General features: G+C 39.7%; 58 protein-coding genes, 1 pseudogene and 1 riboswitch (1 of these 60 running past the window's edge). Of the genes and pseudogenes, 30 read left to right on the plus strand and 29 right to left on the minus strand.

Translation table 11 applies throughout. The annotated features are described in order from the left end of the window. Window positions 1-83: 83 nt before the first annotated feature. From C9J47_RS20525 to C9J47_RS20555, 7 genes are all read left to right on the plus strand, one after another. Window positions 84-449 carry a DUF5455 family protein gene (locus tag C9J47_RS20525; RefSeq protein WP_107255174.1) on the plus strand — a complete coding sequence of 122 codons (366 nt, stop codon included), beginning with the start codon at window positions 84-86 and terminating at the stop codon, window positions 447-449. A 9-nt stretch (window positions 450-458) separates the two neighbouring features. Next, a complete protein-coding gene (locus C9J47_RS20530; RefSeq protein ID WP_107255175.1) occupies window positions 459-1,532 on the plus strand; it encodes a zonular occludens toxin domain-containing protein in 1,074 nt (357 codons plus the stop codon). A gap of 1 nt (window position 1,533) precedes the next feature. After that, window positions 1,534-2,754: a secretin N-terminal domain-containing protein gene (locus C9J47_RS20535; protein WP_107255176.1), complete on the plus strand. Its 1,221-nt coding sequence runs from the start codon at window positions 1,534-1,536 to the stop codon at window positions 2,752-2,754. Window positions 2,755-3,189: 435 nt separating this feature from the next. Further along, window positions 3,190-3,591, plus strand: a complete 402-nt coding sequence (locus tag C9J47_RS20540; RefSeq protein WP_107255177.1) for a TIR domain-containing protein — start codon at window positions 3,190-3,192, stop codon at window positions 3,589-3,591. Then, window positions 3,591-4,544 (plus strand): caspase family protein, encoded by a 954-nt coding sequence (locus tag C9J47_RS20545; protein WP_107255178.1) that lies wholly within the window; start codon window positions 3,591-3,593, stop codon window positions 4,542-4,544. Before C9J47_RS20540 ends, C9J47_RS20545 begins: the two co-directional genes overlap by 1 nt. Before the next feature lie 54 nt (window positions 4,545-4,598). After that, window positions 4,599-5,117, plus strand: a complete 519-nt coding sequence (locus tag C9J47_RS20550; RefSeq protein ID WP_107255179.1) for a hypothetical protein — start codon at window positions 4,599-4,601, stop codon at window positions 5,115-5,117. A 489-nt stretch (window positions 5,118-5,606) separates the two neighbouring features. After that, a complete protein-coding gene (locus C9J47_RS20555; RefSeq protein WP_107255180.1) occupies window positions 5,607-6,140 on the plus strand; it encodes a hypothetical protein in 534 nt (177 codons plus the stop codon). 136 nt (window positions 6,141-6,276) lie between these two features. Here C9J47_RS20555 and C9J47_RS27530 read toward each other — a convergent pair whose 3' ends face one another. Next, a complete protein-coding gene (locus C9J47_RS27530) occupies window positions 6,277-6,759 on the minus strand; it encodes a DUF3653 domain-containing protein (RefSeq protein ID WP_342749877.1) in 483 nt (160 codons plus the stop codon). A 91-nt stretch (window positions 6,760-6,850) separates the two neighbouring features. On the opposite strand from C9J47_RS27530, the gene C9J47_RS20565 reads away from it, so the two are divergent. The 5 genes from C9J47_RS20565 to C9J47_RS20590 all read left to right on the plus strand — a co-directional run bounded on the left by C9J47_RS20565 (window position 6,851) and on the right by C9J47_RS20590 (window position 10,403). Next, complete coding sequence (locus C9J47_RS20565; RefSeq protein ID WP_107255182.1) at window positions 6,851-7,360, plus strand: helix-turn-helix domain-containing protein; 510 nt, start codon at window positions 6,851-6,853, stop codon at window positions 7,358-7,360. Between the two features lie 831 nt (window positions 7,361-8,191). Beyond that, complete coding sequence (locus C9J47_RS20570; protein ID WP_107255183.1) at window positions 8,192-8,464, plus strand: type II toxin-antitoxin system Phd/YefM family antitoxin; 273 nt, start codon at window positions 8,192-8,194, stop codon at window positions 8,462-8,464. Further along, window positions 8,457-8,720: a Txe/YoeB family addiction module toxin gene (locus tag C9J47_RS20575; RefSeq protein WP_107255184.1), complete on the plus strand. Its 264-nt coding sequence runs from the start codon at window positions 8,457-8,459 to the stop codon at window positions 8,718-8,720. The genes C9J47_RS20570 and C9J47_RS20575 overlap by 8 nt, the downstream gene beginning before the upstream one ends. 456 nt (window positions 8,721-9,176) lie before the next feature. Then, window positions 9,177-9,833, plus strand: coding sequence for a Qnr family pentapeptide repeat protein (locus tag C9J47_RS20585; RefSeq protein ID WP_107255185.1), 657 nt, complete (start codon window positions 9,177-9,179; stop codon window positions 9,831-9,833). Between the two features lie 174 nt (window positions 9,834-10,007). Beyond that, window positions 10,008-10,403: a cupin domain-containing protein gene (locus tag C9J47_RS20590; protein ID WP_107255186.1), complete on the plus strand. Its 396-nt coding sequence runs from the start codon at window positions 10,008-10,010 to the stop codon at window positions 10,401-10,403. Window positions 10,404-10,482: 79 nt separating this feature from the next. Here C9J47_RS20590 and C9J47_RS20595 read toward each other — a convergent pair whose 3' ends face one another. Then, entirely contained in the window at window positions 10,483-10,806 is a 324-nt protein-coding gene (locus C9J47_RS20595; RefSeq protein ID WP_107255187.1) for a hypothetical protein, read from the minus strand. Window positions 10,807-11,009: 203 nt separating this feature from the next. Between C9J47_RS20595 and rpoS the strand changes: the two genes are divergently transcribed. Beyond that, window positions 11,010-11,885: an RNA polymerase sigma factor RpoS gene (rpoS, locus tag C9J47_RS20600; protein ID WP_006229715.1), complete on the plus strand. Its 876-nt coding sequence runs from the start codon at window positions 11,010-11,012 to the stop codon at window positions 11,883-11,885. 238 nt (window positions 11,886-12,123) lie between these two features. Next, window positions 12,124-12,660: a YceB family lipoprotein gene (locus C9J47_RS20605; protein WP_107255188.1), complete on the plus strand. Its 537-nt coding sequence runs from the start codon at window positions 12,124-12,126 to the stop codon at window positions 12,658-12,660. Between the two features lie 47 nt (window positions 12,661-12,707). On the opposite strand, the gene C9J47_RS20610 is transcribed toward C9J47_RS20605, so the two are convergent. Continuing rightward, the gene (locus tag C9J47_RS20610) at window positions 12,708-13,004 is read right to left on the minus strand and encodes a hypothetical protein (protein ID WP_107255189.1); all 297 of its coding nucleotides are present in this window, start codon (window positions 13,002-13,004) and stop codon (window positions 12,708-12,710) included. A 213-nt stretch (window positions 13,005-13,217) separates the two neighbouring features. Further along, window positions 13,218-14,384, minus strand: coding sequence for a chromate efflux transporter (gene chrA, locus C9J47_RS20615; RefSeq protein WP_107255190.1), 1,167 nt, complete (start codon window positions 14,382-14,384; stop codon window positions 13,218-13,220). A gap of 478 nt (window positions 14,385-14,862) precedes the next feature. On the opposite strand from chrA, the gene C9J47_RS20620 reads away from it, so the two are divergent. Both C9J47_RS20620 and C9J47_RS20625 read left to right on the plus strand, forming a co-directional pair. Continuing rightward, window positions 14,863-15,789, plus strand: coding sequence for a LysR family transcriptional regulator (locus tag C9J47_RS20620; RefSeq protein ID WP_006229711.1), 927 nt, complete (start codon window positions 14,863-14,865; stop codon window positions 15,787-15,789). A 405-nt stretch (window positions 15,790-16,194) separates the two neighbouring features. Further along, on the plus strand, window positions 16,195-16,821 hold the full coding sequence (locus C9J47_RS20625) for an OmpA family protein (RefSeq protein WP_107255191.1): 627 nt from the start codon (window positions 16,195-16,197) through the stop codon (window positions 16,819-16,821). Window positions 16,822-16,917: 96 nt separating this feature from the next. Here C9J47_RS20625 and C9J47_RS20630 read toward each other — a convergent pair whose 3' ends face one another. Then, window positions 16,918-18,030, minus strand: a complete 1,113-nt coding sequence (locus C9J47_RS20630; protein ID WP_107255192.1) for a 1-acyl-sn-glycerol-3-phosphate acyltransferase — start codon at window positions 18,028-18,030, stop codon at window positions 16,918-16,920. Window positions 18,031-18,302: 272 nt separating this feature from the next. Between C9J47_RS20630 and C9J47_RS20635 the strand changes: the two genes are divergently transcribed. Further along, window positions 18,303-18,980 carry an AraC family ligand binding domain-containing protein gene (locus tag C9J47_RS20635; protein WP_107255193.1) on the plus strand — a complete coding sequence of 226 codons (678 nt, stop codon included), beginning with the start codon at window positions 18,303-18,305 and terminating at the stop codon, window positions 18,978-18,980. A 42-nt stretch (window positions 18,981-19,022) separates the two neighbouring features. Here the strand turns inward: C9J47_RS20635 and C9J47_RS20640 are convergent, their stop codons facing one another. Further along, window positions 19,023-19,547, minus strand: a complete 525-nt coding sequence (locus tag C9J47_RS20640; RefSeq protein ID WP_245903558.1) for a hypothetical protein — start codon at window positions 19,545-19,547, stop codon at window positions 19,023-19,025. Window positions 19,548-19,583: 36 nt separating this feature from the next. After that, complete coding sequence (locus C9J47_RS20645) at window positions 19,584-20,108, minus strand: nicotinate-nicotinamide nucleotide adenylyltransferase (RefSeq protein ID WP_107255195.1); 525 nt, start codon at window positions 20,106-20,108, stop codon at window positions 19,584-19,586. A gap of 213 nt (window positions 20,109-20,321) precedes the next feature. On the opposite strand from C9J47_RS20645, the gene nadE reads away from it, so the two are divergent. Then, window positions 20,322-21,158, plus strand: a complete 837-nt coding sequence (nadE, locus tag C9J47_RS20650) for an ammonia-dependent NAD(+) synthetase (RefSeq protein WP_107255196.1) — start codon at window positions 20,322-20,324, stop codon at window positions 21,156-21,158. A 171-nt stretch (window positions 21,159-21,329) separates the two neighbouring features. On the opposite strand, the gene C9J47_RS20655 is transcribed toward nadE, so the two are convergent. From C9J47_RS20655 to C9J47_RS20700, 10 genes are all read right to left on the minus strand, one after another. Then, the gene (locus C9J47_RS20655) at window positions 21,330-21,839 is read right to left on the minus strand and encodes an HD domain-containing protein (RefSeq protein WP_107255197.1); all 510 of its coding nucleotides are present in this window, start codon (window positions 21,837-21,839) and stop codon (window positions 21,330-21,332) included. 194 nt (window positions 21,840-22,033) lie between these two features. Continuing rightward, the gene (locus C9J47_RS20660) at window positions 22,034-22,222 is read right to left on the minus strand and encodes a YoaH family protein (RefSeq protein WP_041395094.1); all 189 of its coding nucleotides are present in this window, start codon (window positions 22,220-22,222) and stop codon (window positions 22,034-22,036) included. A 70-nt stretch (window positions 22,223-22,292) separates the two neighbouring features. Beyond that, window positions 22,293-23,498 carry an NnrS family protein gene (locus C9J47_RS20665; RefSeq protein WP_211321778.1) on the minus strand — a complete coding sequence of 402 codons (1,206 nt, stop codon included), beginning with the start codon at window positions 23,496-23,498 and terminating at the stop codon, window positions 22,293-22,295. Between the two features lie 142 nt (window positions 23,499-23,640). Continuing rightward, the gene (locus C9J47_RS20670; protein ID WP_170107553.1) at window positions 23,641-24,510 is read right to left on the minus strand and encodes a DUF2861 family protein; all 870 of its coding nucleotides are present in this window, start codon (window positions 24,508-24,510) and stop codon (window positions 23,641-23,643) included. Window positions 24,511-24,539: 29 nt separating this feature from the next. Beyond that, window positions 24,540-25,199, minus strand: a complete 660-nt coding sequence (locus C9J47_RS20675; RefSeq protein WP_107255198.1) for a response regulator transcription factor — start codon at window positions 25,197-25,199, stop codon at window positions 24,540-24,542. Beyond that, on the minus strand, window positions 25,174-26,613 hold the full coding sequence (gene vxrA / locus C9J47_RS20680) for a sensor histidine kinase VxrA (RefSeq protein ID WP_107255301.1): 1,440 nt from the start codon (window positions 26,611-26,613) through the stop codon (window positions 25,174-25,176). Before vxrA ends, C9J47_RS20675 begins: the two co-directional genes overlap by 26 nt. A gap of 232 nt (window positions 26,614-26,845) precedes the next feature. Then, window positions 26,846-28,222 carry a Re/Si-specific NAD(P)(+) transhydrogenase subunit beta gene (pntB, locus tag C9J47_RS20685; RefSeq protein ID WP_006229697.1) on the minus strand — a complete coding sequence of 459 codons (1,377 nt, stop codon included), beginning with the start codon at window positions 28,220-28,222 and terminating at the stop codon, window positions 26,846-26,848. Window positions 28,223-28,232: 10 nt separating this feature from the next. After that, window positions 28,233-29,789 carry a Re/Si-specific NAD(P)(+) transhydrogenase subunit alpha gene (pntA, locus tag C9J47_RS20690; RefSeq protein ID WP_107255199.1) on the minus strand — a complete coding sequence of 519 codons (1,557 nt, stop codon included), beginning with the start codon at window positions 29,787-29,789 and terminating at the stop codon, window positions 28,233-28,235. Window positions 29,790-30,202: 413 nt separating this feature from the next. Further along, window positions 30,203-30,484: an HlyU family transcriptional regulator gene (locus C9J47_RS20695; protein WP_107245224.1), complete on the minus strand. Its 282-nt coding sequence runs from the start codon at window positions 30,482-30,484 to the stop codon at window positions 30,203-30,205. A 277-nt stretch (window positions 30,485-30,761) separates the two neighbouring features. Further along, window positions 30,762-30,953: a hypothetical protein gene (locus C9J47_RS20700; protein WP_011220973.1), complete on the minus strand. Its 192-nt coding sequence runs from the start codon at window positions 30,951-30,953 to the stop codon at window positions 30,762-30,764. A 279-nt stretch (window positions 30,954-31,232) separates the two neighbouring features. Between C9J47_RS20700 and C9J47_RS20705 the strand changes: the two genes are divergently transcribed. Both C9J47_RS20705 and ribB read left to right on the plus strand, forming a co-directional pair. Then, entirely contained in the window at window positions 31,233-32,174 is a 942-nt protein-coding gene (locus C9J47_RS20705) for a hypothetical protein (RefSeq protein ID WP_107255200.1), read from the plus strand. A gap of 98 nt (window positions 32,175-32,272) precedes the next feature. Next, window positions 32,273-32,460: riboswitch (FMN riboswitch) on the plus strand. Between the two features lie 143 nt (window positions 32,461-32,603). Then, window positions 32,604-33,287, plus strand: a complete 684-nt coding sequence (ribB, locus tag C9J47_RS20710) for a 3,4-dihydroxy-2-butanone-4-phosphate synthase (protein WP_107255201.1) — start codon at window positions 32,604-32,606, stop codon at window positions 33,285-33,287. 393 nt (window positions 33,288-33,680) lie between these two features. Here the strand turns inward: ribB and C9J47_RS20715 are convergent, their stop codons facing one another. Both C9J47_RS20715 and C9J47_RS20720 read right to left on the minus strand, forming a co-directional pair. Then, window positions 33,681-34,337, minus strand: coding sequence for a CatB-related O-acetyltransferase (locus C9J47_RS20715; protein WP_107255202.1), 657 nt, complete (start codon window positions 34,335-34,337; stop codon window positions 33,681-33,683). 216 nt (window positions 34,338-34,553) lie between these two features. Beyond that, the gene (locus C9J47_RS20720) at window positions 34,554-36,314 is read right to left on the minus strand and encodes a bifunctional metallophosphatase/5'-nucleotidase (protein ID WP_107255203.1); all 1,761 of its coding nucleotides are present in this window, start codon (window positions 36,312-36,314) and stop codon (window positions 34,554-34,556) included. 373 nt (window positions 36,315-36,687) lie between these two features. Between C9J47_RS20720 and C9J47_RS20725 the strand changes: the two genes are divergently transcribed. Continuing rightward, the gene (locus C9J47_RS20725) at window positions 36,688-37,545 is read left to right on the plus strand and encodes a YeeE/YedE thiosulfate transporter family protein (RefSeq protein WP_107255204.1); all 858 of its coding nucleotides are present in this window, start codon (window positions 36,688-36,690) and stop codon (window positions 37,543-37,545) included. Window positions 37,546-37,639: 94 nt separating this feature from the next. Here C9J47_RS20725 and C9J47_RS20730 read toward each other — a convergent pair whose 3' ends face one another. After that, window positions 37,640-38,035, minus strand: coding sequence for a VOC family protein (locus tag C9J47_RS20730; protein WP_006229687.1), 396 nt, complete (start codon window positions 38,033-38,035; stop codon window positions 37,640-37,642). A 177-nt stretch (window positions 38,036-38,212) separates the two neighbouring features. Between C9J47_RS20730 and C9J47_RS20735 the strand changes: the two genes are divergently transcribed. Next, entirely contained in the window at window positions 38,213-39,859 is a 1,647-nt protein-coding gene (locus C9J47_RS20735) for an ATP-dependent endonuclease (protein WP_107255205.1), read from the plus strand. A gap of 80 nt (window positions 39,860-39,939) precedes the next feature. Here C9J47_RS20735 and C9J47_RS20740 read toward each other — a convergent pair whose 3' ends face one another. After that, window positions 39,940-40,512 carry a DUF3833 domain-containing protein gene (locus C9J47_RS20740; protein WP_211321779.1) on the minus strand — a complete coding sequence of 191 codons (573 nt, stop codon included), beginning with the start codon at window positions 40,510-40,512 and terminating at the stop codon, window positions 39,940-39,942. A gap of 189 nt (window positions 40,513-40,701) precedes the next feature. After that, window positions 40,702-41,514, minus strand: coding sequence for an enoyl-CoA hydratase/isomerase family protein (locus C9J47_RS20745; RefSeq protein WP_107255206.1), 813 nt, complete (start codon window positions 41,512-41,514; stop codon window positions 40,702-40,704). 136 nt (window positions 41,515-41,650) lie between these two features. Between C9J47_RS20745 and C9J47_RS20750 the strand changes: the two genes are divergently transcribed. Beyond that, window positions 41,651-42,601: a LysR family transcriptional regulator gene (locus C9J47_RS20750; protein ID WP_107255207.1), complete on the plus strand. Its 951-nt coding sequence runs from the start codon at window positions 41,651-41,653 to the stop codon at window positions 42,599-42,601. A gap of 77 nt (window positions 42,602-42,678) precedes the next feature. Here the strand turns inward: C9J47_RS20750 and rlmF are convergent, their stop codons facing one another. The 3 genes from rlmF to C9J47_RS20765 all read right to left on the minus strand — a co-directional run bounded on the left by rlmF (window position 42,679) and on the right by C9J47_RS20765 (window position 46,177). Beyond that, on the minus strand, window positions 42,679-43,695 hold the full coding sequence (gene rlmF, locus C9J47_RS20755) for a 23S rRNA (adenine(1618)-N(6))-methyltransferase RlmF (protein ID WP_107255303.1): 1,017 nt from the start codon (window positions 43,693-43,695) through the stop codon (window positions 42,679-42,681). Window positions 43,696-43,896: 201 nt separating this feature from the next. Further along, a complete protein-coding gene (locus tag C9J47_RS20760; RefSeq protein ID WP_107255208.1) occupies window positions 43,897-44,661 on the minus strand; it encodes a slipin family protein in 765 nt (254 codons plus the stop codon). Window positions 44,662-44,707: 46 nt separating this feature from the next. Further along, entirely contained in the window at window positions 44,708-46,177 is a 1,470-nt protein-coding gene (locus tag C9J47_RS20765; RefSeq protein WP_107255209.1) for an NfeD family protein, read from the minus strand. 306 nt (window positions 46,178-46,483) lie between these two features. On the opposite strand from C9J47_RS20765, the gene C9J47_RS20770 reads away from it, so the two are divergent. Next, window positions 46,484-47,602 (plus strand): substrate-binding periplasmic protein, encoded by a 1,119-nt coding sequence (locus C9J47_RS20770; protein WP_107255210.1) that lies wholly within the window; start codon window positions 46,484-46,486, stop codon window positions 47,600-47,602. A 100-nt stretch (window positions 47,603-47,702) separates the two neighbouring features. Here the strand turns inward: C9J47_RS20770 and viaA are convergent, their stop codons facing one another. Then, window positions 47,703-49,151 (minus strand): ATPase RavA stimulator ViaA, encoded by a 1,449-nt coding sequence (viaA, locus tag C9J47_RS20775; RefSeq protein ID WP_107255211.1) that lies wholly within the window; start codon window positions 49,149-49,151, stop codon window positions 47,703-47,705. Window positions 49,152-49,179: 28 nt separating this feature from the next. Next, window positions 49,180-50,832: an ATPase RavA domain-containing protein gene (locus C9J47_RS20780; RefSeq protein ID WP_107255212.1), complete on the minus strand. Its 1,653-nt coding sequence runs from the start codon at window positions 50,830-50,832 to the stop codon at window positions 49,180-49,182. Window positions 50,833-51,396: 564 nt separating this feature from the next. Here C9J47_RS20780 and C9J47_RS20785 point away from each other — a divergent pair. Together C9J47_RS20785 and C9J47_RS20790 are read left to right on the plus strand one after the other, a co-directional pair. Next, complete coding sequence (locus C9J47_RS20785; RefSeq protein ID WP_107255213.1) at window positions 51,397-52,257, plus strand: GGDEF domain-containing protein; 861 nt, start codon at window positions 51,397-51,399, stop codon at window positions 52,255-52,257. A 129-nt stretch (window positions 52,258-52,386) separates the two neighbouring features. Beyond that, window positions 52,387-53,211, plus strand: a complete 825-nt coding sequence (locus C9J47_RS20790) for a phosphate ABC transporter substrate-binding protein (RefSeq protein ID WP_107255214.1) — start codon at window positions 52,387-52,389, stop codon at window positions 53,209-53,211. Between the two features lie 90 nt (window positions 53,212-53,301). Here the strand turns inward: C9J47_RS20790 and C9J47_RS20795 are convergent, their stop codons facing one another. Then, window positions 53,302-54,147: a sulfurtransferase gene (locus C9J47_RS20795; RefSeq protein WP_107255215.1), complete on the minus strand. Its 846-nt coding sequence runs from the start codon at window positions 54,145-54,147 to the stop codon at window positions 53,302-53,304. Window positions 54,148-54,411: 264 nt separating this feature from the next. Between C9J47_RS20795 and C9J47_RS20800 the strand changes: the two genes are divergently transcribed. Then, the gene (locus C9J47_RS20800; RefSeq protein WP_107255216.1) at window positions 54,412-54,684 is read left to right on the plus strand and encodes a type II toxin-antitoxin system TacA family antitoxin; all 273 of its coding nucleotides are present in this window, start codon (window positions 54,412-54,414) and stop codon (window positions 54,682-54,684) included. Continuing rightward, entirely contained in the window at window positions 54,681-55,181 is a 501-nt protein-coding gene (locus tag C9J47_RS20805; protein ID WP_107255217.1) for a GNAT family N-acetyltransferase, read from the plus strand. Before C9J47_RS20800 ends, C9J47_RS20805 begins: the two co-directional genes overlap by 4 nt. A 34-nt stretch (window positions 55,182-55,215) precedes the next feature. On the opposite strand, the pseudogene C9J47_RS20810 reads toward C9J47_RS20805, so the two are convergent. Continuing rightward, a pseudogene (locus C9J47_RS20810) lies at window positions 55,216-55,446 on the minus strand (acyltransferase); the annotation flags it as partial. 206 nt (window positions 55,447-55,652) lie between these two features. On the opposite strand from C9J47_RS20810, the gene acsA reads away from it, so the two are divergent. Continuing rightward, window positions 55,653-57,398, plus strand: a complete 1,746-nt coding sequence (gene acsA, locus C9J47_RS20815) for an acetate--CoA ligase (RefSeq protein WP_107255218.1) — start codon at window positions 55,653-55,655, stop codon at window positions 57,396-57,398. Then, window positions 57,395-57,671 carry the start of a pyruvate dehydrogenase (acetyl-transferring) E1 component subunit alpha gene (pdhA, locus tag C9J47_RS20820; RefSeq protein ID WP_107255219.1) on the plus strand. 1,751 nt of this gene lie beyond the right edge of the window, so 277 of the gene's 2,028 nt are visible here — the first part of the coding sequence; the start codon lies at window positions 57,395-57,397; its stop codon lies beyond the right edge, outside the window. The genes acsA and pdhA overlap by 4 nt, the downstream gene beginning before the upstream one ends.

Genomic DNA, 57,671 nt, shown 5'->3' on the forward strand with positions numbered 1-57,671 from the left:
CTGTATTTTTTAACGGCTTTTACCCTATTCGATATTTTATTTACGGGCATTGTGCCTGATCCAAAACGCGCGGGGCTTTAATCATGATTGCTTTACTTCCTATTCTTACGGGTATCGGTACCGCATTGCGTCTCCCTGCCCTTGTATCGTCAATCTTTGCTGTGGCGATGTCTGTTTTTGGCTGGTTCTTAACGTGGTTTACGAAAAGAACGGCGATGAATTTAACCATTATCGCTTTGGTGTCTGCGTTGGCGTTGGTCAACTTGCTTGCCTTGAAAGGTATTTTATCGGGCTTGTCGTATGTTCTCCCTCCAGGTATCTCTGAGGGGTTTGCCATGGTCATTCCTTCTAATGCGCCAGCTTGCCTTTCTGCTGTGTTTTCCGCTCGGGTTATTCGCTGGGTTTGGGAATGGAAAGCATGGGCTATTGCGTGGATGAGTCACGTTTAAGGAGGTGTTATGGCTGTTTATGTTGTAACAGGTAAATTGGGTGGCGGTAAGTCCATTATGTCAGTGGCGCGTATTCAGGAGCGTTTACAAAAAGGCTGCAAGGTCGCGACTAATCTGGATTTGAACTTGGTGGCATTGCTAGGACGAAAAGCCAAACAGAGCCGTGTGTTACGTGTGCCTGATAAACCTTGTCTGGATGATTTACTCGCCATTGGTAAAGGCAATATCACACTTGGTAAACCCATCTTTGATGAAAATAAAAACGGCTTATTGGTGCTTGATGAGTGTGGTACTTGGTTTAATTCTCGGTCTTGGAATGACAAAGGCCGTCAAGAGATTATCAACTGGCTGCTTCATGCGCGTAAATTGGGCTGGGACATTATTTTTATTGTTCAACACCTTTCAATCATTGATAAACAAGCGCGTTTAACCTTGGCTGAGCATGTGGTTTTTTGTAAGCGAACTGACCGCATTATGATCCCTTTTCTTGGTACGTTAATCAAAGCATTTACAGGTAATGCGGTTCGATTGCCCAAGGTACATATGGGTATTGTGAAATACGGTGACGAACAAAATGCGCTGACGGTTGACCGTTGGAGTTGTTGGGGCGCGGGGTTGTACTCGGCTTACGATACACGACAAGTTTTCTCTCATAACTATGAGCACGGTGTGTTCTCGTACTTGCCGCCTTATTACACCAATTACCGCTATCGCGTGCCAATGAATATAAGGAATCTCATGCGTATTACTCGTATCTATTTAAAAAAAGTTTCTCGCCCGTTGGCGTTCTTGGCGGGTATCACTGTCTCCTACTTCATTTTTGATTCAGGTGATGACGGGATTATCTCGCAAGCAGTTGCCAGCGTTGAATCGGTGGATGTCTCAGCGTACAAAAATTATAAGATTGTGTCTTATTCTAAAATGCCCAATGCCACGCCTTTCTATACGCTCAAGCTCGACGATAAAACCATTACCTCAGACACTCTCACGAAACTGGGATTAACTCTAACTAACGTGTCTCGCTGTCAGTTGAAGATCACCAACCAAAAGCAAGAATCACTTTCTCTAACGTGTGGGCGCTAATATGAAACGTTTCTTTTTCCTTGTTGCTCTAGTTCTTGCCCTGCCCGTTAATGCCAAGTTAATTGACGGATTTGAGGCGCACAATATGCCGATTACTGAATTTGTCGATTGGTACTCTGATGCGTTGAAATTGAATGTGATTGTCGATGATGGTGTTAAGGGTGCGGTGTCCTTCTCTGCACCTGAATTAGACACCAACGACTTTCAGCCTTTTGTTGATGCGGTACTGGTTTCAAATGGCTTTAAAATGACGCCTGATGACGGTTTTTACCGTCTATCACTGGTCGGTATCAATGATTCAAAGAAAGATGAAAAGCTGGTTATCGTACCGCCAGTGACAAAGTTCTATGATTTGAATTATGTTGAAAACGTTAAGATAAGTGACTTGATTCAAGCGGTATTGACGGCTTATTCAAAAAATACAGGCGAGATGCAAACCGCCTACTCGGTGATTACCTTACCCAACATCAACGCGATGATTGTTACGGGGTCACCTTCTCAATTGACGCAAGTTGATAACCTGATTACGCGTATTGATGTCAGACGTAAACAGGTGTTGATTGATGCGGTTGTAATGGATACCCGCCTTGGTGACAGTGAATCTATTGGTGTCAGTTTAGATGTGCTGTTAGAGAGCGCGGGATTTCGTTTGATCTCTAATCCGGTGGCGTCGATTAAAGAAACCTTTAAGGGTGGCAATATCATTTATGACAAAGGTGATGTAAGTGCCCTCGTCACGGCCATTACGCAAAATCAGAATACTAAGCTCTTATCTAAACCGTATCTGTTGGTGATGGATAGAGAAAAAGGCTCTATCAATGTGGGTCAGAACGTGCCCTTCTTAGTCTCCACTGAAACTTCAAACAATGGTTCGTTAGTGCAGAAAATAGAAAGGCAAAATGTCGGGCTGGGTTTGAGTGTTGTACCGCATATTGTGAATGATTCCGTGGTTCTCACGATTAACCAAACATCATCGAGCGTGTCTGACAGTGATATTGCCTCCGATATTATTACCAACAATCGAGAAATAAACACAGTGGTTCAAGTACTGGATGGTCAATCTATTATCTTGGGTGGTTTAGTATCGGATGAGTCGAGAAAATCAGAATCAGGTGTGCCGTTATTGAAAGATATACCGTGGATTGGTGGGCTATTCAGAACGACTTCTGACAAGTCGGTAAGCTCTCAAATGTCCGTGTTAATCAAGGTCACGGTAATATAGCATTTCTGGTATGTTATTTTTTGACGTATCAGTATGTCATTTTTTAACGTACCTTTTTATTTACGAAGTCTACCTTCGCTTAGTTCCTGAGCTTCACAAAATGGCGTAGCCATATAAGACCACTCTCTATAGTCCAATTTTTCGGCATAGTTTACTGGTCGAAACCGCGACAGGCTCAAAAATCCACATAACCGCCCTTCATACTGCCAAGCCGCTCTTACTGTTAGATAAACCACTAAAGATATGATTTTTAGTGGTTAACCTTAAAATCATCATGAATCTGAATTGATAACATGATCAATATCATATGCACTGATGTTGGTAATCCTCTTTTGGGTGTTTTTTGTATAATTAACCATACATAAAGAGCTAGAATAGTGATAAATGATCGTTAAGTACCAATTTTGGTAGAACTTATAATTAAGGTGATTACAAATGAGTAAAACATATCGTTTATTTATTAGCCATTCTTGGAATTATGATAAAAATTATCAAAAAGTCGTTGAGATGATTACTGACCAAGGGATTAGCTTTTATGACCATTCAGTCCCTAAAGATGATCCAATTCATACAGATGGGACAGATGCACAACTTCATGATGCAATAGAAGCTAAAATGAAAGGAACAAGTTGCATCTTAATTTTGGCTGGTATGTACGCAACACACAGCAAGTGGATTAATAAAGAAATTAAAATAGCGCAAAGTTATGGAAAAAAAATAATAGCAATTGAACCTTGGGGAGCAGAGAAAACTTCAAAGGTAGTAAAGGATGCATCACACAAAATTGTCAAATGGCAAGGAAAATCAATTGCTGATGCTATCAAGGAGTTAGGTTAATGCGTAAAGCTTTAGTTGTAGGTATCGATCATTACGATTCTATTTCTAATTTGTTTGGCTGTGTTAATGATGCCTATTCAGTAAAAAGTGTATTAGAACGACATGGCGATGGGTCATTAAACTTTAGTATTAAATTAATAACAGCTACAAATGAAGATAGCAAAATAACTCGTAAAGAGCTTAAGCATCAAGTTAAAGAGTTATTCGAAGATAATAGTGACATAGCATTATTTTACTTTGCTGGTCACGGGCATATCGAAAGTACTGGTGGTTATCTTATGGCATCAGATAGTGAAGACGGTGACGATGGTTTTCCATTAGATGAATTATTAACAATAGCAAATGCCTCTCCAGCTAAAAGTAAAGTTATAGTTTTAGATAGTTGTCACTCTGGAATTGCTGGAAGTCCGGTTGTTAGCGGTAATAATGCATTACTAGCTGAGGGAATTACTATTTTAACTGCATCGAGTGCCAGTCAATATGCGCAGGAAAAAAATGGTTCTGGTGTGTTCACTAGCTTGTTTGTTGATGCCTTAAGTGGAGGTGCATCTAACCTAGTTGGTGATGTTACACCAGGTAGCATTTATGCACATATCGACCAATCTCTAGGACCTTGGGAACAAAGACCTATATTTAAAACTAATGTTAGAAATTTTACAACCTTAAGAAAAGTACAGCCTCCAATTCAGCTTTCTGACCTAAAAAAGATAACTGCTTTATTTGATAATCCAATCGTTGAATTTAAATTAGATCCAAGCTTTGAACCTGATTCTGAAGTGGCTAATGAAGGGAACACTGAGCAATTTGCTATTTTACAGAAATTCAATCGTATAAACTTAGTCGTGCCTGTAGGTGAAGATCATATGTACTATGCCGCTATGAATTCTAAATCATGCAAATTGACTGTTCTAGGTGCGCATTACTGGAACCTTGTTAATAACGAACGCATATAGCGTTTTCTTTTACCGTTCGAATAAGAACGACTTTTTAAAGTCGTTCTTTGTTTGATGTTGTTATATACAAAGGAAGGTTACATCGAAACTTTAGAATATTTGAAAGATCGATACGTAGAAGAACAAGCGCGCTTTAATCATTTTGAAGCAAAATGTTCAAAATTATTAACTTTTCTGACTGGGGTTATTGGTGGTTTAAGCATTTGGGCTGGATTCGTTAAAAGTACTCTTTTTTCACCATCAACTCCTGTTAGTTGGATACAGCTATTTCTATTTTGTTTAGCGTTAATTTGTATAGCATGTGCATGGGGACACTCACTTTTGGCTATTAAAATTGGTGACTGTCCCGTTTTACCGAAAAGTGGTGCTGCAGCTATGTATATACAAGAATCAACAGAACAAAAACGCTGTGAATATATATTTGAGTGCTACGTTGGCACATTATCACAATTGTCTGAAGTGATAGATAATAAATCAATCAACCTAGAGCATGCATACGATGAGCTAACTTATAGCGCTTGGGCTTTAGGTATACTAGGAATAGTAACTATTGGAATGGAGATCATAATATGACAGATAAGAAAGTCCCTCAAAACAAGAATGAGAAACCTGCAACAACTGAATATGTTAAACGGTCAAAAGAGCCCGTAAATAACAAAAAAAATAATAGTCGTTAATCATTAAAATGGAGAAAAAGAGATGTCAGATAATAAAGTTCCTCAAAACAATAACCAAAAGCCGCCAACAACTGAGTATGTTAAGAAATCTAAAGAGCCAGTAAACAACGATAAAAAGTAAAATTTCAAAATAATTAGGGTGATGCGTTACACTTTACGTTTTGACGATGGAGTAAATCATTACTCTTACTCTTCAATTCGTTAGGTGTACGTATACCTTATAAGCCTATGGAAGGAGTGAAAATATTTGAGCTTTACATGAATCAACAGCGAGCACCATGCTAGTTTGATCTTTAAGTTGTTGTGTAGATACTTTTATATGCCCTTATATCGTTGAAGACAGTATTATACCTTTCAATAGTTTCGACTCGAGGAGAAATATTATATGGGGAAATCAATTTTTTTGAGTTATCCACGTCCTTACAATGATGAGCAACAAGCTTTTATAGATAGTTTGTCGGTATATTTGTGTCAGCGTGGATATGAGCCAAGAACATTAGGTGTTACAGATTATGATATGGATGCTCCACTTAAAGCGATAAGGAGACTGATGTTAGAGTCTAACGGTCTCATAACTATAGCTTTTAGAAGAGCTCAAATCATAGAAGGTATTGGAAAACCAAATACTTCGGATGTATATTCGCTAAACGGTAAGTGGTTAACAAGCCCTTATAGTCACATTGAGCCTGCAATGGCTTTTCAAATTGGTCTTCCGGTATTAATAATACGAGAAGTTGGTGTCATAGCTGACGGTATTTTAGAGCAAGGTGTATTGGGGACATATATGCCAGAGTTTAACTTGGAAAACTCCCCAACTGAATACCTTGAATCTAATGAGTTTGCTCAGGTTATTCGTAAATGGGAGTCACAAGTAGAGCGTGTAGTTGAAAATAAAGGCAGTCCTCCTCAATTGTACTAAAGATATGAAGTTATCAAATTTACAGGGTTCTTTGATAATCTGAGAGTTAAAAGCTGTTGGATAATAAACTAAGCAACAAAGTTTGATGAAAACTAACAGTCAACACCCTGCTGACTGTTAGGATGAGAGCTACTGATTAACTGCTTCTGCGGCTCTTCGGTAGTTCTTTCAACTGCCTTGCTGTTCTAATTATTTTAGACATGTACTTCCTATCGCCTTCGGCTCCAATTTCAATTAAAGCATTTCCCGTTATTATCCTGTCAGGTGTCAATCCCCAACCACTTGGCGTTATTAACTCCCCTTTAGCCATACGCCATTGCCTCCAATTATCATCAATTGAAGACAATTCCCGTCCAGAATAAAGTTTCATTAAGCGTCTACACTCTGGAGGAATCGGCTTTCCATCATCCCATCCCGTGACAGTCCTCACACTTTTAAAACAAAGTTCTGCTGTCTCTTTAATACTTAGCTTGCACAAGTACATACGAAAAATGAAGTTATCAGTTATTTGGTTACTATTATTCAATTGGACACTATTTTTAAAGCAATAGATTAAACCAGAATATGTAACTCGTTTAACATAACGAACCATAATGCGCACTGGGCTTGTAAGAACCATTTAGAAGTGTCATGTTTGAGCCAGTTAGAAATGTCATGTTGAACTAACTTCAAAGCACCATTTACTTGATGTGTGTTCTGGAGCCAATGAGATGTTGTTAACCATGACTGATGATGAGTTGCTACGAATAAAACTGATCCAAGATATTTGCGATAAACGTATCACTGGCGTTGAGGCTGCCCGCATCCTCAGTTTGAGTAGCCGACAAATTTATCGCTTAGTTAAGCGTTTTATCACGTTGGGCTCTAGCGGCTTACTGTCACTTAAACGTGGTCGTCCCAGTAATCATCGCCATGATGACAAAGTAAAATTGCAAACATTAGCCATCGTCCACGAATATTACGCTGATTTTGGGCCCACGCTTGCTCATGAGAAATTGGCTGATGTCGACCAAGGCCAAGTGGTTGATAATAAACGGCTTGGCGCGGTATTGAAATTTGCCCAAGAAAAACAACAAGAGTTCGATCAGCAACAAAAACGCAGCCGCAGTAAAAGCGCACCTAAACGGACAGCCCAACAACGAGCAGTACAACAGCTGCGGGGAATCAACCCAGCCTTAGCCAGCCCTGAAACGTTCAAACCGAGCACCAAGAAAGGCTGACTTCCCTACTCTCTAACCTATTTCTAAGCGGGATGAACTACCTTAAAAAGAGACATTTTAATCTGGGAATAAAGCAGGACACTTTAAAACGGGATAAACAGGGAGGGTGTAGCCGCAAAGCTAAAGTGTCTCTTTTACTGCAAAGCGAAAAATGACACCACTGGGCGTTTAACGAACTTGCGTTTCAGTGAGACTGAAATCTGCCTTTAACTACATGGTAGCTACTCGCGAATACATTGAGCTGATGAATAAAAAAGCCCGCGGCCTATAGGTTTACGGGCTTTAAAGAATTTGGCCTAACACACAAAATTTAATGAATAACTGGCTCAATGACAATCACACCACAAATACATGTAACGATCTCCCGCTCCTCATCGACTAAAAAGTCTTCGTCTTGTCCACACTCTGGACAAGGTTTAACTCAATTTTAATACCATACATACCGAATCCTTAATTAGCGCCTAAGAGTATAAGTAGCACGAACATAGCAATACTAAAAAAGCTTAATAAACAAACAGCTGCTATCGATGTAACTATCACACAACCATACAGTTTGCCATACTATATATTAATATCCTCTCATAAAAAGGCAGTAATTGACAATAAACATATTGTCTTTTACATCATCTCACACGCATATTGTTCCTGCTCATGTGCCACTTTTTTAATTATCATCGTCGTTAGTTTGGGGCTATTGGTATTAGCTGAGGTTCATATCTCGTTAGAAGCCTTAAAGCTAATCACTCATCATATTTCACGCGAAGAATTAGTTGTACTTATTATTGTACAATAATATACTATTCCTAAATATACACACCAATGGTGAATTAAATGGAAATCTACACTTACTCAGAAGCTCGACAAAACCTGAAGTCTGTAATGGATAAAGTTGAATCAAACTGTGAAGAAGCAATCATTCATCGTCGTGACGGTGAGAATATGGTTCTAATGAGCGAGTCAGAATACAACGGCTGGGTTGAGACAATGAGAATTTACTCTAACCCTGCTCAACGGAAGCACATTGAAGAGTCTATCGAACAATTCAAATCTGGTGATGTAAGTGTCTTCTCGCTTGAAGAACTTGAGCGATTATCTAATGACTAGGCTTATAGCGTTCAGTGTCAAATCACTTGCTGACTATAACGAATGGGCATTAATGGACAAAAAAGTGTTCAAGCGCATTGGTAAGCTAATTGTATCTATCCTTCGCGACCCATACCAAGGTGAAGGAAAGCCTGAACCACTCAAACACAATCTGTCTGGTTATTGGTCGCGTCGAATAACGCAAGAGCACAGGTTGGTTTACCAAGTAACCGAAAACCACATAAACATAGTCTCGTGCAAAGAGCATTACAGCTAATCACTACACATACAAAAAACAGAATGGCTTCAATCAATAAACCGTATTGTAATTGGCTATATATGAAAGATTAAGTTTTCTTTGGCTATTCTTCACCCTATCCAGCTTTCGCTTATCCCTAATTCTCTTCCTATGTACATTCTCATTAACCGTTTACATTCCGGTAGTATCTCTGACTCACACTTTAAAACACAACACGTAGTGACGGTGTAACTAGCAAAGCTTACAACTTGAACCTGTCTACCCTTAAAATCCCATTTCACCCTGTAAGAAGGCAAACTTTTTTCTTCGGTTGCGGTTGCACTCAATACGCCTAACGCCTAACTACAGCCTCATTTGACACCTTAAATTGGCGATTTGAGCGATTTTAACTTACTGTTTTCCATGAGGTTATTTTTGTTGGTGCAATTGATGTTAGGTGATAATCTTCGGATTCAATATTAGCGAGGAATACTTATGGCAAAAGATTACGAGGTATTTAATCAAGTCGATTTTTCTAATCAAGATCTGAGTGATTCATATTTTAAGGGATGCAAATTTTTTAGGTGTAACTTTAACCGCACAAACCTAAGAGATGCTAAATTTGATGACTGTGTCTTTATAGAGCAAGGTGCTATTGAGGGCTGCCATTTCGATTATAGTGATTTGCGCGACTCATCGTTTAAGAACTGCAAACTTTCATTATCTAATTTCAAAGGTGCTAAGTGTTTTGGTATTGAATTTAGAAGTTGTGATTTAAAAGGCGCTAATTTCATACAAGCAAGCTTCTCGAACCAAATTAGCAACAGTATGTATTTCTGCTCGGCTTATATCACAGGCTGCAATCTCTCTTACGCGAACTTTGAACGACAATGTATAGAGAAATGTGACTTGTTCGAGAATAGGTGGATTGGTGCTAATCTGCAAGGCGCTTCATTAAAAGGGGCAGATTTAAGCCGTGGTTCATTTTCTGAAGATTGTTGGGGCCAGTTTAATATACAAGATTGTGACCTCAGTAATTCAGAATTAAACGGCTTAAACCCACGAAAAGTTAACTTAAGCGGTGTAAATATCTGTGTATGGCAACAAGAGCAATTACTTGAACAGCTTGGGTTAATCGTATTGCCTAATTAATGTATGCGGTGCGTTTAGTGGATACATCGTAGCGCACCGTTAACAATATTGTGGCAAACAAAAAGATGTTAACGCACTTGGATTTTTTGAACTACCTTACATAGTAGTTTTTGGCTAGCGCAGATGTTTACACGTTCTCGAATGCTGTTCTCCACTTTATATAGGTAGTTATACATGATTAGACTTCTTACATTGACTCTTTTAGCTGTGTCGATTAGTGCCAATGCTGCAACGTCTACAGATTTGGTAAAAAGTACGACAACATGGGATGGTCATAAACTTCCACCCTATTCACTTGTGCAACCAGAAGTGACTATAAAAGAAATCATAATAGAACCAGGAGAAAAACTGCCATGGCACCAACACCCTGTTATAAACGCAGGCGTACTGATCAGTGGTGAGCTAACGGTTCATGCAGAGGAGAAATCGTTAAAGATGAAAGCGGGTGATAGCCTTGTTGAATTAGTTAACACCTCTCATTATGGTGAGAATACAGGTAAGGTGCCGGCTAAAATTATTGTGTTTTATCTGTCAGAAAAGAATCAAAAAGTAACAGTATTGGATAAGTAACCGTTATTGATAAAACGCAATAATAACGTTGCTTAAAGCGATCGATATACCTTAAGGAAATGCGGTAATTAAACGTTCGTTAATCGAGTAACCAAGTAGAAAGCGAAGCCCTTACATCAGAACAATGCCCAAATAGCACTAAAGGTCTATTTGGGTAGTCTTGATCTTTTAACTGACTAATTTGAATAAATGTTTCAGCTTTTACGTCAACATGGCTCACCAGAACCCCGCTATCATGTTGAAATATAAGGTTATTTCTTGTTGCGAAAATTAAATCATCTGCTGTATATATTATTTTTTTATCTGAGTTTGATATGGTGCAGATGATGGGAAGTTCCTGAGCTACAACGCTAGAGACTGAAAACAACATCGACGCTAGAATTATCCCCTTAAATATCCGCATAATTATACCTATATACCTTTGATAATAAGAAACGTGCAGCGTTACTTATCAGGTTAACGTCTTTAGACCAAAGTATTATACCTATTTATCAAGTTATTATACTCAACGCGTAGTATATGTAATGACGGTGTGTTAATGTTTCTAGGTGTTACAGATAAGTATACAATAAGTAACGGCGTGTAATTTAGAGTTAGGGGAATGATATGGAAATCAAAAAAGCTGAGACTCAAACTTTTGACGCAGATGTAATCCAGCTCTATTTGCGAGAAATCGCTTTAAAGCCTCTTTTAACTAAACATGAAGAAATTTTGTATAGTCGAAAAAGCCTTACTGGTGACAAAGAAGCCAAAAAAGTTATGATCGAGAGTAACTTGCGTCTTGTTGTTAGTATTGCCAAGAAGTATCGTGGAAGTGGCATGCAACTCAGTGATCTAATTGATGAAGGAAATATTGGTTTAATTACTTCAGTTGAAAAATTTGACCCAGAGCGTGGATTCCGTTTTTCTACCTATGCGACATGGTGGATTAAACAAACTATCGAGCGTTGTATTCATAATCAAGCGCGTACAATTCGTCTTCCTGTTCATGTTTCTAAAGAAATTAATACAATCATTAGAACGCATAAGCAGCTAATGAAGAAAAATAACCAAGAGCCAACACGCGAAGAAGTCGCTGAAAAGTTGGAACGTAGTGTTGATGATATTTCTTCTGTATTAGCTTACGATGCCCCTATTGTTTCTTTTGATCAAACAATTAACGACGATGCTAATTCGCAGTCAATCTCAGTCTTTATTGCTGACGACTCTTCTGATAAGCCAGAAAGCCAAGTCGACAAAGACGATATAAAAGGCCTTGCTTTAGCAATGCTAGAAAACTTAAACCAGCGAGATCGTGAAATTTTGTGTCGTCGCTTTGGTTTACTAGGCTATGAAGTTCAGACGCTTCAACAAGTTGCGAATGAAGTGGGCTTAACCCGCGAACGTATTCGTCAGCTGCAAGTCAGTTCGTTGAAAAAGCTGAAAAATACGCTAGAAAGAGATAATTACGACTTAGAGTTATTGTTTGCTCAGTCTGCTTAACGCATATATAGAAAAGCATCTAAATAATTAGGTGCTTTTTTTATATATCTTAGAAGTTACACCGTAGCATTCCCTTTCTAAAATAGTCTCGAGCCTCCGTTTTATACAAATAAATGCTTGAAAAACACCCAGATAACGCTTGTTTAAGCAAATTATTAAATTTGTGATAGAAATATAAATGATCAATGCTGATAATTATGTAGTTACTTTAATTCATTTGTATTGAGTAGGCCTTATTTTGAAATACATTATTATTTTGTTGGTACTGTGTGTATCTGGATGTGCAAGTTACAGTGTCACGGAGGGTGAAATTCAAGATTATCTCGATAGCCGCACAACTTTTGAAAGAACAGTTGGAATTAAAGGTATCGCTCACGCCAATGTTCAGTTTAATGATGTAAAAGTGGGAATTGGTCGCGTTGCAAATGATCGCGTAAATCTTTCATCAAAAGCGCAAGCAGAAATTATGATAACAGGGCAACCAAAACAATCTGTAGAAGTTGATATTGATTTTAGTGCTATTCCATTTTATGACAAAGATGAAGGTGCTATTTTTCTGAAAGATTTAAACGTAGAGTCATTGAATGTAACACCCGATAACCTTGGAATTTTTGCTAATAAACAGCTCATCTCACCCATTGTTAGTATTGTTGGGCAAATATTATCTACCCGCCCTGTCTACCGTTTAAATGAAGATGATTTCAAAGAATCATTGTTGAAGACAGCTGGACCAGAATTGAAAATCAAAAATCATGAACTTGTTGTAGGGCTTTAACGTCGATTAAAATAGGCTCGCTCGTTAAGGAGCCTATTAATGAATACCTATTTCGTTTGTTTAGACTGCTCTAGAAAATTCGTACCTGCAGCTTCATCAATAATATAAACAGCTCGCTCTGCTTCGAATGCTTTTTTCATTGCTTCTGCTGCATAATTCCGAACAGTTTTACCTTGCGTTGTAACCACTAAAGTTATGATCATAAAAATACTAAAAACGGTACAAACAGCCGTTACTACCATTTTTTTCATCACGCGTTTTTCTGATTCTCGCAATTCACTTCGCACCATTTCAAGTACATCATAATTGGTCAAATTTGGACGAACCTTTCTATTAAGCGACATAATACCAAGCCTTTTTATTATTATTAGGCCGAATTATATCAACAACAACTTAACGATAGCTTAATCATATGCTTACTAAACATATAGTGATAAATCATTGAATTATACCGTATTATTTATTTCACTCAGTATAGTTATAGTGCATTAGAGTGGAGTTATAAGCTACATAAAACCGTAACTTATAACTTTCATACTGTTGGTACCGATATCACTTTAAATCAAAGCATCCGTCACTACTTTATAAACAACAAATACCACGGCAAGTAACCATACTGGGCATCGTTTGTATTTCAATAATGCATAGCCGGTGATGACTGAAAAAATATCAAAAATAGAGCTAATCGATGTAGTGATAACAGGCGTAACAAAAGCGCTGCCCAGTAAACCAATAACACTAGCGTTAACCAAAACAATAGATACTTTTAATCTTGAGTGACTAAACAGCGCTTTCCAAGCGGGTAAAAAAGCAAATAGCAGTAAACAACCTGGCAAAAATACGGCAACAGTTGCGAGAAAACTACCGAGAATAGGCATAGAAGGTAATGCAGATGCACCTAAATAACTCGCCATTGTAAACATTGGGCCAGGAACTAACTGTGCAGCAGCATAGGATGTTAAAAAAGTATCAGGCTCAACCATTCCTTCCATCATTGGCTCTAATAAAGGTAAAACAACATGTCCTCCCCCAAATACAAAACTACCCGCCTGATAGAAAACATTCATCAGGTTTAACGCTTCTGCCTGATTTGCAACCAGAGGTAGCCCGATAAGTAATCCAACAAATACCGAGATTATAAAAACATTAGGACGAATAGGATCGTTCTTTATGGCCATAGTATTTACAGCACCATTTGTATTCCTAAAAGACATTAAATAACCGACTAAGGCTGCAATCATAATCGGGGCAACTTGCCCAAGTAGACCAGAACTAAAGAAGACCCAAATGGCCGTTAGGCTTGCAACAAATAAGGTAAGTAATGACGTGACATTCTTTTTCGCCATCCCCCAAAGCGCATCAGCAACCACAACAACGGCCAATAATTTAGCGGCATGAATGACGGTTTCAATAATCGCCATTCCAGTTACTTGGTTATTAGCGATTGCCAAAAATGTTAGCAAAACGAAAGAAGGCAGCGTGAATCCAATAAATGCTGCAATCGCCCCCAAGTAACCTGCTCTTTTAAATCCTATGTACATACCCAGCTGACTACTAGCAGGGCCAGGTAAGAACTGGCACAAAGCGACAGCATGAGTGAAGTCATTTTGTTTTAACCATTTTTTATTTTCAACAAACTCTCGTTGAAAATAACCAATATGTGCAGCTGGTCCACCGAAACTATACAAGCCAAGCACGAAAAAATTCCACAAAACGTTGAGCATATTACCTCCTAGAAAAAGATATTTTACGCCACAATAAACAATTAATTAAATCGTTTGAAATGATAGTTTCCATGCTTAATTTTAATAGTTAAAAACCGATAAATATCCATAATGTGAATAAACAGAGCACGCATTGTTATTAAGTTACGAAACACACCCGCCAACCGTGCACACGCAGAGACAATAATAGTATACTACTGTTTTTAAAGGAATAAATACCATTTCAGATATTTATAAATTAGCCGGCCGCCTGAATGCTAGTGCATGAAAAAGTAGTCACTAACAAAAAGAAGCAATCAGAGTATTTAAAATTTGACTTAGCTGGGTAATATTTTATAAATTCAGAATTAGTTGCCTTCTACCTTCTTGATAATGCGTTTATTTGGTTTGTTACGGTGTGACATTTATTCTCTGTATTATTAATGTCTTACATACATCAGTGTTATAATCGAAATATTGATAATCAAGGTTCTTCCCTATGCTAGAAAATCTTCAACAAATGGTGATTCTTGCCACCGTCGGTAATGAACAAAACTTCACTCGTGCTGCCGAGCGTCTTGGTATTTCCAAATCACAGGTAAGTAAACAAATTCGTTTTCTTGAGGAAAGGCTTGGTTGTCAGCTTGTTCAGCGAAGTACAAGAACCGTTGCTTTAACAGATATTGGTTTGCAGTATTCAGAGTATGGGCAACAACTTGTCGATACAGTAAATGAAGCAGAAGCAATGGTGGCAGGTTATAGAGATGAAGTGAAAGGCGTATTGCGTGTTGGCGTTGCTCAATCTTTTGGAAATTCAAACATCACGTCAGCCTTAGCCGAATTTCAAAAAGCACATCCCGATCTTGAACTAGAGGTCAGCTTATTTGATCACCGCCCTAACCTACTTGAGGAAGGTTTCGATTGCTGGGTGGCAATTCATGAACACCCACCTGAAGGTATGGTCGCACGCCGATTAGCCAACTGTAATTTTGTTGTTGTTGCCTCTCCTGAATATCTTGCCGAGCATGGTGTACCTCAACTACCCGGTGATTTACGACGTCATAACTGTATTACTTACCAAAGCCGTGAGCGCAAGTATGTAAATTGGGAATTTACACGTGATGGTGTACACCAATCGATTCGTGCGCGTGGTAATTACCGTATTGATAATGCCCCTGCAGTACTTGATGCGGCGACAAGTGGCTTAGGTATAGCGTACTTATCGACATATCTAATCACCGATGAATTGGTTAATAATAAATTAGTACAGCTTTTGCCAGAGTGGAAAGCAGACGTTGAATTACCGATTTATGCCGTCTATCCAAGACGTAAATACCTAGCGCCGAAAGTTCGAAGTTTTATTGATTTCATGGCTGAACGAATGGCCAAACCGCCCTTTAAAGAACTCAATCCAATTACTTCATAACCTCATCAATTAGAAAGGTGATTTCTTGTCACCTTTTATACCCAAGCTACCTCAATATGCAGGATTCAGAGTGATCTCAGCGTGTTTAATTCGAGGAAAATGTGTGTAGGAATGGCATTCCGCTGGAGTAAAACAATAAGTGCAACACATTTGACACAGAAGTAGATACGCTGAATCACTCCCGAAGGGCGAGTTTTGTTGGGCTCTATGCGGTGTTACTTATTTTCAACGTAGAACGACTAGGTCTATAAATAAGCGCCTTGCCTAGAGCCCAACAAATTCTCGCTGAAACGAGCATTTTGAGGTAACTTGGGTATACAGAACGCACATGATTCTCAATTATTCAGTTGTGCTTTCCTAGATATGATCTAAACCTAAAAGATAATCGTCTTAGTTTAGGTTGATATGCGTGCTTTCAATTATTTATTTACGAGCTCTATAATCCTAATAAGTTGCGTATTTTTATTCGCTTGCACAGCTACTGGCGAAAAAAAAAGTGACGGCGTCACTGGAAGGTCACAGGGTAACACTGAAAACACAACATCTTCACTGAATATTTATACGTCAAGTAATGAACTTAACACCTCTCGTAACTCAGCGGTTGTCACTGACTCTATAACATATACAGCAACACCTGATGCAAGTATTCTTCTTGCTCAATTACCCGAACAAAAAGAGGTAATCTACTTCGATAATATGAATTATGAATTATCGGTGAAAAATCAACAATTACTAGACCCTATTGCTTTACGCTTAAAGCTTCATCCTGATAGTTACTTAATCGTGATTGGTCATAGTGACGACGCTGATTCAAAAGAAGAAAACCTTGTCTTATCATTTGAGCGCGCCTTCAGTGTCGCTATTTATATATCATCTGTATTTGGAATCGAAGAAGAAAGAATTCAAATTATCGCGCTGGGTGATGATGAACTTATTAGCAAAGGTAATTCAGAACAAGAACGGCGGTTAAATAGACGAGTTGAAGTGATATCACCAAAGGCGATCGTAAGAACACTTAATACAAAAGATTAATACCAGATTACTTTGCCTTTTACCGATAAAAAAAGCGGTCAACCTAATAGGCTGCACCGCTTTTTAAATTCAAAACTGTATAATCAAAAAACCGAATTAGCTCTCTATCTGCTTACGGGCTGGATATGCGTACATATCTTTCAAAATAGTAGCAACACCTAAAGGTAACGGAGATAACTTTTCATCAAATTTCGCTTTTTCTTCAGGTGTAACGCTGTCATGTTCGATGCCAGCAGCAATATAGTTAGCAGGAAACAATCTGTAATTCGTCGTTATCTGGCGATCAATCTCTACCGCTAGCTCTTCTGGTGTTTCAATAGGATCTTTGATTACATCACCAAAACTCACATGTATACGTCGTTTCTGACCAACGATACCTTGGATAATGCTATCTATATCTTCGAGTTCACCTTTTTCATAGCTTCCTGATGTCTGCTTTTGATAAAGCTCGTTGGCTTTGGCTACATCACATGGATCATTCTCATAAGAAATAGCAATGGGTACGATATTCAAGCTCGGCATGAATTCAGTAAAAGACTGCTTACGTTTACGTCCTTCCATAAAAAACATTTTTAAAATGGTAGGATCCGTCTTGTCGTTACCATCTTTAGCGCGCCCTTCTTTCTGAGCAATCCAAACAGGGTTACCTGTTTCTAAAGAGTTTGAAATATAACTAGACAATAAACCCAACGATTTGAGTACTTCACGAGGTGCTTTTGCAGAACGTTTAACAATAAAACTTTTATTTAACCGCATAAGTTCTGTAGCGCACGGTTTCTTGAGTAAATTGTCACCAATTGCAATTCGTACAGTATTGAATTTTTCGTGAAACATGCACCAATTCACCATCGCAGGATCCATTGCTATATCACGATGATTCGATACAAATAAATACGCTTGATTAGGGTCTAGTTTATCGAGGCCTGAAAATGTTACACCATCACATGAGTGCTTGATTGTTGCGTGCATGTATTTTGCAACTTGCTGCTGCACATCTTCAACTGTCTTAACATTTGACCATTTGTTAATTAAAAAACGTTTAATTAACGGAATCAATAACCATCCGAGTACACCGGAGAATTGAGGAAAACGGTAATTCAAGATTGCCGTTGTAAATTCTTTATCATTAACGAGTCGCTGAATAGCATCGCTCACTTCGTCATCATTGTATGGTCGAATTTCTTTATAAATATCGTTATCTGTATGCACAATTATGCTTCATATGAGGAGGAAACCGCGTTATTTTACGCATAAATTAACATTAACCCAATGGGTTGATGCAATAACTGTGAAGGTAAGAGGTCTTACCAGATAGTTAAGAGGAATTTTTAGCCACTTTACCGTTTTTTCGCACCATACATTAGTATATTTACCAGCATTTAGAAACAAAAGTCACCATTTTTCCATCCTTTGAATCTAGCTTATTGACGATAAAGCCAAAACAGAACAATATGTGCAGGCAATTTTGTAAGAGAATCCGTATGAAACAAGCAATTGAATTTACCAAAAACGAACAAACTTACCTTCATGTTGGCCCTCGCCGTAAGAGCCATTCGTCGTACTTTATCGTTATAACTAAAGGTTCGGCTTTAATCCGCTTAGGCAAACAAGAATGTTTGGTGACACAAGGCACTGGTTTCTGGGTACCTTTCGATTGCCTTCACGCGTTAACAGTGCTACCAGGTAGTCACTACTTTAAAGTCGAATTTTCGGTGCGCCTTACAACTCCACTTTGTCGAGAAGCTGGCTTTTTTAAAGTCACTGAGTTAATGAGCGCCTTGCTGGTCGAGCTAACAAAACTATCTGAAAAAACACAAGATTGGGATAGTTCTTTTGGTCGATTACTTCGTGTGATTGCCGATCAAGTGTCAGAATTAAAAGTTAGCAATAAACACGCTTCGCCTCATTTAACGAAACATTATAATGACGCATTAGCATTGCTACTAACGGGTGAAAAAGTTGTCGATACTGCCGCTTTGAATAAAATAACGAAACTCATTGATATTACTATTCATGAATTTCAAACCTGTATTCTGCTACGTGAAGCCGTAAAGCTATCTCGTTCAGGTCGTAAGGCATCGCAAATCGCAGAAACACTCAATACTAACGAAGCGACACTAAACGCATTGGCAATATCAGTTCTTGGTGAACAATTTTAATTGCGTTTCAATTCATAATAAAGCGATGAAAATATCGCTTTATTATTGAAATGGAATTTCTAACTGAAGAAATACATCACTAAGATCTTCGTCGTGCCATCGATAATCAAACCTGAATCGTGGCGACTTGCCATCTTCTCCACCAATGCCAAAACTCATCTGTAAACCGTGACTTTTTATCCAGTCTTGCGCATCAGCTAAATTATCAAGATCCATGTCATCATATTTATTTGGAAGCCAAACACCTAAGCCATAAAAAGTTGATTCTTTCTGTTGGACTAAGAATGGAGAATCAACAGCCATATCTTCAGACCAGTCATTCCAGAACTCTCCGCTTGAAGGTGTCTTATCAATTTGCCAATCAATATTGGGCTTAGCTTGCGTTTCCAATAATAAATCATCGTCATTCGATACTGCCAAACTAGAGCAAGACCGAAGATACACCTGTTTTTCATCATCAGAAAATGATGCGAGTTGAGCTTCGCTATAGGGATTACAAGGTAAAGCAAGTACGTCCCAAGAAATGAGCATAATAACAACTGATAACAGCGTTAATAATTTAATCATGCAACTATTCAAAGTACTCCTTGGGCTTAGTATCCATTATCTAAACGTAAAACGTTTTTCTTCCGATAAAAGTGTAGCGACTTTTGGTGTTGTTAAGTGTGAAATATCACTCTTTTTGACAATTTTATCACGAATGACTGTACTCCGAATATTTACCGTCTCTGGGCATGCCAATACTTGCCATTTAGACAGTATTTGTTCAGCTTGATAAAACTGACTGAATTTCAGGAAGTTATCAGGGCCAATAACAAAGGTTAGCGAAGCGTTTGGGTGTCTTTTCTGTAATTCAACTAAAACGGCATAGGTTGTTATTGACTCATCCCCTATCGCCATTTCTTCTTCTAACCGAGATAATGTCAGGTTTTTTTGTCCAATATCACTTATAAAGGCCTCTACAAGTTCGCAACGCGCACTGTAATCTAGCATTACTTTGCCCCAAGCATGTGCAAAACTAGGCAAAAGCAGCACTTGATCAAAATGCTTTAAACGTTCTAAAACAGATTTATGCCCCAAACTCGGTGGATTAAATGCACTACCAAAGATGGCGATAGATTTTGTCATTAGTAAAATGGCCTCTTTTTATACTATTTCAGAACATAATAAGTGCAGATGCAAAGAAATATCGTTAATTTTGATTTTATTCATAATTCGGCATTGATCCTGCTATAGAGTTATCGCATGATTTTGATAAAGGTTTAATGTCTTGATGTGTTTTTTTTCATTAAATCGCTTTAGTTGATTATATTTTGGGCAACGCCCTGAGGATTCATTAACATGGAACAGCTTATTCGTGCAGAGATGCACGTATTACCAGAAATTGATGTCGATTTTGAAATTCAGCGCCGTGTCGCATTCATTCAAAAGAAGATGAAGGTATCAGGATGTAAATCAATTGTACTTGGTATAAGTGGCGGCGTGGATTCAACAACGTGTGGTCGACTAGCACAATTAGCTGTTAATGGTTTAAATGATGAAAGCAATTCATCAACTTACCAATTTGTCGCTGTTCGCCTGCCTTATGGTGAACAACATGATGAACATGAAGCGCAAATGGCGTTATCTTTCATCAAACCTTCACACAACGTAAGTGTGAATATTAAAGATGGTGTTGATGGCATACATGCAAGCACACTATTCGCGCTTAGAGACACAGGGTTAACACCCGAAAATGACGCTAAAATTGACTTCGTTAAAGGTAATGTTAAAGCTCGTGCTCGCATGATTGCTCAGTACGAAATTGCAGGTCTTGTAGGCGGTTTAGTATTAGGTACAGACCACTCAGCAGAAAACATCACAGGCTTCTATACTAAATTTGGTGATGGTGCATGTGACCTAGCCCCTCTTTTTGGTTTAAACAAGCGTCAAGTACGTCTTATCGCGTCTAAACTAGGTGCTCCTGATGTGCTTGTGAAAAAAGTACCTACCGCTGACTTAGAAGAATTAGCTCCGCAAAAAGCAGACGAAGATGCACTACTCGTTAGTTATGATCAGATCGATGACTTTTTGGAAGGAAAAACTGTTGATAGTGAAGTGTCTGAACGCCTCATTAGTATCTATAAAATGACCCAACATAAACGCCAGCCTATTCCAACAATCTACGATGACGAATAATCGTTTATAGGTTCAGTGTTAATTCTTGCATGATTTCAATATAAAAAGGCTTTCGAGGAAAGCCTTTTTATTTCACTCTTCTTCAGTGAAAAAATGCCATAAAACATACGATTCAAGATAAGCAACTCAAGTTAAACAGTTAACGACCTACGGGTCAGCTCATTAAAAGTACTAAGCACGACGTTCGATTAGCGTATCCAGCTCCCACCAAATAGCTTCACATAACCCTTTACGATAAACGGCTTGCTTAAAGGCATTATGTTCTTGTTGGTACATTTTGAAATGAGCTTCTGAAGCTTTCTTACTTGCTCGTACATTGGCAAGTCGATCACAAGCTTTAACAATTAGGGCTAATCGACCAGCTTCTTCATCGATATCAAGTGAGGCCAACCGCTGGTTGATTTCAATTTTACGTTTCATACGATCCGTTAATTTTCCATCAGTCATATACTTCACAGCATCTGCAACCAGAAAACCAAAATCTGCGGCTAATTCATCAACACTTGTTTCTGTGTCTTCAATAACATCATGCAACTGCGCAACAATCATTGCATTAATACCAAATGGGCTTGCGAGACGAGATACCGTTTCAAGATGAGAATAATAAGGTCGCTCGCCATACTGTTGCCCAACATGCTTTACTCGGGCTAATGTACGAGCTTTTAAATAACGGTTATTCATCCTACCTCCTCAACCAAAATCAGCATACTAACAAGGTTAGCCATCATTCAAACTGTATGATATTCCAGCAGTATTGAATTTACTAAACCCATATGAATGGTATGAGATTTTACTCACATTTTGTACAAAAAAACGGCGCCAAAAGCGCCGTTAATCATTTATCGCATGAATGTGACTCAGTTTTGAGTCAGGTGTTACTCTTCGTCGTCTTCAGTTTCTACGACTTCTTGTACACCACGTTTTTTAGCGTCTGCTTCTCGAATTTCATGAGCAACAAGCATGATAGCCTCACCACTACTGAGACCTTTTGCCATGAGGTCATGAATACGGTCAGCGGCTACTTGTTGCTCTTCGTGGTTCAGTGTAGGTGTATTATTAAACATGCTATCTTTCTGCTTATCTCAATTGGATTGACATCTTAGGTGCAAATCTGCATTTTGTCACTTTATTAACTTAACCTGGGCGTCCATCAACACGTGGTTGAGTTAATATTGGAAAATAAACAATACTAAAAATTGTAAATGCAACGGCCCATAAAACCGCAGAAACAACATAACTGTTTAATATCATTGTAGGTACAAGCGAAACCATTACTGTACGAACAAGCGTTGCGATAATTAAGGCTAAAAATGCAATAATAATCCAGCGACCAGCCTGTAAAGAACGACCTGTATGCCCTAACGATACTCTTGAGATCATCGCAAGAATCATACAACCAATACCACCAACAGTAATAAAATGTAGTGCTACACTGTAACTAATATCACCCGTTAAGAAGTGAAAACCTAGCATAAACATACCAATAATCATAAACAAATACGCAGCATGTAAAGACCAAAGTAATGGCGTTTTAAGCGTTTGAAACGTTCTCCAGCGTACAAATCGAATCAAATGCGTTAAGCCCGTAGCAAAAAATAATGCAGGTAATGTAACTTGATTAATCGCATCTTGTAGAGGCAGTAAGACATTCGCCAATAATAACCAACTTGGTATCATCGCCAATAGTTCTATTGCTTTGACCCGCGTAATTTGAGCAGTGTCAGTACCTCGCCATGTAAAGAATGGAATAACACGTCCACCTACAACAAGTACAATCACAGATATAACGGTAACAACAGAAAGTGAAACGCCGCGTAAATCAAAATCAACAAAACCTAATACCATGAAGTGAAGGTACGCATTAAGTAGTGTCATCAGCAGTAAGAGCGGTACAAAAAACAAGTTATTCCACTGTTTACGTAAAATAAGTGGTTTAGCCAAAAAATACGTCGCTAATGGAACCCATGTAAGATCAATGACCATCCAAATGATATTCGCGGTACCAAAGAGCAAACCAACACGTGCTATTGCCCATAAAAGAAATATACTCGCTAATGGCCAACCCCTAACACCTGGGCTCCCTGTCCAGTTTTGAACAGCAGTTAGCAAAAAACCAATGATAATGGCACCGGTAAAGCCAATCAGCATTTCATGGCTGTGCCACCAAATTGGATTTCCATACATTAACATTGAAACATCTACTTTACCTGACCAAAAAAATGCCCAAATAATCATCGCTATAGCGGAAAAGATACTCGCACCTAAAAAGAATGGGCGAAAAGCCAATCGAAAAATGGGTAAGATGCGCTGTTCTTTTTCGTTATCTAAAATCTGCATCATTTCTGAACCTTACTTTGTACAACTATAAACATGCATAAATGATACACCTTTAAAGATGTAATTAAAATACCTGTTTATAATTCACTTTGTATAATTTGCTTTAAGCATAGAGAAATACAGAAATGATAATGTTCGATAAAAATTAAAAACTCGGGTAATCAACGGGCCGTGTTATACGCTGAATATCCAATATTGATATTTCACCCTGCCAGCGACTTTTAATCAACCCCACGCTTAGCCAATAGCGTCCATCTGGTACATCAATTTTAGGTAATGTTGTGGGAAGTTTACCATCAACTTCTTCCGTCCAAAGTGGTGTCCACGTTGTATCATTTAAATCGTATAAATTAATCGATAAGATACGCGACGGGCATGCAGGATTAGGTAAGCCTTCCTGTTCTATACGCCAATTTTTACTGTCTCTCCATCCTAGGCTTTGTTTTAATGCTGGCTCAGATAAAACAACCCAACTAATCCAATCTTTCTCACCATTAGCTTTAACTGTGATCTTATAAACACCTGAACTTAACGGCTTTTCCATACGACGAGCTTCTACTGAAAAGTACCCTCCCTCTTGGATAGAAGGTGTACTGACGATAATGTTATCTTCAGGCCATTTAGTGAAGGTTATTTCTGAAATTTTACTGCGCGTTAAACCAACAATCGATAATTTCAACATCACCTGATTGAGATTTTGAATAACTTCTCGCTGAATAGACAGTTTTGATAACCAACTAGGCAGCGCTTTTTGCTCAAGACTGTGTCCGCAATCTTCAGTGATCGCAAATTCAAGTAATTCATTAAGATTCGCTTGTTGCTCTGTATTGGGTGCTTGTTGCCAAGCTTGAATTATCGAATCAAAGCCTGCCGATGTATTCCCTTCAAGTATTCTTTGATGAGAGGTTGTATACAAATCTTGCCCATTAAACCACTTTGCCAGTACACTCGGCGTGTATAACACCGAATGTAATAACAAGACGGAAGACGTTATCGAAAGCTTCTTCATAATCATTAGGATCTTATTATAACTGATGCATCAGACTACGATTTCATCCGGTAACCAACACCACGAAGCGTTTCAATCTCTATACCTATCAATTTCTGACGTAGCTGCAAAATATGCGTATCTACAGTACGTGTCGTCGGATAATGATTGTAGCCCCAGACTTGATCTAATAATTCATCACGGGTAAAAACACGCCCTGCATTTTTGGCTAGAAAAACCAGCAATTCAAACTCGGTACGCGTTAGCGTGACAGTGTCACCACCATGATTAACCTCTCGACTTTCCATATTAATGGATATTTGACCAACCGTTATGATGTTTGCAGCCAAATGATCATCTTTACCATTTCTAAGGTGTAAGCGAATACGAGCAAGAAGCTCCTCTTCAGCAAAAGGTTTTGTTAAGTAATCCTTCGCACCTGAATCTAAGCCTATGACTTTATCTGTAACTGACACCATGGCAGTTAATAGGATAACAGGTACATGTTTAATCGATAGCCAGCCGCTTAAAAAGTCTAATGAATCACCTTCTGGTAATTGTCGGTCTAATACAACAAGATCTGCATCAGGCCATAAATCGGCAACTTTATTAGCACAATCAGCATATAAACATGTGTAGCCAGCTTGCTTTAAGCTTTCGAGTAAACCATCAGCAAGGTTGCGGTCATCTTCAACCAAGAGCAGAGTTTGATTCACACGGTATCTCCAAAATAAACGTTGTAGGTGGACCTTCAAGTTTGAGGCTTCCACCCATTCTACGAATCATCGATTCAACGATTGTAAGCCCAAGCCCAAGCCCTTTTTCACTGACAAAAGGCTTTCTTAATCTAGCCCAATCTTTAGGACCCAATAGCCCATTATCTTGAACTCTTACAATCAACTTTCCATTTTTGAATGATGACGTTAATGTAATTGGCGCATCGCCATATTTCTGGGCATTCGACAATAAGTTGTCAATACATGTACCCAGCCAATAAATATTCAATTTTACGCTCTTATCTTCTGATAAGAGCAGTTTTACATCATAAGGTTCACTTATATATTCAAGCCATTCATTAAATGAATCTACCTGTTGAACACTTAACTGTTGCTGATTAGCTTGAAGGTAATCTTTACTTGCCTCGGCAAGCTGACGTAAACGTCTAGAATCTTCCGTTAATCGCCTAAATTCATCATAAAGAGATTCAGGTAACGCATCAAAATTTCGACGAAAGCCTTCAACTGTCATCGCTAAACTTGCTATAGGAGTGCGAAGTTCGTGCGTCAAAATCTGTAACACCAACATTCTTTCTTGCATCGCTCTTCGACGGATACGCCAGCGATACAAAATCCACCCTATCAATAGGCTTACGTTAGCAACCAACAGACCAATTAACAAATAAAAGGTCAAATAGGACTTATCATCCTCTTGCCAACAAATGTTACCACTCTTGGCTAAGCAAAAATCAGTATTACTTAACCGCTTAAAATGTATATCATAACGATTTAACACTACCGACCAAGTCGGTTGATCATAAATATGGTATTCGTTCCCACTACGAACCCATAACTCGCCATTGGAGATAAAAGAATCAGCACCCGAATTGAATACTCTGATCTCTTCATTATTCATTCGCTGTAATCGCCCTAACACCGAGTTTGTTGGTGCCAAGTGACGTTCTTGTATGTGTAAGTAATCTGCTAAAACAGTACTATCTTCAGGGTGCTTCTCTATATAACGGTAAGCATAACTACCACCACCTGGGTGAATATACCCTGAACGCGAGAACCACCCTCTAGGTAAAGCGGTGTTATTACAAAGTGCTCGTACAAAAACAACGGGCTGAGTAACCAAAGGGCTTACCGGCCATGGTCCTTTACACGTCTGTGCGTTTTTATACAGACGCTTCATTGAAGATAAAGGGTACTTCGCAGACTGCGGTAGTAAATTCGACAATAAAATTAATGGTGTCGGGTACTGGCTTTGCAGCTGTCTAAAATCGTACGTTGCTAGAGGATCACTTGTAAGTAAATCTGAACGCACGGCATTCAAACGATCAGGTAAAGTTTGCACATCTGCAAAACTAAAACCTGAGAATATGAGTGAGACTAACAATACATACTTTTTCATCATCAAAGCTTATCATTCAAAATAGTTATAATGTCATAAATTTGTCAATAATTTAAAGCGGTTACGTTTTAATCAATGGTCATTCATTGGCAATTACATTTTAGCATCACGTTCCGCATTCCCTTATAACAATTTTCTTTATAACAACAGACTTATGGTCGTTAGTGTCCATTTTCAACAGATAAAAAAAGGGAGCTAAAGCTCCCTTCTTAATTGCTAACGATTAACAGTATTAAAGAAATTTAGAAATATTATCTACACTTTCTTTTGCATCGCCAAAAAGCATCTGCGTGTTCTCTTTAAAGAACAATGGGTTTTGAACACCCGCGTAACCTGTATTCATTGAACGCTTAAACACGATAACATGCTTTGCGTTCCACACTTCTAATACAGGCATACCTGCGATAGGACTATTTGGATCATCCATTGCGGCAGGGTTAACTGTATCATTCGCGCCAATAACAAGTACTACATCTGTTTCAGACAAGTCATCATTGATTTCGTCCATTTCTAGTACGATATCATAAGGTACTTTTGCTTCTGCAAGCAGTACGTTCATGTGGCCAGGTAGACGACCAGCAACTGGGTGAATACCAAAACGAACATTGATACCTTTGGCACGCAGCTTACTTGTGATTTCGTGAACAGGGTATTGTGCTTGAGCAACAGCCATACCGTATCCAGGAGTGATCACAACAGACTTTGCATCACTCAACATTTCAGCCACTTCTTCTGCTGATGTTTCGTGGTGCTCACCTTGGTCTTCATCAGAACTAGAAGCAACAACGTTAGTACCGAAGCCGCCTGCAATTACACTAATGAAAGAACGGTTCATCGCCTTACACATAATGTAAGAAAGAATTGCACCAGAAGAACCAACCAATGCACCCGTTACGATAAGAAGATCGTTCGATAACATGAAACCTGCTGCTGCCGCTGCCCAACCCGAGTAAGAGTTAAGCATTGAAACAACAACGGGCATATCTGCACCACCAATTGAAGCAACTAGGTGATAACCGAACGCAAATGCAATCAAGGTAACAACAACAAGCGCAAACGTAGAACCTTCAACGTTTACGAAGTGAAGCATTAGAAGGAATGAAATAACAATCGCAGCTAAGTTTAGTTTATGGCGATGAGGAAGCATTAATGACTTAGAGTCAATAATTCCACGCAATTTACCGAAGGCAACAATTGAACCAGTGAAGGTTACAGCACCAATGAATACACCTAAGAATACTTCCACAAGGTGGATATTCAGTAGTGCACCCGTTAGCTCACCGTGGTCAATATACGTATTGAAACCAACAAGAACTGCCGCTAGACCTACGAAGCTATGAAGAATAGCAACCAGCTCTGGCATTTCTGTCATTTCAACTTTCTTAGCAAGACGGATACCAATAGAACCACCGATAACCATCGCTAGAAGGATCCAGCCTGTACCTTGAGCGTCAGGACCAAAGATTGTCGCTATAAGCGCAATACCCATACCCGCGATGCCGTAATAGTTACCTGCTCGCGCTGTTTCTTGCTTAGAAAGCCCAGCAAGAGACATGATAAATAGTACCGCAGCAACTAGATATGCCGCTTGTACGATTCCTGCAGACATGTGTTACTCCTTATTTATCTTTACGGAACATTTCAAGCATCCGCTTGGTAACTGTAAAGCCACCAAATATGTTGATACTTGCAATAAGAACGGCAATGAATGCCAAGACAGTAACCAAACTGCTACCCTGACTTACCTGCAATACAGCACCTACAATGATGATGCCTGAAATAGCATTAGTCACCGACATAAGAGGAGTGTGAAGCGCATGAGATACGTTCCATACTACGTAGTAACCTACAACACATGCCAGTACGAATACCGTTAGGTGAGCAAGGAATTCTGCAGGAGCGTAATTTGCAATCCAACCAAATGCAGCAATACCAGCAGCCATCAAACCGTATTTTTTAACCGGTGATGTAGGCGCTTTTTCAACGACAACTTTAGGTTTTATTTCCGCAGCTGGTTGTTGAGGTGCGGCAGATACTTTGATTGGTGGCGCAGGCCAAGTGATTTCACCTTCTTTAATGACAGTTAGACCACGTAACACTTCATCTTCAAAATCAATGTTGATGTTACCGTCTTTTTCTTTACAAAGAAGTTTTAGAAGGTTAACAAGGTTAGTACCGTAAAGTTGAGATGACTGAGTCGGAAGACGACCTACCATATCGGTATAACCAATCACTTTTACGCCATTTGGTGTGGTAACAACTTTATTGGCTTCAGTATAAGCACAGTTACCACCGTTAGCCGCCGCTAAATCGACAATCACACTACCCGACTTCATTGAATCAACCATTTCTTTGGTAATCAACTTCGGTGCAGGACGACCTGGAATAAGCGCTGTCGTAATGATGATATCAACATCTTTAGCTTGCTCTGCGTATAAACGCTCGGCTGCTTTGTTAAAGTCATCTGACATTTCTTTAGCGTAGCCATCACCAGTGCTTGTGTCTTCTTTGAAGTCAACTTCAAGGAATGTAGCACCCATACTTTCAACTTGTTCCTTAACTTCAGGACGTACATCGAAAGAACGTACAATTGCACCAAGACTACCAGCAGCACCGATTGCAGCCAATCCAGCAACACCAGCGCCTGCAACTAACACTTTAGCAGGTGGCACTTTACCAGCAGCAGTAATCTGCCCTGTAAAGAAACGACCAAATTCATGAGCTGCTTCAACAACAGCACGATAACCCGCAATGTTAGCCATTGAACTTAGCGCATCCAATGCTTGAGCACGTGAAATGCGCGGCACTGAGTCCATAGCCATTACATTGATGTTTTTCGTTGATAACTTATCTAGCAACTCTTTATTTTGAGCTGGCCAAATAAAGCAGGCAATACTTGCACCTTCTTTGATCAAGTCAAATTCATCAACACCAGTTTCATCGTTAATCTGAGGAGCGTTAACTTTCAGAATAAGATCTGACTGCCACACATCTTCGGTTGAAACGATAGTCGCACCCGCGGCTTCAAAAGCTGCATCGCCGAAACTAGCTAAAACGCCAGCATTTTGCTCAATAGCAACGCTGAACCCCATTTTTAACAACTGCTCTACCGTTTTAGGCGTAGCAGCAACTCGCGTTTCATTCGCGAATATCTCTTTAGGCACACCAATCTGCATTATTATTCCCTGAACATTGGCATAGAAGTAATAATTTTGTATACAACCTGCAAAGTGATTTCAAGCACTTTGTAGAAAAAATACAAAAAAACCCAACAAAAACGTCGTAATTAACAACGAATGTTACCTTCTAACGGAAAGAAAAGAACGTTTTTAACATCTGGACAGAGGTCAAACCACATTATCAATCAACAATGTATGCAACAAAACCACACAAATGCACACCAATAACGCTATAAGCCTCCTTTTCGCCCAAAAATCACACTTGTAGCAATCGACCTATTTGTTTGAAACAAATTATATAATAAGGCTAAGTACATAAAAATAAGGATGACTTAATCTAACAATTTTTTTTAGAGTGTTCATTCAAACGAATGTTTAAATTTTATGTTTATGCTAAGAAGTGAATGGTTTTAATGACCAAACATTCCCTCACCATTTTGCTTTATGAACATTTTCGCTTTATTGAGCATAAATGTTTCAGCATCTTGACGTGAACCCAGTAAATCAGAACGAATAAAGGTATGTGTTTTCACTTCACCATCGATTTCTTTACAAATTCTGCCCGCTATACGAAATTGACCACCTTCAGAAATAGGCTCTGGGTAAATCAAATAACCTTCATATTCGACAGGTTCCACTTCAATTGTTTTCTGTTCTTTATCAAGACCAAATAGTTTTGAAAAAAAGCCCACTTAATACATCTCCATTCATACCTAACTTGATAATCTCTTTACAATATATAGCAAGTTGATACGTCAGCTAAACTTTACTAACACGTTAAAGTTATCATGCCATATTATTGCAACAAATAATTAAAGCTATATTAGATATATGAAAAAAAATAGTATGAATATGTTGCCAATAGAAAAGTAAACGTAAATTTTACAATTAAGGCGAGAGTATTTAACGCACATACAAAAACACCAGCGAATGCTGGTGTTTAAAGGAATTCTTTCTTTTTCGTATCGATTAACGGTACATACCGATATCTTTTTGAAGGTGTACAGGTAAATCAGATACATTGTATTGCTTTGGTGCTTCTGAACCACCGAATAAGATGTCTACTGCGTGTGCAATCAATCCTTTGATATTAACCGCATAGGCTTTCTTATCCAAAGCGCTAGGTGTTGCAATGGTGTCGAAATTAATAGCCTGTGCCATGATTGCCTCTTTATTTTTAGTTTGTTGTTTATTGCTTAACTAATCTTATAATAACCGCTTATTTTTCACTCTAATAATGACAATATCTCTATTGCAAGATTAGATTTACTAATGTGTTAACAGCTTTTTAAATTCACACCAGTAATCGGAAATATTCTTGCAGCTACAATGCTTAACTACCCACTTTTAAACGTTAAATTAGCTTAAACAGCATAAATTTGTGTTTGGCATACATTTGTAGTAACAATGGGGTAACAATTAAAATATAAAGAATTTTTTATGCTCAATTTTATATCCAAACATTCTCCTATCTTTTTAATGCTGGCTGCCATTTTAGGCTTTGCTATGCCATCTGCTTCTGCTGTGGTTTTCCCTTTTTTACCCTACATCCTCTTCTTTCTTATGCTTTTTACATTGATAGGTATGAAACAAAACGAACTGATCAAAATGCTCGGTCAGTTCGATATATGGCTTTACGCTAGTTTTCATGCCATAGGGCTTTCTGTTTTAGCCTGCTCAATTGCAGGGTTATTTGGCGCATCGTCATCATTGTTGCTTGCCATTTCAGCAGTGGCCGCTACAGGCTCTTTATTTGCAACGCCTGCTATTGCACGTTCAGTGGGGCTAGATGCGTTAAAAGCAATGGCTATGACTATCGCTTCAACTCTACTAATGCCAGCTGTGCTGTATGTGAATCTATTACTATTTCAAGACAATAACGTCTCACTTGATATGCAAAGTTATATACAACGTCTTATAATTTTCATTGCAGGCCCTATGCTGATTTCGGCTTTGTGCTATCGATTTATTCCTAAAGATCTTCTACATAGAACGCACGCTAAGCTCTCTCAGGTCACCATTGTTTTAGTCTTAACCTTTCCATTTGGCCTAGTTGGTGAATTTAGAGTGATTTTTGATCAGTCCATTATGTTGGGTTTAACCTACCTGCTAATTGGTATTGCACTATGTGCCCTCTTTTTCCTTATTGGCTTTCTGTGCTATCGCAACAAAGGATTAGACGATTCATTGCTTTCAGCCATTACTGCAGCTAATCGAAATGTTCTTCTCACTTATACTGTTGCGGGCGCATATTTAGGGCCTGAATATATGGCACTAATGGGCGCTATCCAGTTACCTACTTACTCATTACCTTTAATAGTAAAGGCAATTTCTAAATACCTTTCAGCACCATTAACGCAAAGCGTTAAAACACCTAAATAAATAGCTTATAAAATCATCAATAAACCTTTAAGTTCAAACTTATGCCTCTTGCAAGAGGCTTTTGCTTGCCTCTCTAGTCTGTTTTTCCTAATATGTGTCTGAATTCTCAGGGCGGGGCGCAATTCCCCACCGGCGGTAATTCAGAGCACTCAATAGTGAGTTAACTGAAAAGCCCGCGAGCGCTTATCATTTATTTAAAATGATAAGGTCAGCAGATCTGGTGTAATACTTCCTGTAAGTATGAGTCCAGAGCCGACGGTTATAGTCCGGATGAAAGAGGATCAGTGGAGGTAATACGTTACCTCGAGCAAACTTGTATCTATAGGCTTAAATTAAGTCTATAGCTATTGTCGTTCTTCCGATCTTATCGGAATGCTGCCTTTCTATGCCCTGATTCTGGTAAATTTTTTTAAATTTGGAGTTATTACCATGAATCAGTCTCTACTTACCCCTTACGGTACGGCTTTTGAACGCGTTGAAGCTGGTCTTACAGCTATTCGTGAAGGTCGTGGTGTGCTTGTTGTTGACGATGAAGATCGTGAAAACGAAGGCGATATCATTTTTGCTGCAGAAACATTAACGTCAGAGCAAATGGCGCTTATGATTCGTGAATGTTCAGGTATTGTTTGCCTTTGTTTAACTGACGAACGTGTTAAGCAATTAGAACTACCTATGATGGTAGAAAACAATACTAGCGCAAATGAAACTGGCTTTACTGTTACGATTGAAGCAGCAAAAGGCGTGACAACTGGCGTTTCTGCAGCTGACCGTGTTACTACGATCAAAACAGCGATTGCCGACGGTGCAGTACCAGCAGATCTTAATCATCCTGGTCATGTATTCCCTCTTAAAGCTAACGCTGATGGTGTACTTGGTCGTCGTGGACATACTGAAGCGACTATCGATCTAATGCGTTTATCTGGTCTAAAGCCATACGGCGTGCTTTGTGAGTTAACGAATATCGACGGTACTATGGCGCGTTTACCTGAAGTTATCGTGTTTGGTAAGAAGTTTAATATGCCAGTATTAACCATTGAAGATCTTGCTGCATACCGATTAGCAAAAGAAAATAATACAGCAATGAACGCTAAAGAAGACGTGGCAGTCGCTTAATAGCACTTCCACGAACCTGCTTGTATTAAAAAGCCGAGTGATCATTACTCGGCTTTTTTAGTCTGACGCTAATGATGTTAATCTGAGGTTTCTTTTCCAAACTCTCATTAAAATCCTGCTGCAGGAATCAAATAAATAAGAGCAGACCAAGCTGAAACCCATCCTGTCACCATTGCAACATCTACCCAATCACTGTTCATCTTTCCTCCAAAATATTCATACTGTTACCAAGATTGTTAACGACATTATTCGTTTATTCTTTAGGTATTTAATTCATTTTTTTGAAAAAAAGATCAAACTGTGAATTGAACAAAAATCTGTCAATTTTATACGTTACAAAATAAAAAAAGCGCCAACTTATCGGCGCTTTCAACGTTTAATACAAAAACAGCATTAATCTGTCGTACAAGCTATATCATACTGCTGTATCGCTATTTCTAATTGAGGCAAATCAGAGCTGCATATTATTGGCCTCAACGATTCGAATTTCGCTTCAGACCAATTATACATATCAAACGAAAGTAACTTCGCTATCGTTTCTTCAGGAAAGCGATACTTAATGTGCTTCGCAGGGTTGCCACCGACGACACTGTAAGGCTCCACATCTTTAGTAACAACGCTGTTTGCAGCAATAACCGCACCTTCGCCAATAGTGACACCGGGCATAATCATGGAGCGCATACCAAGCCAACAAGCATCACCTAGATGAGTATCACCTTTACCGATATACGATTCTTCAATGTGCTCCATAAATGGGTACAGTGAAAACCAATCTGTTCGGTGATTATGATTCCCCCCCATCAAGATAACGACTTCAGCAGCAATACACACATAATTACCGATATAAAGCTTATCAACCTTCCAGCGGGGCGTGCTATTACACGTTAGCTCATCACCTAATAGATAACGAACTACCGATTGTTCAAAGCCTTCATCCCAGCAGTCACTGTAATAGCTATGCTTACCTTTAACTATAATATTCTTATTTGTGACAACGTCACTAAGGAGCTGTGTTTTTGTCCAATGTTTTTTATTTTCAGGCTTATTCATAATATGGTTTATCCAATATCAACTAACATACTAGTTGTATTTATATTGAGTATTTCCCATTGAACGTTCTGCTCCTGTTATTCTGGTTAAATGAACAGGAGCAACGGCAATGGCGACAATTTAACGTTCAGAAAAATGTCGCCACTTTATTGATACGAGGTTGGTTCAATAAAGGCATGTATTGTTTACTAATATTCATTACACACTCTGTTTGTTTTAACTAGCAACAACTTGCGCACACTCACAAGGAATATACGAAATAAGTTTCTCTGTTGGTGCCGATAACTGCTTCATTTCACGGGCATAGTCTTCAAAGGCTTCAGCCATTGTTACGTTCACAGCTTGAGGCTCTACAACATAATTTAATAGCGCACTATACCCTTCTTTACCTGTTGCGGTATAACCGGATGAAACAGAAGAATAAACGGCATTATCATCGAGATCTACCCATTGCCCTTGCTGTTGCACCTGTAAGCTTTCTATACGAGCGCCTTCTTCGGCACAACAACGGTATGTATATTTAAGATCGGCGACATAAGGGAAACTACCCGTGCCTGTACCTTCAACACCATTATCAATAGCGTTATTTATTGCACCTTCAAGTGCCTGTCGTACACGTTTACCTTTTACTTGGTAGACCATTAAGCCTATTGCAAATGGCAGTAATTTTCCTGACACATCTGCGCAAGTGATCGGCCCAGGGTTTAACGACGCACGTACACCACCAGCATTATGAATACCGAAATCGACATTGAAACCTAATTCTCGTGCTTTCCATACAAAGCTGCTGACCACCAGCGGCGCAATTTGACTAGCTCCCTTGCGATCAGGAATACGCACATGTCGAAGTGGCTCCGCGATTTCTGCAATATGCTGAGTCTGTAACTTGCGTACCGCTGGGCGATATTTCATGTTCAAAATATTTTCAATGATAGGGTCTTTTGCACAGAATTGAATATTCGATTGCTCTGTTAAAAATTGTTTCACTCTATCATGAGTATCAGTATCAAGGTGCTCCGTACGTGTTGCATCAACGGTAAACTGACGACCGAGTAATAACTGGTTTTTACCTGTAGCAGAAGCTAAAGTACCATCAGCATTAAAATCAACCTCAAGCTGACCCATTGCCAATGCATTACACCCTGCTTGAACAACACATGTACCATTTATTACTTTGGCATATTCATCTGTTACGCCGTAACCAAGATTAGTGAAATCACCTTGCATGGTATGTGTATGTCCGCCAATAATCGCCGCTACACCGTCAACTTCTTTAGCCAACAGCAAGTCACGCTCATAACCTAGATGACTTAAAATAACTACTTTATTAATACCATTGCGGTGAATGGCATTAATTGTTTTGTTCGACAGTTCGACAACGTTCTTAAACGAGGTATCTGGATCGGGGTTAGCAATGCCGGCCATGTTTTCAATTGCCAAACCAAAAATGGCAACGGGTTCACCATCGACATCTTTCACAAGATAACGACCTATATCATTACTTGCATCATAAGCGTATACGTTATGTTTATCGCGCAAGGTATTAGGCTTCGATTGATCTTCTTGTGATAAGTCCCAATTAGCCACCAGCATAGGGAAGTCTGTACGATCTAGGAAATCGGCAACAATACCATTACCCATGTCTAGCTCATGATTGCCCAACGCCATTGCTTCAACGCCTATCGCATTGAGTAATTCAGCATTCGCAAGGCCTTTATACAATGAGAAATACAAAGTGCCTTGAAAACAATCACCAGCATGCAAGAACATAAACTCACGTTCTTTTAAATATGCATGACTTTTAGCTTCTTTTACCGCAGATGAAATACGAGAGAAACCACCACAACTTGCATAAACAGATGTTTCAGTATCAAGTATGCTAGTTGGAAGCGTTAGCGATATTGAAGAAGGCTCGAAATGTGAGTGAGTGTCATTGATATGGGCAAAAGTAATTTTTGCGGTACGGTGTTTAGTCATAAGTAATCGATGCTCTCCATTTCGGAAATAAAATACAGCCACGTTCTGGTGTAACAGTAAGAATGAGAGTTGATAAACAAACGAAGAAGGCATTTACTGCTGCAGATAAAAATCACAGTTCTTAGTTAAGAGATGATCAACAAGACATACAAAACGTGACAGGCAGCAAATATAACACAATCTTTCTTATTTCCAGTCATGAATCATTCCAATTTACCTATTTCTTATCAAATAACCATTTCCCACACTTTGCGTGTTAACGATTATATTTAATAGACATGCATAATTAATGGGCTGCTTTATGCTCTCTTACATACTTCCCATCCTTCTTGTTTTTCTTGTTGGCTTTCTTGCTCAAAGAACTGGGCTATGCATGGTAAGAGGTGTACAGGAATTATTAGCCAAGCGGCCTGGTTTTCTAATAACGATAATTTGCTGCGGTTTCTGGTTTTGGTTAATTAGCCCAAGCGCAGAGGAAATATCGTTCAGTACTCCAATGAGAAGACACTCGGTGACACTACCGTTTGTGTTAGGCGGTTTTTTGTTTGGGCTTGGTGCCGCGATCAATAAGGGTTGCTCGGTATCAACAATATCAAAACTGGCTAAGGGGCAATTCCACATGTTTGCAACCCTTCTGGGATGGATCATAGGTTGGTGCTTATTGGCTTCAACATCGGTAGCGCTTTCTTACACTGAACTTTCTCCGGTACAAAGCCCATCGGTAACCGTCATGTTTATCTTATTTATCCTGATCGCCCTCATCATGTTCAAAATTCCTGTTAACAGACGGCCTATATTACTGGGAATTGTATTATTTGGGATAATAGCGAGCTTACTGACATCGTTGATACCTGAATGGGCGCCTAGCCAATTACTCAAAGATATAACAGCCGCTTTAATACATGGCGAATCTAGCCGATGGCCTTCCATTCAGCGCTACTTAATCATTGCGAGCTTAGTTCTTGGTATGGCATTAGGTGCTAAAAAGCGTTTAGCATTGAGTGAATTTCAATTACGCCCCGTTCAACTCGGTAAACACTTAATCGCAGGGTTGATTATGGGGATAGGCGCGTCACTCGCGCTCGGAGGCAATGACTCACAATTGTTGATCGCCCTACCGTCTTTCTCGCCAGCGGGTGCTGTTACCATATTCAGTATGGTGATTGGCATAATAACAGGTATGATGTTACGAAAGGCCAAGCAGCGGTTAACTCAGCCTCGTGCAAGCTAAATCACATAAAGACAAGGACTTATAAGCACTAATAATCATTAACGAGTACAAAAGGCGACATTAAGCCGCCTTTTAACGAATCTAGCCTGACTGCTTATTGATAGTGACCATGACGCAGTAGAAACTCAATTTTGTAACCGTCGGGGTCTTGCACAAAGAAGAACTTCGCCAGTAATTGACCATCACGGATAAATTCTTTAATTTCAGCAGGCTGATAGCCATGATCGGTCAGTTTTTTATGTTCAAGTTCAAGATCGTCAACAGCTACAGCAATATGCCCATAACCCGTACCATGCGTATATGCCTCTTCTGTATCTGCATTCCAGGTTAGCTCAATCTCCATGTCGTTTTCTTCATTGCGTAGGTAGACTAAGCTAAAGCCATCAAAGTCTAAACGCTTAGCAATATCAAGATCTAACGCCTCTTTGTAAAAAGTTAACGATTTATCAAGATCAATAACACGAATCATTGAGTGAATTATTTTAGCCATCTGACATCTCCGGTCATTTCATTTTATTAGCTTCTACTATAAGCAATTGAAGAAGCACCTTATTTTAGCAAGATGATACCAATCTGTGAGCACAACAGGCAAATTACATTACAAGGTGCTGTAATCTAATAGAGCATATCTTGATGATAATGTGTCATTCAACGTCAAAGGTGAGCTATGCATTTAGAACGTATTGAAGTTTCTGGTTTTCGAGGCATTAAACGCCTCTCACTGTCTTTCAACCAATTAAGCGTACTGATTGGTGAAAATGCTTGGGGTAAATCATCACTCCTTGATGCATTGAGTATTGCACTTGCTGTTAATACCGAATTCTACACATTTAAATTTTCTGATTTTCATGTCGACTACGCACTTGGGCATGAAAAACAAACAAACCTTCAAATAGTCTTACACTGGAAAGAAGATTTCGCTGGAGAACATAAAGCAAGGCGATATAAAGCATTCTCTCCTGCTTGGGTTACTCGTGAAGGCATTAAGCACTTATATTATCAACTCAGTGCCACAAACCAAGACGATAAAGTAACAACGGAACGTTTCTTTCTAGATCGCAACGGGACAAAAATCGAGTGTGAAGATACAGATAAACTTGTTAAGCACTTAATGATTCTTCACCCTGTTGTACGAATTAGAGATGCACGACGGTTACGTGATGAAACGTTAGAACAAGCAATACAACATTCTGATGAACAAGCCCAAAAATTGCGTATTGAGCGTCGCCTCGATAATACCTGTCGGCGTTTAATGACACAGCCCGGTCATGTCAATTCAGGTGAACTAAAAAGCAGTGTGAACGCCCTACGCACGCTTGTTGACCATTACTTTGCTTTTACCCCTCATAATAGATCGAGCCACTTTAACCGTGCTCACTTCCCAAGTTATAGCCAATATGGCGAAAACCCTTTAGAACAACTGACTCAGCCTCAAATGTCTAAACAAAGTCGTCTTGTCTTAATGGGCTTATTAAATGCGTATATACGTGCAAGAGGGCCTGTAGAATTAAAACGTATTTCTCGCCCAATTATGATCTTAGAAGATCCTGAAGGTCGTTTGCATCCAACAGTATTACATCAAGCATGGACATTCGTTGACAGTATGCCAATGCAAAAGATCCTAACAACGAATAGCCCCGATCTTTTATCGATCGTGCCACTCGGTTCTATTAAGAAGTTGATCCGCCAACCAGATAGAACACAAGTTTTTGCTCTAAATAAAAGTTCACTTTCACGCGATGAAGAACGCCGAATTTCATTTCATGTACGCCTTCACCGCCCTAGTGCGCTCTTTGCTCGTGCATGGTTATTAGTCGAGGGAGAGACAGAAGTATGGCTATTTAACGAACTCGCACGAATCTGTGGCTATAACCTCGCCGCTGAAGGCGTACAAGTTATCGAGTTTGCCCAAAGTGGGTTAAAACCTTTAATCAAAATTGCTCGCTTGATGGGTATTGAATGGCATTTAGTGGCTGATGGTGATGCCGCTGGCCGAAAATACGGCGAGACGGTAAAGAACTTACTAGGCAATGATGCAGAACGACACCGTTTAACTATTTTGCCTAATCGCGATATAGAATATTTCCTTTATCATCATGGCTATGAGCAAATGTTTAGAGACTTAGCTCATGTAAAATCTGATACGCCGATTCCCCCTCAAAAAATCATATCTCGCGCACTAAAGCGTTACGCAAAACCTGATGTTGCGCTTGCTATCGTAAAATACACCGGTGAGTCTGATATAGAAAAAATCCCATTACTTATACGTTGGACATTAAAACGTATCGTGGCCATGTCTCGTGGAATGGGGTGAATCATCACCATGATGAATAGAGCCTAATAAGTGCTATCTGGCATCTGGGCTCTATTTTGTCTCTTTATCATTAAGTATCGCTATTCTACAACATCTTGCTTTTCAAAAAATAACGTCACTTTACCGACACCAAAGCCCCACTTTCGCATTTCTGCAATATTAAATACATGGGTTTTATCATGGCGATACATCCAATCATCAAAGGCAATGTTATAAGCTGAACCATCAACAGGAAGGCGCAGTGAATATTGCCAATTTAACGCGTTACCCGCAGCCACCCCTGTCGCTTGCCCAACCACATCATCAGCTTCCCCTGTATACGTACCGTCTTTATTACGGGTTATTTTCCATATCCTTTGTTGTTTTTCACCATCATCATAAATAAAGTCTTCCTTTAGGGTTAAAAGGTCGTCTTTCACTACCCCTCGTATTTTTACATCAAAACGACGTGTTAGCTTCCCATTGAAATCTTGCACCATTCCCCATGCCAGTACATCACCTTCAAAGTATTCAAATAAATTAAACGCTGGCGTATTCTCTTTGTATTCCTGTACAGACGTCGAGCACCCCAATAGTACAAAGCACAGGCTTAGTACTACAATGAATCGACTTTTCATTTTATTATGGAATAGCTGGGTAGAATTAGAGGGCATAAAATTCCTTTCAATATGGCGGTATTGATTAGTTAATTATGAAGCATCTTCGAATAATCGCGTTCTCAATTTACAGTTAATATATTTAAAGGTAATGAAATGCCCGTATTTTTCCATAGCCCGAGTAATATCCAGTAAAGGCAACCACAATCTTTATGTGCAGCTACCTTTAAAATGCTGAAATTGGACTTATTCCGACAGCTCCGCAGCAGTATCCATAAAGATACCTTGCATATCTTTTGCTTCACGCTCGGTTTGTCCGCCGTACTTTAGAAACGCCCCAATGATCGCTTGGGTCTTATCTTCTTTCGCACGTTCAAGGAAATAGCGTAATTCTAATTCTGCCCCAGCATTCTCATCTTTGATTGAAGCGTCGATGATCGCTTTATACATCACGATATCACGTACTTCTAACTGGCTAATAACCCCAAGAGTCTGAGCTAAAAATTCATCCATCTCCGCTTTAGGTACATACTGAGTAATAATATTTAACGCTTCTGCTTGCTGAGCCGTGAAATCATTGCCAAGAAGCAGTGCTTGTAACGCTTTGTTTTTACCAAGTCGTCTAGCAAACTGTACAGCGCCTTGACCACCCGTTGGGATATTCACATGTATTTCTGGCTGAGCAAACACAGAATTTTCTGTGCCATAAGCTAAATCACAAGCCATCACAAACTCATTACCGCCCCCACGCGCCACACCATCAACCACTGCAACAGATACCTGTTTCATCGTCTTAATATTGACAATCATGTGATTAAACTCAATTGATGCAGCTTGCCCACCTTGAGTACCATTGATCACATTCAGATCCAAGTGAGCTAAAAAGAATTCAGCATGAAGTGATTTGAATACCACGACTTTTGTATCACGATCATCCTTTAGTGATAAAACAAATGCATTAAGCTCATTAATAAGATCAATCGTTAGCACGTTTACCGATGGGTTATTAATCGTAACGGTTGCGATGCCATTGTTATTGATAATTGATAACTTGTTCATAAAATTGTCCTTACTTGTTTAGGTGGGCCCTATCAGCTCAAGCCCTCAATATGTACAAAGTATAGGTTTGGTATAAGATAAGAAAAATACTCGAATTGGCATAAGATTGGTGCCAGTAAAACACCAAAGGATAAGTATGGATTTTTCTAGTCGATTATTACTGCTACTTGAAGTGATTGAACTCGGTTCTTTTACTAACGTATCTGAACAAAGAAATGTAGATAGATCTGTTATCTCGAAGCATATAAGTCGCTTAGAAGGTGAACTTGGTGTTCGTTTACTAAATCGAACAACCCGCTCGCTTTCCTTAACCGCTGCTGGTAATGAAATAGTCAACCAAGCCAAACTATTACGAAACTTGTTAAATGATACTCACCGACTGGCACAGAATTACCACTCTGAGCCCAAAGGCATATTGCGCATCACCAGTTCAGCCATGTTTGGTCGCCAATATGTTCAACAAGCAGTATTGGCATTTCAGCAACAAAACCCTGAGGTCGATGTTGAATTGCGTTTAGAAGATCGATTCATGGATATGGTCAGTGAAGGGTTTGATATTGGTTTCCGTATTGGCAAACCCAAAAACTCTAGTCTTATTATCAGAAAAGTGGCTCGTAACAGGTTATTAATTGTCGCCTCCCCAGAGTTCATTGAAAAACACGGGGAAATTAAAACAATAGAACGATTGGAAGCATTACCTGCTGCTGTTTATGCCGCTCCGGGGCTTTTAATTGATAAATTTACGTACTTTGATAGCAACAAAGAAAGCAAAAAGCTTCAATTGAATGTTGCTTATAAAGTGAATGATGTCGAAATGATTACGAAAACAGCGGTAGCCGGAAACATGTTAGCCGTAGTAACCGCGCAAATGATAGAAAACGAAATATTGGAAGGTAAACTCATACCGATAATGACACAGCTTCATTTAGATGACTTCGGTACGTTTTACGCTGTATATCCTCACAGAGATGCCCCTATAAAAACTAAATTGTTCATCGATACGCTAAAATCCATAATAGGTGAAGATATACCAATCTGGGAAAAGCATATTCCTAACTTTGATGAAATGTACGGGCAAACGAAATAGAGTCGAACAATCAAAGTGAACAGGCTCACAATTGAAAAACGAGTCGTTAAGACCCGCTTTTCAGTTTGAATGGCGTCTTACACACTCCAGCGTTCTTCACGCCATTGTGTTTGTTGTTCTTTCGATAGGAATGTCCATGCCACTACGCGGGTCACTTTTTGCCCTTGTGCCATATCAATGGTACGAACATCAACAGCGTTCACTTGCTTTAAGGCTTTATAAATCGCTGGTAAGTTTTCTTTCTTAGATACTAATGTCGAATACCAGAAGCAATTTTCAGGCTTATCTGAGCTTTCGGTGATCATACGTTGAATAAATGCAGCCTCACCACCTGGGCACCATAGTTCCGCTTTCTGACCACCAAAATTTAAAACAGGTTTGTTGGTATTACTCTTGGCAAAAAGTTCGGCTTTTTTGTTGCTGCCTTTCTTGTGCGTATTCGCACTAAGGTTACGTACCTTACGTTCAGATCCCGCCGTTGCTTCTTCTAATGAAGCATGAAACGGTGGATTACACATAGTGAAATCAAAGATATCGTTAGCATTGATTATGCCAGTATAGATATTATTCGACTTTTTCTGTAATCGGCATTTAATGCCACCCGCTAACGAACGATTAGATTCAACAATAAATTTTGCAGATTTTATTGATAACGCATCAACATCTGAGCCAACAAAGCGCCAACCATAAGCTCGATGACCAATGATCGGATAAACGCAATTCGCGCCCATGCCAATATCTAAGCCATTAATGTGCTTACCTTGAGGAATAAGGCCTTCGTTAGACTTCGCCAATAAATCCGCAATATGGTGAATATAGTCAGCACGACCAGGAATAGGTGGACACAAGTACCCAGGGGGAATGTCCCAATTTTCGACGCTATAAAAATGATGCAGTAATGCTTTGTTTAACATTTTTACAGCTGCAGGATCGGAAAAATCAACAGACAGATCACCGAATTGATTTTCAGCTACAAACGGCGCTAAATCAGGGCAACTTAATATCAACGCATCAAAATCATAACGTTGACTATGAGGGTTACGCGGGTGTAACCCTTTTTTCTTCTGTGTTGGTTTGTTTTTCTTTTGAGTCATTACATTTACCAATGGAACATAAGGTTCGCATAACATCCGAATCGCATTCGAATTTAGCGTCGAAGCTGAACACTTCAATAATGTTGCCATTGTACCTGTTTCAAATGAATCTAAGGAGATTCTTTATTACAAACACGTTTATTTGATGAAAAGCGAATCACTACTATCTTATTCCACCTCATATGCTAACTAGAATAACAATTATTCTTTGTTAGAGGGCTTAATTACTTCAGTTAACTTTCCTATCATGTCGATAGGCATAGGAAATACTACGGTTGTTGTTCTGTCATTTGCCACTTCAGTTAATGTTTGCATATAGCGGAGTTGAATTGCATTTGGCGCTTTATTGAGTACGTCTGCCGCTTGACGTAGCTTCTCTGACGCTTCTAACTCACCCGTTGCGTGAATGACTTTCGCTCGACGAGTTCGTTCGGCCTCTGCTTGTTTAGCTAAAGCACGCACCATGCTGTCATCCAAATCAACATGTTTAATTTCAACATTGGCAATTTTGATCCCCCAATTATCGGTATGTTGATCAAGTATTACCTGTAAGTCTTTATTTAGCGCCTCCCGTGCTGATAAGAGTTCATCAAGCTCATGTTGACCAAGTACCGAACGTAACGTGGTTTGAGATAACTGGCTGGTTGCTTCAAGGTAATTTTCGACGTTATTGATGGCCATTTTCGGCTCTACCACTCGAAAATACACCACAGCGTTCACCTTTACCGACACGTTATCTCGGGTAATCAAATCTTGCGTAGGCACATCAAGTACAATGGTTCGTAGATCCACTCTTACCATTTGCTGAATAATAGGCACAATGATGATTAATCCCGGCCCTTTTACTTCATAAAAACGTCCGAGTAAGAACACAACTGCACGTTCATACTCTCGTAATATCTTGAACATACTAACAAGTAGCACAAACACAAGTGCTACAATTGTCGCAATAGTATAGATGAACATAATTCGCCCCTATTAGTTATTCTTCAATATGGTCTTACTTGTGCCATTATTCTTTAGCCAAATTTTTATCGACATGGCTGGTTTCAACATCAAGCCATAAACCCGATACCTTTTTAACTATTACCCGTTGACCTACCAGTAAACCATCAGCGCATCTTGCCTGCCAAATTTCACCATCAACCAAAACTCGCCCTGAGCCAGGAAAACCACTCACAACTTTGGCGTACTGACCAATAATAACGTCGACTCCTGTTGTAACCGGTTTTCTTCGTGTTTTTAATAACAAGGAAAGCATTACAAATGTAAATAAAGCTGATACAACGGTTAACCCAATAATGAGTGGTAAAGCAATTTTGTATCCCGGTAATTCCGTATCCATCAGCATAATAGAGCCCAATACAAATGCCACTACTCCACCTAAGCCAAAAATACCAAAACTCGGTGTAAATGCCTCTGCAATCATTAATGCGATACCTAACAGCAATAAGCCAAGCCCCGCATAACTTACTGGCAGCATTTGCAATGAATACATCGCGAGTAAAAGGCAAATGCCGCCCATTACACCGGGTAGCCCGACACCAGGGTTATAGAATTCAAGTAATAGACCGTAGATACCAATCAACATAAGAATATAGGCAACATTAGGATTGGTGATGACAGATAATAAACTAAAACGCCAATCTTGCTCTCGTTCTATAAACTGAACATTAGCCAGTGACATTTCTTGTTTAACGCCATTAATAACAACCGTTTTACCATTCGTTTTTTCGACGACTTGATCTAGGTTTGATGCTAGAAAATCAATCACATTTTCAGTTAACGCATTCTCTGAATCTAAACTGGCCGCTTCACGAACGGCTTTTTCTGCCCACACTTCATTCCTGCCATGCAATTTAGCTAAGCTCACAATGTACGCAGCCGCATCATTGATCACTTTCTTTTCCATTGCCGTCGTGGCTTTTACTCGTCCTTCTTGTTGATCCGACTCACTGCTTTTAGCCTCATCATCTGACTTGTTTGTTGCTGACTTATCGTCGCTAGTTGCATCATCTTTTTTGGCACTGTTTTCATCACCTTTTTGCGAATCGCCTTTCGGCGCAAATGGATTATCTGATTTATCAGGTGCTTTCCCACCCCCTAATGAAACAGGCGTCGCTGCACCAAGGTTGGTACCCGGAGCCATTGAAGCGATATGACTTGCCAATAATATATACGTACCCGCACTGGCTGCACGAGAGCCCGCAGGGCCAACCCAGGTCGCTATAGGTACAGATGATGTAGTAATTGCACGAATAATGTCTCGCATAGAGGTATCTAGCCCTCCGGGAGTATTCATTTTGAGTACGACAAGGGATGCATTATCTATTTGCGCTTGTTCGATTTCTCTGGCAACAAAATCGCTAGTTGCAGGTCCAATACCACCGTTTATTTCAACAACCCAAACATCATCCGCTAACGCCGAAATAGAATGAAGCAATAGCGTAGTAACGAATACGCAAAGAGAGAGAAATTTCATATAGACTCCTCTACCAATACCAACCTAAAACGATAGTGTGCTGGTGGGTTAGTATCTTAGTGACGATAAGCTCGACTTTATAAGCATAGTTCAACCTTAAATACACACATAAAAAACATGGTGTAATACAGTTACCTAATACCAAATCCATTAATTACCTGCTCAGTTCAGCGAGAGTTAATGGAATTGGTATCACTACCTCTCAATAATCATCACGAATAGCAGTTATGAGGCTTATACTTATATTTATATTTACACAGACAATCATTCGCGAGGTTGTTCGTCATTTTTTAAAGGTGGGTCGTTATGGCAGAAACGAAATCAATCACCAAACCACTTTCTATTCTGTTCTACCTCTTATTCATATTTATATCGGTTCCAGCACAAAGCACTTCGACCAACAATATAAAACAAGACTCATTGATTAAAGTTGGAAGCTATCATTGCCCTCCCTTTGTTATTCACGAAAACGACGAAGACTACACCGGGTTAACAATACTACTGTGGGAACAAATAGCTAAAAAATTAAATCTACAATACGAAATCAAGCAATACCCCCTAGCAGAATTACTCGATGCCGTCGCTGAAGGTAAGATCAACATTGGCATTTCGTGTATTTCAATTACCCCTGAAAGAGAAGAACGCTTAGACTTTTCACACTCGTTTTATGAAACACACCTTGCCATTGCTGTTAAGAAGCAAGGCTACCTAGCATCAATAATCAATATTCTAACTAACAAAAAACTCTTGCTGGTATTAGCCATTCTCTTATGTGCCGCCGCATTAATTGGTAGCGTCTTTTATTTTCTTGAAAACAAGGTAAACGACAAGCTCTATTCTATGCAAACCCGCCTAGGCCGGTTCGTTGAAGGGTTCATTCTAGGCTTACTCTTTATAACCAAAGGACCCTTTAATTATTTCGAGTTTAAGACACTGTCGGGGCGCTTTTTGACTGTAATTATTGCCATTTTCTCCACATTATTTATTGCCAGTATCACGGCTGTTCTTGCCAGTACATTTACATTGGGCTTATTAAATTCAGATATCAAGAATCCGAATGATCTCGCGAACATTAAAACAGGCGCTAAAAAGTCATCTACATCGTCTCAGTTTCTCACCAATCACAGTATTGTTCATCAAGCGTATAATACGGTAGAAGATATGCTAGTCGCATTAGAAAAAGGTGAAATAGAAGCCGTGATCGCCGATGATCCTGTCCTGAAATATCAGATAAAAAAGGCGAAAGAACGTGGCGTGTATACAGATATGATTGTACTGCCGTATCAATTCGAAAAGCAAAACTACGGCTTCGCCATTGAAGATAGCAGCCCTTATACAGAAGAATTGAATCGAGCACTGTTAAAGATCCGTCAAAGTAATGAATGGCGTCAGGCACTAAACAAGTACTTTACTGACATACCCTAGTAATAAAAAAATAATAAAAAAAAGCCCTCACTGTATGTCAGCAAGGGCTTATACCCAAGTTACCTCAAGATACTCTGTAGCTCTCAATCTAAAGGATCTTCTATCTCCACTTTAATAAGCGGCTTAGTTTTGATGGATGGTATGACCAACAGTGATCAAACATTGTCATTAATTCAGGGTTACCGTAGCGAGATAAATTAATCGCATGGAATCGGTTCTTTTGTTCTTTAAGCTTACTGATTCTTGCCAGCATTTCTGCTGATTGAGAAGGTGCGATAAAGTCAGATAACACAACCAAATCGGCATTTTTGTACTTATCGGACGTCATTAGATCAATCGATTGATCCAATACTGGCCCCAAATCTGTGCCACCATGGAAAGAATAAGACAGAAAATTCAACACTTCCGTTAAACCATCTTGTTTCGTGAGTTCATACGTTATCTGTTGAGTCGAGAACATAATCACGTAACAATCACGATCTTCTGCTAACGCAATTTGCATTAAACCATACGCAAGTGCTTTAGCGCATTGCTCTGGAAACCCAGACATCGACCCCGACGCATCGATACAAACAATAAAAGGGCCTTTATCTTGATCGACTTGCTTGGTTTGACGTTTAAATGCTTTTACTTTTCGTAACTTACGTTGTGAACCCTGCACGCGATAATTCATTAAACGCTTATCGACAAGGTGCTTATAGAACACAACTTCAAGCTCTGGGTAAGCAAGAAACATGGCTTCATTGGGTAACAACTTGGATAAGTCATCACTTTCATGAATACCGACAATATCATCCGTTACACTGTCACTCTTTTCTTCGACCATTCGCAAGTCTTCAGATTTCACACGCTCTTTATTAGGGTCATCAATTTCATTCGCCATTCTTCCGAGCTTTTCTGCGATTTCTTTCAGACCATTATTCTTCTTTAAGAAAGAGGCAATAGACTTCATGGAATCGATATCTGTTCGCGTTAGCTTCGCTTTCGCCATATCCCACAACCGACCCGCTTTTTTGGGGTCGCCTGCTTCTGTAACTTCTTCCATTTGTTTCATGGTTTCAATACGCTGGTATAAATCAGCAATCAGCTTATCTTTATGTTGCTCAAGATCGTTGGCTTGTGCTTCTTTTAGCGCATGTGACAAATACTCATACCACGTATTACAGAAGTAACTCTGAAACATAGGGTTATGCTTTTCATGTTCTCGTGCATTTAACCGCTTCGCTTTAAAATAAAAGGCCGACTGACCTTCTAATTTACGAATAACAGTATCAATGTTATCCATAAACTCTTCCTGACTCCAATTACTTGCAACCTGGTAGAGTTCGAGCTCTTGGCTAAATTGTTCTTCAATACTGACATTTGAAATTTTGTTCTTAACTTGACCGCGCCATTTCATTACCTGGTTTTTCATCGCTCCTTTAATACCAGGACTGGCTTCAGCTGCCATCAAGAGCTGTGGTCGAGCCATCACTTCATGCACAGCATTATCAATAATGCCTGATTCAGCGAGCATCAGCGCTAGGTTAATACCTTCAGATACCGGCATAGACCACTCCCTTTAGTTATGAGAAAAATTACGAGAAAAACTCAGATAATTGAGAAATTCTGAACGCACTTTTTTCAATCACTAACTTTAATTCTGAAACCGATTCAGAGGCCTCGGAAATACTGCATTCAATTAATGTTGGTATTTCTTTCTCAACAAAATTATGAGGAAGTGCACCGTGGAAGCTTGTACGAGAGATCTTGATATTATGCTCAGCATCGGTCACTTTACCTGACGCCTGCTTCACGCGTTCTTGTAGCTGTTCATTTTGCTTTGCTGTAATACCTTTATTACCCGCGATACCGACTAACACATCACGATTCGCAATATCTTTAATCACTAATCGGCATTGAGCATCAATTTCAAACTGAAGGCGGCACAGGTTCGTATTTTTATTGACGAAACCATAGACATCACAACGTCCTGTTCGGATTTTTTTATCAAACTCATCACCATCAACGTAAACCCAGCGGCTATCGCCTTGTTCTTTTTCAGAAACAGACGGGTTCTGCTGAAGCATAACCAGTTTAATCATGCGCGGGTTATGATTAACGTTGTAGCGCTTCGAGGTACTGAAGTTATATTTAAACCATTCTTTGCGTAAAGTAGATTCACGGCTAAATGTTACGACAAGATCAGAGGCAACTTTTTCATTTACTTCATCAATAATCTGCTGAGCTTCGTTCGCATCAGATTGTGATGCGCTTTGATCAAAGGCTTTTTCTGTTGCAAATTCACGTACCAATGTTCGAATAACATTGCGCGATTCTGGGCTGTGCCATAAACAATCTTGAAGTAACAGCAAATCGAGCGGATTGATTTCATCTCGACCATTAAAGAAAGCACTCGCTTTTAATAAGCGTACTGACTTCTTCCAGCGTCGATCAGAGATATACAGTTCACTATCTGCCTCTGCAATATCAGCCGTTTCAGATTGCTTTTCTATCATAGATTTAAGTTGATAGATTTTTTCAAAAATGTCTTCAGATAATTTGACGTCTTCAATGCAAGCCTGCCATTGAACATATTCTTCATCTTTAATGGTTAAACTTGGATCTATCACGACAGATGTTCGGCCATCATCCATTAGCATCGATTTAAAGTTTTTCTTTTCTTGAATACGATTAACGAACACGCGAACAAGCATGCGGTCATAGAGTGCATCAAGCCCACTATCTTCATCTGGCAGTTCGTTCGACGCTGTTATCAGCAAACGCATGGGTACAGGTAACACATCCTGACCATTTTTAAAGGTACGTTCGTTTACAACTGTCAGTAATGTATTGAGGATTGCAGGGCCGGCTTTCCATATTTCATCGAGAAAAACAACTTGTGCGGTTGGCAAGTATCCGTCGATTAATCGCACATACTTACCATTGTCTTTGAGTTCTTGTATTGATAAAGGGCCAAACACTTCTTCCGGTGTTGAAAAACGGGTCATCAAGTAATCAAAGAATTTACTGTTATCGAAGGCTTGTATTAAACGTTTAGCGATTAAACTTTTAGCAATACCAGGGGGGCCAAGTAAAAAGACACTCTCACCCGCTAAGGCAGAAAGTAAGCAAAGTTTGATGGTTTCTTCACGCTCGTATACACCGTTAGACAGTGCCTTAATAAGCTTTTGAATCCTTTCAGAAATTAACGCTTTATTCGGTTGTGCAGATTTTGCCATTGTTAGCATAATTCCTGACCTCTCTAATTGTTATGTCCATGTGCCAAAGCACAACAATTGCTGCCATTACTTAGCATAGACACAATAACCCAATTGTTGCAAAAGTGTTAACAACAAATACCTTTTAACACTTTTATATCAAAGAGATCTATCAACAACAAGCAAGCAAACATTGTTTGCAAAAATAATACTTTGCCACCAATACTTACCACTAGAAACACACTGTTACATTTGCTTACAAACATTCCTTAAATCAATGTGTTAAATCCGCTTAATTCTTAAATCTATTTTCATGCCAATAATTTTCGATTGAAAATTTAATTTTAAAATTTCAATCCATATCGTTTTGTCGGAAATTTCAACATGCCTTCATAGCCATTTTTTAGTAGAAGGTTATATTTTATAAAGGAGATGAAAATTTATAGAGTCAAAATTAACTCATTTCACTTTGAAAATTAGTCACACAAAAGACACAGCCAATGTTTCCTTATTGAAAAAAGTAAACATCTTGTCCAAGCATATGCACTTTGACAATATGGACCTGTTATCTCAAACAAAAAACCTAAGGCTATAATGAACAACGTATCTCAACTTCCTATGCGACTGATTATTATAGTGTGCATTGGCTTTTTGCTATCGGCATTAATACCATCAAGTGAAAGCCTTGAAGTACTCACCTCAATAATAACCTTAGTATTAATTATTATGCTGTTACGCGAAGATTTTGGTATGGAAACTAAATCTTGGCTTATTTTGGCTTTAGGCACTTATAGCCTTGGTGTTTTTGCAGATCTACTAGATGAGATTCCAGAGCTGGGTAACCATAAACTACTCAACAATGCAGATGATGTTTTCATGCATATTGGTGTTTTTCTTATGTGTTTTTGTTTTATTAAAATACTTCATCAACGTCGTACATTAATAGATAGCCTAAATACACAGGTAACCAAAGCACGTGATTTAGAAAGTGTACTCAGCCGTCAGGCATTACAAGATGAATTAACCGGGTTATTAAATCGTCGCTCGTTATTCCGACGTTTTGATGAAATGGCGGTTAACCACCAGCGAGGCATGCTTGCTTACATTGATATCGATAATTTCAAACAAGTTAATGATCGATTAGGTCATAGCCTAGGGGATGAGTTACTTGTTATTATAGCGAACAGTTTATTAAAAACAGTGCCTCTTGGTAGCCGAAGTTATCGAATTGGCGGCGATGAATTCATTGTTTTGCTGCCTAGTGATGATCAGCAAATGTGTGAGGAATGGATTAGCGACCTTTACGATATAACAACTAAAACCCGTAAAGAATATAATATTGGCATCAGCGTCGGCATTGCACCCTACTATCCAGGAAACCTATCTGATCCTGACTCTATTCTTACGCAAGCAGATAAAGCAATGTACACAAATAAAAATAAAGAAAAGGCTTAATGTTTGCTCAAGAACTAAACTTATCACACGGGAGCCCACAAACATCTTCATTGAGTTATGCATTTTTCACAGAACTGTCATACATCCGTAATAAGATGGTGTAAATCCAACTTATTACGGAGAAAGTCAATGTTTTTTAGGGCAACTACCCTTGTGGCATTGTGTGCAAGCGTGGCGTTTAGTACACAAGCCAAAACAGATACTGTCACAGTTACTGGATCAACATCAGTAAGCCATGTGATGGAAATCTTAGCAGAAGCTTATTCAAGCTCTCATGTAGATACTTTTATTGCTGTTCAAGGCATAGGTTCTTCTGCTGGCATTTCTGCAGTAAAGCAAGACGCCACAGAAATAGGTATGAGCTCTCGCCGTCTTAGTGAAGAAGAGATAAACCCTGATGTAAAAATGGTAACAATTGCACATGATGGCATTGCTTTGGTCGTCAATAAAAACAACCCTGTTAACAACCTTACAAAAGAGCAAGTATCAAAGATTTACCATGGGGAAATTAAAAACTGGCAAGAAGTCGGTGGGCCAGATCTAAAAATGGCTGTTGTTAGCCGTGAAAATGCTTCTGGCTCACGCTTTTCTTTTGAAGACTTTATGGGCTTAACCCAACACATTGAAGGTCAAAGAGTCTCTGATATAAACCCACAACTCTTAGTCGTTAACACTAATGGCATGGTGAAAAGTTTAGTCTCTCGTAATATACATGCACTTGGCTATATGTCTTTAGGCTCTATAGATGATTCTATTAAGCCGTTGTCTTTTGAGGGCGTTAAGCCAACCATTGATAACCTAGAATCAGGAGAGTATCTAATCTCTCGCCCGTTTTTAATGTTATATAAAGAGAAGAACGTATCAAAAAATGCACAAGCGTTTTTAAACTACGTTACCTCTAATGAAGGGCAGAATATTATCGGTGAACGTGGATACATTGCGAACCATAAATAACAATTAAAGCAACTCGCTGTTCTCATTTTAAAAGCTAACCAAACTGCATTAACCATCTACATTGGTTAGCTTTTATTTTAATCGTAAAACTTATTTCACCACTGGGTATTTATACGTAGAACCCCACTCAGTCCACGAACCATCATAGACTGTCAGCATTTTACGCCCAGCAAGTTCAGCCCCCAGAGCCAACACACATGCTGTCACACCCGAACCACAGCTGAATATTAATCGCTGTTCTGTATCAGAAACAGCGTTAAAACGATTAATAAGCAACTCTTTCTCAATAAAAAATCCATCTTTAATTAATTGCGAAAATGGAAGACTTTTCGCGTTAGGCATGTGACCGCCTCTAACACCTTGTCTTGGTTCTGGCTCTGTACCAAAAAACCTAGCAGCACCACGGGCATCAAGCACAGCAACAGAGTGGTCATCAAGTAAGCTTTCTAATGTATCAGCATCAATAACCCATTCAGGTTCAAAAGCCGCTTTATAGGCCGTTACTTCTGTAGCTGTCAATTCCCCCTCTTCTATTGGGTTATTTCCTGCTAGCCATGCTGGAAACCCGCCATCAAGCACAGCAACATTTTTGTGACCCATTGCTTTAAACATCCACCAAACTCTAGGCGCTGAAAATAGCCCTTGGGTATCATACACAACAACAATATCATCGTTATTAATACCTAATTCTGATACTGCTTTTTCAAACAACTCTGGCGATGGCAGCATATGTGGAAATTGTGTATTGGGCGCAGCAATTTTCTTATCAAAATCAAAATACCGAGCACGCGGAATACGCTTTTCACTCCACTCTTGTTGTGGATTTCGTGTAGAACCTGGCATAAACCAGCTTGCATCCAATATAACAAGATTATCATCGGTTAAATGTTCAGCTAACCAGTCCGTTGTTACTAACGATGAAGGTACTAATGGCATTCAAAATTCCTTGTAAATAACGCTGAATAAAAAACTTACAAACCGACAAATTAAGAGAAAAACTTGAGCTTTAAATATTGAGCACAAACTCTTTAAACTATGTGGATTAACCCTATCTTTTTTCTTTTGCTATCACAATGATAGTCTGTGTTAGTTTGAATGCTCATTTTAAAGTGACAATGTGCCAAAGTGTCACAAATTTGCCAGCATCAAACAAGCATGCCATACTCAGAATGTGACACTTTGACACCTATGGAGGTTTATATGGCTACAGCATTACCACGTATCACTGCCCGTGTAGACATTGATACTCAAGAACTACTATCACAAGCAGCAGCTATCGCTGGTATGTCTAGTATTAATTCATTTGTTCTTAGCGCTGCTGTTGAAAAAGCTAAACAGATAATAGAACGAGAACGCACATTAAAGCTCAGCCAGCGCGACGCTATGATGCTTATGGATGCACTGGATGAACCAGCAAAACCTAATGCTCGTTTGCAGCAGGCTGCTGCTCGTTACAAGGACAAAGCGCAATAATGAAGACGGTACAATTAGACAAAGCTAAACACGACCGTCATCGCTTTGATTGTGGGATTGATGCGCTAAACAATTATTTGAAAATCATGGCAAGTCAACAAGCAAAGAAAGATAACACCCGCACATTTGTGCTTGAAGATATAAACTGTACTGAGCATGTTATCGGCTATTACACGCTGACTATGGCACCGATTGATTTAACATCTCTACCTACAAAACTACTAAAGAAGCATCATAATGCTAGCTCTGGCGGCTTAATCGCAAGGCTTGCAGTGGATCAACGATACAAAGGTAATGGCTATGGCGAATGGTTGCTGATTGATGCACTTCGAAAATTACTGATGGCGAGCGAAACTGTCGCATTTCCTGTTGTTATCGTTGATGCTAAAGATGGTGCAGAATACTTCTACGAGAAATATGGCCTTACTGCGTTTCAAGATGCTGAAAACAAATTGTTTATCACGATTGCAGATGTAAGAGCGAGCATTGGCGATTAAAGCATCAGCGAGATATTTTGTTATATTTACCCCATTACAACCTACGTGATTTTCGTGCTGGATTACCTGCATAAATACCTTCTTCGGTAATATTTTTGGTTACTATGCTACCAGCCCCAATCACAGCACCATCATAAATGTTAACGGATAAAACAGTTGCATTAGAACCAATAGTTACATTGTCACCAATTTTAGTCCAACCCCAACTATCAGGATTAGCGTTAGGCTTGCCCTCTTTAAATGAATCATTGGCAAACATAACACCCGCTCAATATAGACAATAGATTGCGGTGCTAATATATTTTCCCAATCGATCATTACCTTTCTAAACAGATAGAGGAATCCTAATTTTCTCTCAATACTGCAATGGCAAGATTTCGCTGATAAACCACACTATGTACGTGGTTTACGATATTGCTCAGGAGAGTAACCCCTAAGCGATTAAGTTTGTTCCCGGATCGAGCAGATAACATGGTAAAGCCAATCTATAAGCAGACATTGGCCAACAGCGCCAATCTAAAAGATTACCAGCAAGCCAAGACAGAACTCCTCCCGTCGCATGCCCAGCCTAAAGGGCTCTTATCAGGCGGCCTCAATATCGGCTTTGAGGCAGTTGATCGCCACTTAGGAACCCCCAACGAAGATAAAGTCGCCCTGCGCTGGATAAGCAAAGATGATCAGATTGTAAATTTTAGTTACCGCGACCTCAGCAAGCAATCTAATCGCTTTGCCGATCTGCTCGCGCAACTAGGACTCCCCGCCGGTAGCCGGGTGTTCAGCCTTACTGGGCGCAGACCAGAACTCTACATTGCCGCGATTGGCACCCTAAAAGCGGGCTGCGTTTTTACGCCGCTATTTTCTGCCTTCGGCCCTGAACCTATCCGCTCACGAATGGAGATTGGCGAGGCCAATCTAATCCTGACCACCCGCAGCCTCTACCGTCGAAAACTCAAAACGTGGTGGCGCGAACTGCCCCACCTCAAGGCCGTACTGCTGATTGATGGCAACCCCGATAACGAACCCGGTTGCTACGATCTGACAACCATGATGACCAATGCCGATCAAGAAAGGCCGTGCCATCACACCCAGGCCGAAGATATGGCACTGCTGCATTTTACCAGTGGCACCACAGGAAAACCCAAAGGGGTGATCCATGTTCACCAAGCTGTGCAGCACCACCTGCTGTCAGCCTATTATGCCCTTGACCTCAAACCGTCAGATATCTACTGGTGTACCGCTGATCCCGGATGGGTGACCGGGACAACCTACGGCATCATCGCCCCCCTTTGTCTTGGCGTCACCATGATTATTGATGAGGCAGAGTTTGACGCCGAGCGCTGGTACCGCATCTTGCAAGACCAGCACGTCACGGTCTGGTATACCGCGCCAACCGCAATCCGAATGTTGATGAAAACCGGAGAAGAGCTAACTAAGCAGTTTGATCTGTCCGCACTGCGTTTTATGGCCAGTGTCGGCGAGCCGCTGAACCCCGAAGCCGTCGAATGGGGCGACAAAGTACTGGGGATGCCCTTCCACGATAATTGGTGGCAAACCGAAACGGGCGGCATCATGATTGCCAACTTCCCGAGCGAGCCAGTCAAGCCTGGCTCAATGGGGCAGCCGCTTCCCGGCATCGATGCGGCGATTGTTAATCCCGATAAGGACGGTGTGCCGCAGGTTGAAACCGCGCCGATGCAGGTGGGCGAGCTGGCGCTGAAATCCGGTTGGCCATCAATGTTTCGCGGCTACCTCCACCAGCAAAAGAAATACCAACACTGTTTTGCTGATGGGTGGTACTTAAGCGGCGATCTAGCAATGAGAGACGAAGCAGGCTACTTCTGGTTTGTCGGTCGCAAAGATGATCTGATCAAATCCTCCGGTCACCTGATTGGCCCGTTTGAAGTTGAAAGTGTGCTGATGGAGCACCCCGCCGTCGCGGAAGCGGGCGTCATTGGCGTGCCCGACCCCGTGGCAGGTCAGCGCGTGATGGCGTTTGTGACCCTCAAACCCGATATTAGCGCCGACGAAACGCTACAACAGGAACTGCTCGGGCTTGCTCGTAAACGTCTTGGCGCTGCGGTTGCGCCGAAAGAGATTGCCTTTCGCCACAACCTTCCCAAAACCCGCAGCGGAAAGATCATGCGGCGACTGCTTAAAGCGCGTGAACTTGGCCTACCCGAAGGGGATATTTCCACCTTAGAGAGTGATGAACTATGACCAGCAGACTCCATATCAACCGCCACCACCTCATTGAGCAGCTGCGCCAGATGCTACGGATTCGCCGCTTTGAAGAAAAATGTGCCGAGCTATATACCCAAGAAAAAATCCGCGGATTTTTGCATCTCTACATTGGTGAAGAGGCAATCGCCGTTGGGGTAATTGCAGCGCTGAGTGAAGACGATCAGATCGTTGCTACCTACCGTGAGCACGGTCACGCGCTCGCCCGTGGTATGAGCATGGGTACGGTTCTCGCCGAGATGTATGGCCGAA

Origin of the sequence: Photobacterium indicum (assembly GCF_003026215.1) — a bacterium.
GTDB classification, from domain to species: Bacteria; Pseudomonadota; Gammaproteobacteria; order Enterobacterales; family Vibrionaceae; genus Photobacterium; species Photobacterium indicum.

Excerpts from the sequence above, each read along its gene's own strand:
- C9J47_RS20525 (WP_107255174.1), top strand. The coding sequence starts at position 84 with ATGATTGCTTTACTTCCTATTCTTACGGGTATCGGTACCGCATTGCGT.
- C9J47_RS20530 (WP_107255175.1), top strand. The coding sequence starts at position 459 with ATGGCTGTTTATGTTGTAACAGGTAAATTGGGTGGCGGTAAGTCCATT.
- C9J47_RS20535 (WP_107255176.1), top strand. The coding sequence starts at position 1,534 with ATGAAACGTTTCTTTTTCCTTGTTGCTCTAGTTCTTGCCCTGCCCGTT.
- C9J47_RS20540 (WP_107255177.1), top strand. The coding sequence starts at position 3,190 with ATGAGTAAAACATATCGTTTATTTATTAGCCATTCTTGGAATTATGAT.
- C9J47_RS20545 (WP_107255178.1), top strand. The coding sequence starts at position 3,591 with ATGCGTAAAGCTTTAGTTGTAGGTATCGATCATTACGATTCTATTTCT.
- C9J47_RS20550 (WP_107255179.1), top strand. The coding sequence starts at position 4,599 with ATGTTGTTATATACAAAGGAAGGTTACATCGAAACTTTAGAATATTTG.
- C9J47_RS20555 (WP_107255180.1), top strand. The coding sequence starts at position 5,607 with ATGGGGAAATCAATTTTTTTGAGTTATCCACGTCCTTACAATGATGAG.
- C9J47_RS27530 (WP_342749877.1), bottom strand. The coding sequence starts at position 6,759 with ATGGTTCTTACAAGCCCAGTGCGCATTATGGTTCGTTATGTTAAACGA.
- C9J47_RS20565 (WP_107255182.1), top strand. The coding sequence starts at position 6,851 with ATGTTGTTAACCATGACTGATGATGAGTTGCTACGAATAAAACTGATC.
- C9J47_RS20570 (WP_107255183.1), top strand. The coding sequence starts at position 8,192 with ATGGAAATCTACACTTACTCAGAAGCTCGACAAAACCTGAAGTCTGTA.
- C9J47_RS20575 (WP_107255184.1), top strand. The coding sequence starts at position 8,457 with ATGACTAGGCTTATAGCGTTCAGTGTCAAATCACTTGCTGACTATAAC.
- C9J47_RS20585 (WP_107255185.1), top strand. The coding sequence starts at position 9,177 with ATGGCAAAAGATTACGAGGTATTTAATCAAGTCGATTTTTCTAATCAA.
- C9J47_RS20590 (WP_107255186.1), top strand. The coding sequence starts at position 10,008 with ATGATTAGACTTCTTACATTGACTCTTTTAGCTGTGTCGATTAGTGCC.
- C9J47_RS20595 (WP_107255187.1), bottom strand. The coding sequence starts at position 10,806 with ATGCGGATATTTAAGGGGATAATTCTAGCGTCGATGTTGTTTTCAGTC.
- rpoS (WP_006229715.1), top strand. The coding sequence starts at position 11,010 with ATGGAAATCAAAAAAGCTGAGACTCAAACTTTTGACGCAGATGTAATC.
- C9J47_RS20610 (WP_107255189.1), bottom strand. The coding sequence starts at position 13,004 with ATGTCGCTTAATAGAAAGGTTCGTCCAAATTTGACCAATTATGATGTA.
- chrA (WP_107255190.1), bottom strand. The coding sequence starts at position 14,384 with ATGCTCAACGTTTTGTGGAATTTTTTCGTGCTTGGCTTGTATAGTTTC.
- C9J47_RS20620 (WP_006229711.1), top strand. The coding sequence starts at position 14,863 with ATGCTAGAAAATCTTCAACAAATGGTGATTCTTGCCACCGTCGGTAAT.
- C9J47_RS20625 (WP_107255191.1), top strand. The coding sequence starts at position 16,195 with ATGCGTGCTTTCAATTATTTATTTACGAGCTCTATAATCCTAATAAGT.
- C9J47_RS20635 (WP_107255193.1), top strand. The coding sequence starts at position 18,303 with ATGAAACAAGCAATTGAATTTACCAAAAACGAACAAACTTACCTTCAT.
- C9J47_RS20640 (WP_245903558.1), bottom strand. The coding sequence starts at position 19,547 with ATGATTAAATTATTAACGCTGTTATCAGTTGTTATTATGCTCATTTCT.
- C9J47_RS20645 (WP_107255195.1), bottom strand. The coding sequence starts at position 20,108 with ATGACAAAATCTATCGCCATCTTTGGTAGTGCATTTAATCCACCGAGT.
- nadE (WP_107255196.1), top strand. The coding sequence starts at position 20,322 with ATGGAACAGCTTATTCGTGCAGAGATGCACGTATTACCAGAAATTGAT.
- C9J47_RS20655 (WP_107255197.1), bottom strand. The coding sequence starts at position 21,839 with ATGAATAACCGTTATTTAAAAGCTCGTACATTAGCCCGAGTAAAGCAT.
- C9J47_RS20660 (WP_041395094.1), bottom strand. The coding sequence starts at position 22,222 with ATGTTTAATAATACACCTACACTGAACCACGAAGAGCAACAAGTAGCC.
- C9J47_RS20665 (WP_211321778.1), bottom strand. The coding sequence starts at position 23,498 with ATGATGCAGATTTTAGATAACGAAAAAGAACAGCGCATCTTACCCATT.
- C9J47_RS20670 (WP_170107553.1), bottom strand. The coding sequence starts at position 24,510 with ATGATTATGAAGAAGCTTTCGATAACGTCTTCCGTCTTGTTATTACAT.
- vxrA (WP_107255301.1), bottom strand. The coding sequence starts at position 26,613 with ATGAAAAAGTATGTATTGTTAGTCTCACTCATATTCTCAGGTTTTAGT.
- pntB (WP_006229697.1), bottom strand. The coding sequence starts at position 28,222 with ATGTCTGCAGGAATCGTACAAGCGGCATATCTAGTTGCTGCGGTACTA.
- pntA (WP_107255199.1), bottom strand. The coding sequence starts at position 29,789 with ATGCAGATTGGTGTGCCTAAAGAGATATTCGCGAATGAAACGCGAGTT.
- C9J47_RS20700 (WP_011220973.1), bottom strand. The coding sequence starts at position 30,953 with ATGGCACAGGCTATTAATTTCGACACCATTGCAACACCTAGCGCTTTG.
- C9J47_RS20705 (WP_107255200.1), top strand. The coding sequence starts at position 31,233 with ATGCTCAATTTTATATCCAAACATTCTCCTATCTTTTTAATGCTGGCT.
- ribB (WP_107255201.1), top strand. The coding sequence starts at position 32,604 with ATGAATCAGTCTCTACTTACCCCTTACGGTACGGCTTTTGAACGCGTT.
- C9J47_RS20715 (WP_107255202.1), bottom strand. The coding sequence starts at position 34,337 with ATGAATAAGCCTGAAAATAAAAAACATTGGACAAAAACACAGCTCCTT.
- C9J47_RS20720 (WP_107255203.1), bottom strand. The coding sequence starts at position 36,314 with ATGACTAAACACCGTACCGCAAAAATTACTTTTGCCCATATCAATGAC.
- C9J47_RS20725 (WP_107255204.1), top strand. The coding sequence starts at position 36,688 with ATGGTAAGAGGTGTACAGGAATTATTAGCCAAGCGGCCTGGTTTTCTA.
- C9J47_RS20730 (WP_006229687.1), bottom strand. The coding sequence starts at position 38,035 with ATGGCTAAAATAATTCACTCAATGATTCGTGTTATTGATCTTGATAAA.
- C9J47_RS20735 (WP_107255205.1), top strand. The coding sequence starts at position 38,213 with ATGCATTTAGAACGTATTGAAGTTTCTGGTTTTCGAGGCATTAAACGC.
- C9J47_RS20740 (WP_211321779.1), bottom strand. The coding sequence starts at position 40,512 with ATGCCCTCTAATTCTACCCAGCTATTCCATAATAAAATGAAAAGTCGA.
- C9J47_RS20745 (WP_107255206.1), bottom strand. The coding sequence starts at position 41,514 with ATGAACAAGTTATCAATTATCAATAACAATGGCATCGCAACCGTTACG.
- C9J47_RS20750 (WP_107255207.1), top strand. The coding sequence starts at position 41,651 with ATGGATTTTTCTAGTCGATTATTACTGCTACTTGAAGTGATTGAACTC.
- rlmF (WP_107255303.1), bottom strand. The coding sequence starts at position 43,695 with ATGACTCAAAAGAAAAACAAACCAACACAGAAGAAAAAAGGGTTACAC.
- C9J47_RS20760 (WP_107255208.1), bottom strand. The coding sequence starts at position 44,661 with ATGTTCATCTATACTATTGCGACAATTGTAGCACTTGTGTTTGTGCTA.
- C9J47_RS20765 (WP_107255209.1), bottom strand. The coding sequence starts at position 46,177 with ATGAAATTTCTCTCTCTTTGCGTATTCGTTACTACGCTATTGCTTCAT.
- C9J47_RS20770 (WP_107255210.1), top strand. The coding sequence starts at position 46,484 with ATGGCAGAAACGAAATCAATCACCAAACCACTTTCTATTCTGTTCTAC.
- viaA (WP_107255211.1), bottom strand. The coding sequence starts at position 49,151 with ATGCCGGTATCTGAAGGTATTAACCTAGCGCTGATGCTCGCTGAATCA.
- C9J47_RS20780 (WP_107255212.1), bottom strand. The coding sequence starts at position 50,832 with ATGCTAACAATGGCAAAATCTGCACAACCGAATAAAGCGTTAATTTCT.
- C9J47_RS20785 (WP_107255213.1), top strand. The coding sequence starts at position 51,397 with ATGAACAACGTATCTCAACTTCCTATGCGACTGATTATTATAGTGTGC.
- C9J47_RS20790 (WP_107255214.1), top strand. The coding sequence starts at position 52,387 with ATGTTTTTTAGGGCAACTACCCTTGTGGCATTGTGTGCAAGCGTGGCG.
- C9J47_RS20795 (WP_107255215.1), bottom strand. The coding sequence starts at position 54,147 with ATGCCATTAGTACCTTCATCGTTAGTAACAACGGACTGGTTAGCTGAA.
- C9J47_RS20800 (WP_107255216.1), top strand. The coding sequence starts at position 54,412 with ATGGCTACAGCATTACCACGTATCACTGCCCGTGTAGACATTGATACT.
- acsA (WP_107255218.1), top strand. The coding sequence starts at position 55,653 with ATGGTAAAGCCAATCTATAAGCAGACATTGGCCAACAGCGCCAATCTA.